This window comes from Edwardsiella piscicida (assembly GCF_021733145.1).
GTDB lineage: Bacteria > Pseudomonadota > Gammaproteobacteria > Enterobacterales > Enterobacteriaceae > Edwardsiella > Edwardsiella piscicida.
In genome coordinates, this window is record NZ_CP090968.1 from 3,616,134 (window position 1) to 3,673,097 (window position 56,964).

General features: G+C 58.0%; 51 protein-coding genes, 5 tRNA genes and 3 rRNA genes (2 of these 59 running past the window's edge). 28 read left to right on the forward strand and 31 right to left on the reverse strand.

Annotated elements, in window-relative coordinates; genetic code table 11:
* From L1P05_RS16460 to metB, 4 genes are all read right to left on the reverse strand, one after another.
* On the reverse strand, positions 1-29 hold the 5' end (the start) of the coding sequence (locus tag L1P05_RS16460; protein ID WP_012850223.1) for a tyrosine-type recombinase/integrase. The gene continues 1,138 nt to the left of window position 1, outside the view; the window shows 29 of its 1,167 coding nt (coding positions 1-29); it begins with the start codon at positions 27-29; the stop codon falls past the left edge of the window.
* A 162-nt stretch (positions 30-191) separates the two neighbouring features.
* Positions 192-286, reverse strand: a tRNA-Sec gene (locus tag L1P05_RS16465).
* 84 nt (positions 287-370) lie between these two features.
* Entirely contained in the window at positions 371-2,809 is a 2,439-nt protein-coding gene (locus L1P05_RS16470; protein WP_012850224.1) for a bifunctional aspartate kinase/homoserine dehydrogenase II, read from the reverse strand.
* A gap of 3 nt (positions 2,810-2,812) precedes the next feature.
* Positions 2,813-3,973 carry a cystathionine gamma-synthase gene (gene metB / locus L1P05_RS16475; RefSeq protein ID WP_012850225.1) on the reverse strand — a complete coding sequence of 387 codons (1,161 nt, stop codon included), beginning with the start codon at positions 3,971-3,973 and terminating at the stop codon, positions 2,813-2,815.
* Positions 3,974-4,256: 283 nt separating this feature from the next.
* Between metB and metJ the strand changes: the two genes are divergently transcribed.
* Positions 4,257-4,577 (forward strand): met regulon transcriptional regulator MetJ, encoded by a 321-nt coding sequence (gene metJ / locus L1P05_RS16480; RefSeq protein WP_012850226.1) that lies wholly within the window; start codon positions 4,257-4,259, stop codon positions 4,575-4,577.
* Positions 4,578-4,691: 114 nt separating this feature from the next.
* Here metJ and rpmE read toward each other — a convergent pair whose 3' ends face one another.
* On the reverse strand, positions 4,692-4,904 hold the full coding sequence (gene rpmE, locus L1P05_RS16485; RefSeq protein ID WP_012850227.1) for a 50S ribosomal protein L31: 213 nt from the start codon (positions 4,902-4,904) through the stop codon (positions 4,692-4,694).
* Between the two features lie 202 nt (positions 4,905-5,106).
* On the opposite strand from rpmE, the gene priA reads away from it, so the two are divergent.
* The 7 genes from priA (at position 5,107) to rraA (ending at position 13,297) form a co-directional block, all read left to right on the forward strand.
* Complete coding sequence (gene priA / locus L1P05_RS16490) at positions 5,107-7,302, forward strand: primosomal protein N' (protein WP_012850228.1); 2,196 nt, start codon at positions 5,107-5,109, stop codon at positions 7,300-7,302.
* A gap of 304 nt (positions 7,303-7,606) precedes the next feature.
* Positions 7,607-8,599 (forward strand): DNA-binding transcriptional regulator CytR, encoded by a 993-nt coding sequence (gene cytR / locus L1P05_RS16495; RefSeq protein WP_231295905.1) that lies wholly within the window; start codon positions 7,607-7,609, stop codon positions 8,597-8,599.
* A 66-nt stretch (positions 8,600-8,665) separates the two neighbouring features.
* The gene (ftsN, locus tag L1P05_RS16500; protein ID WP_071818545.1) at positions 8,666-9,631 is read left to right on the forward strand and encodes a cell division protein FtsN; all 966 of its coding nucleotides are present in this window, start codon (positions 8,666-8,668) and stop codon (positions 9,629-9,631) included.
* Positions 9,632-9,718: 87 nt separating this feature from the next.
* Positions 9,719-10,249 (forward strand): ATP-dependent protease subunit HslV, encoded by a 531-nt coding sequence (gene hslV / locus L1P05_RS16505; RefSeq protein WP_005290933.1) that lies wholly within the window; start codon positions 9,719-9,721, stop codon positions 10,247-10,249.
* A gap of 12 nt (positions 10,250-10,261) precedes the next feature.
* Entirely contained in the window at positions 10,262-11,593 is a 1,332-nt protein-coding gene (gene hslU, locus L1P05_RS16510) for an HslU--HslV peptidase ATPase subunit (protein WP_012850231.1), read from the forward strand.
* Between the two features lie 188 nt (positions 11,594-11,781).
* On the forward strand, positions 11,782-12,699 hold the full coding sequence (locus tag L1P05_RS16515; RefSeq protein WP_012850232.1) for a 1,4-dihydroxy-2-naphthoate polyprenyltransferase: 918 nt from the start codon (positions 11,782-11,784) through the stop codon (positions 12,697-12,699).
* A 112-nt stretch (positions 12,700-12,811) separates the two neighbouring features.
* A complete protein-coding gene (rraA, locus tag L1P05_RS16520; protein WP_015462512.1) occupies positions 12,812-13,297 on the forward strand; it encodes a ribonuclease E activity regulator RraA in 486 nt (161 codons plus the stop codon).
* 77 nt (positions 13,298-13,374) lie between these two features.
* Here the strand turns inward: rraA and zapB are convergent, their stop codons facing one another.
* Positions 13,375-13,617, reverse strand: a complete 243-nt coding sequence (gene zapB, locus L1P05_RS16525) for a cell division protein ZapB (RefSeq protein ID WP_015462513.1) — start codon at positions 13,615-13,617, stop codon at positions 13,375-13,377.
* Positions 13,618-14,289: 672 nt separating this feature from the next.
* Here zapB and L1P05_RS16530 point away from each other — a divergent pair.
* The 3 genes from L1P05_RS16530 to glpX all read left to right on the forward strand — a co-directional run bounded on the left by L1P05_RS16530 (position 14,290) and on the right by glpX (position 17,887).
* On the forward strand, positions 14,290-15,132 hold the full coding sequence (locus tag L1P05_RS16530; protein ID WP_012850235.1) for an MIP/aquaporin family protein: 843 nt from the start codon (positions 14,290-14,292) through the stop codon (positions 15,130-15,132).
* 75 nt (positions 15,133-15,207) lie between these two features.
* Positions 15,208-16,716 carry a glycerol kinase GlpK gene (glpK, locus tag L1P05_RS16535; protein WP_012850236.1) on the forward strand — a complete coding sequence of 503 codons (1,509 nt, stop codon included), beginning with the start codon at positions 15,208-15,210 and terminating at the stop codon, positions 16,714-16,716.
* 160 nt (positions 16,717-16,876) lie between these two features.
* Positions 16,877-17,887, forward strand: a complete 1,011-nt coding sequence (glpX, locus tag L1P05_RS16540; RefSeq protein ID WP_012850237.1) for a class II fructose-bisphosphatase — start codon at positions 16,877-16,879, stop codon at positions 17,885-17,887.
* 72 nt (positions 17,888-17,959) lie between these two features.
* On the opposite strand, the gene emrD is transcribed toward glpX, so the two are convergent.
* Positions 17,960-19,144 (reverse strand): multidrug efflux MFS transporter EmrD, encoded by a 1,185-nt coding sequence (gene emrD / locus L1P05_RS16545; RefSeq protein ID WP_012850238.1) that lies wholly within the window; start codon positions 19,142-19,144, stop codon positions 17,960-17,962.
* Positions 19,145-19,450: 306 nt separating this feature from the next.
* Here emrD and L1P05_RS16550 point away from each other — a divergent pair, with 306 nt between their 5' ends.
* Together L1P05_RS16550 and fpr are read left to right on the forward strand one after the other, a co-directional pair.
* Entirely contained in the window at positions 19,451-20,071 is a 621-nt protein-coding gene (locus L1P05_RS16550) for a helix-turn-helix transcriptional regulator (RefSeq protein WP_012850239.1), read from the forward strand.
* 7 nt (positions 20,072-20,078) lie between these two features.
* A complete protein-coding gene (gene fpr / locus L1P05_RS16555) occupies positions 20,079-20,825 on the forward strand; it encodes a ferredoxin--NADP(+) reductase (RefSeq protein ID WP_012850240.1) in 747 nt (248 codons plus the stop codon).
* 40 nt (positions 20,826-20,865) lie between these two features.
* On the opposite strand, the gene L1P05_RS16560 is transcribed toward fpr, so the two are convergent.
* Positions 20,866-21,297, reverse strand: a complete 432-nt coding sequence (locus L1P05_RS16560; RefSeq protein ID WP_012850241.1) for a DUF805 domain-containing protein — start codon at positions 21,295-21,297, stop codon at positions 20,866-20,868.
* Between the two features lie 161 nt (positions 21,298-21,458).
* Between L1P05_RS16560 and L1P05_RS16565 the strand changes: the two genes are divergently transcribed.
* Positions 21,459-22,088, forward strand: coding sequence for a DUF1454 family protein (locus L1P05_RS16565; RefSeq protein WP_012850242.1), 630 nt, complete (start codon positions 21,459-21,461; stop codon positions 22,086-22,088).
* Between the two features lie 125 nt (positions 22,089-22,213).
* A complete protein-coding gene (gene tpiA, locus L1P05_RS16570) occupies positions 22,214-22,978 on the forward strand; it encodes a triose-phosphate isomerase (protein ID WP_012850243.1) in 765 nt (254 codons plus the stop codon).
* Positions 22,979-23,110: 132 nt separating this feature from the next.
* On the opposite strand, the gene pfkA is transcribed toward tpiA, so the two are convergent.
* The 3 genes from pfkA to cpxP form a co-directional block, all read right to left on the reverse strand.
* The gene (gene pfkA / locus L1P05_RS16575; RefSeq protein ID WP_012850244.1) at positions 23,111-24,073 is read right to left on the reverse strand and encodes a 6-phosphofructokinase; all 963 of its coding nucleotides are present in this window, start codon (positions 24,071-24,073) and stop codon (positions 23,111-23,113) included.
* Positions 24,074-24,371: 298 nt separating this feature from the next.
* A complete protein-coding gene (gene fieF, locus L1P05_RS16580; RefSeq protein WP_012850245.1) occupies positions 24,372-25,274 on the reverse strand; it encodes a CDF family cation-efflux transporter FieF in 903 nt (300 codons plus the stop codon).
* Positions 25,275-25,407: 133 nt separating this feature from the next.
* Complete coding sequence (gene cpxP, locus L1P05_RS16585; RefSeq protein ID WP_012850246.1) at positions 25,408-25,887, reverse strand: cell-envelope stress modulator CpxP; 480 nt, start codon at positions 25,885-25,887, stop codon at positions 25,408-25,410.
* Positions 25,888-26,036: 149 nt separating this feature from the next.
* On the opposite strand from cpxP, the gene cpxR reads away from it, so the two are divergent.
* From cpxR to trmL, 3 genes are read left to right on the forward strand one after another with little or no spacing between them, the layout of a single operon-like run.
* Positions 26,037-26,735, forward strand: a complete 699-nt coding sequence (gene cpxR / locus L1P05_RS16590; RefSeq protein WP_012850247.1) for an envelope stress response regulator transcription factor CpxR — start codon at positions 26,037-26,039, stop codon at positions 26,733-26,735.
* The gene (gene cpxA, locus L1P05_RS16595; RefSeq protein ID WP_012850248.1) at positions 26,732-28,120 is read left to right on the forward strand and encodes an envelope stress sensor histidine kinase CpxA; all 1,389 of its coding nucleotides are present in this window, start codon (positions 26,732-26,734) and stop codon (positions 28,118-28,120) included. Before cpxR ends, cpxA begins: the two co-directional genes overlap by 4 nt.
* Before the next feature lie 42 nt (positions 28,121-28,162).
* The gene (gene trmL / locus L1P05_RS16600) at positions 28,163-28,633 is read left to right on the forward strand and encodes a tRNA (uridine(34)/cytosine(34)/5-carboxymethylaminomethyluridine(34)-2'-O)-methyltransferase TrmL (RefSeq protein WP_012850249.1); all 471 of its coding nucleotides are present in this window, start codon (positions 28,163-28,165) and stop codon (positions 28,631-28,633) included.
* Between the two features lie 59 nt (positions 28,634-28,692).
* Here trmL and cysE read toward each other — a convergent pair whose 3' ends face one another.
* From cysE to L1P05_RS16625, 5 genes are all read right to left on the reverse strand, one after another.
* Positions 28,693-29,514 (reverse strand): serine O-acetyltransferase, encoded by an 822-nt coding sequence (gene cysE / locus L1P05_RS16605; RefSeq protein ID WP_012850250.1) that lies wholly within the window; start codon positions 29,512-29,514, stop codon positions 28,693-28,695.
* Between the two features lie 289 nt (positions 29,515-29,803).
* Positions 29,804-30,820, reverse strand: a complete 1,017-nt coding sequence (gpsA, locus tag L1P05_RS16610) for an NAD(P)H-dependent glycerol-3-phosphate dehydrogenase (RefSeq protein WP_012850251.1) — start codon at positions 30,818-30,820, stop codon at positions 29,804-29,806.
* Positions 30,820-31,281 carry a protein-export chaperone SecB gene (gene secB / locus L1P05_RS16615; RefSeq protein WP_012850252.1) on the reverse strand — a complete coding sequence of 154 codons (462 nt, stop codon included), beginning with the start codon at positions 31,279-31,281 and terminating at the stop codon, positions 30,820-30,822. Before secB ends, gpsA begins: the two co-directional genes overlap by 1 nt.
* A gap of 56 nt (positions 31,282-31,337) precedes the next feature.
* A complete protein-coding gene (gene grxC / locus L1P05_RS16620) occupies positions 31,338-31,586 on the reverse strand; it encodes a glutaredoxin 3 (RefSeq protein WP_012850253.1) in 249 nt (82 codons plus the stop codon).
* Positions 31,587-31,610: 24 nt separating this feature from the next.
* Complete coding sequence (locus L1P05_RS16625) at positions 31,611-32,042, reverse strand: rhodanese-like domain-containing protein (RefSeq protein WP_015462555.1); 432 nt, start codon at positions 32,040-32,042, stop codon at positions 31,611-31,613.
* 385 nt (positions 32,043-32,427) lie between these two features.
* Between L1P05_RS16625 and gpmM the strand changes: the two genes are divergently transcribed.
* Genes gpmM through L1P05_RS16640 form a run of 3 tightly spaced genes read left to right on the forward strand, consistent with a single transcriptional unit; the run spans position 32,428 to position 36,316 of the window.
* Entirely contained in the window at positions 32,428-33,972 is a 1,545-nt protein-coding gene (gene gpmM / locus L1P05_RS16630) for a 2,3-bisphosphoglycerate-independent phosphoglycerate mutase (RefSeq protein ID WP_012850255.1), read from the forward strand.
* Positions 33,973-33,981: 9 nt separating this feature from the next.
* Entirely contained in the window at positions 33,982-35,334 is a 1,353-nt protein-coding gene (envC, locus tag L1P05_RS16635) for a murein hydrolase activator EnvC (protein ID WP_012850256.1), read from the forward strand.
* A 52-nt stretch (positions 35,335-35,386) separates the two neighbouring features.
* Positions 35,387-36,316, forward strand: coding sequence for a divergent polysaccharide deacetylase family protein (locus tag L1P05_RS16640; RefSeq protein WP_012850257.1), 930 nt, complete (start codon positions 35,387-35,389; stop codon positions 36,314-36,316).
* Between the two features lie 41 nt (positions 36,317-36,357).
* Here L1P05_RS16640 and L1P05_RS16645 read toward each other — a convergent pair whose 3' ends face one another.
* Positions 36,358-36,696 (reverse strand): MaoP family protein, encoded by a 339-nt coding sequence (locus L1P05_RS16645; RefSeq protein ID WP_012850258.1) that lies wholly within the window; start codon positions 36,694-36,696, stop codon positions 36,358-36,360.
* A 119-nt stretch (positions 36,697-36,815) separates the two neighbouring features.
* Here L1P05_RS16645 and hdfR point away from each other — a divergent pair, with 119 nt between their 5' ends.
* Positions 36,816-37,637, forward strand: coding sequence for an HTH-type transcriptional regulator HdfR (gene hdfR / locus L1P05_RS16650; protein ID WP_012850259.1), 822 nt, complete (start codon positions 36,816-36,818; stop codon positions 37,635-37,637).
* Positions 37,638-37,732: 95 nt separating this feature from the next.
* Here hdfR and L1P05_RS16655 read toward each other — a convergent pair.
* From L1P05_RS16655 to aphA, 11 genes are all read right to left on the reverse strand, one after another.
* Positions 37,733-37,808: transfer RNA gene (locus L1P05_RS16655), tRNA-Trp, on the reverse strand.
* A gap of 8 nt (positions 37,809-37,816) precedes the next feature.
* A tRNA-Asp gene (locus L1P05_RS16660) sits at positions 37,817-37,893 on the reverse strand.
* Between the two features lie 47 nt (positions 37,894-37,940).
* Positions 37,941-38,056, reverse strand: a 5S ribosomal RNA gene (gene rrf / locus L1P05_RS16665).
* 90 nt (positions 38,057-38,146) lie between these two features.
* Positions 38,147-41,054, reverse strand: a 23S ribosomal RNA gene (locus L1P05_RS16670).
* Between the two features lie 161 nt (positions 41,055-41,215).
* A tRNA-Ala gene (locus L1P05_RS16675) sits at positions 41,216-41,291 on the reverse strand.
* 54 nt (positions 41,292-41,345) lie between these two features.
* Positions 41,346-41,422: transfer RNA gene (locus L1P05_RS16680), tRNA-Ile, on the reverse strand.
* Positions 41,423-41,492: 70 nt separating this feature from the next.
* Positions 41,493-43,036, reverse strand: a 16S ribosomal RNA gene (locus L1P05_RS16685).
* The 16S, 23S and 5S rRNA genes sit together here with 4 tRNA genes alongside, the layout of an rRNA operon.
* Before the next feature lie 384 nt (positions 43,037-43,420).
* Entirely contained in the window at positions 43,421-44,284 is an 864-nt protein-coding gene (murI, locus tag L1P05_RS16690) for a glutamate racemase (protein ID WP_034168310.1), read from the reverse strand.
* Positions 44,229-46,076 carry a TonB-dependent vitamin B12 receptor BtuB gene (gene btuB / locus L1P05_RS16695; protein WP_012850261.1) on the reverse strand — a complete coding sequence of 616 codons (1,848 nt, stop codon included), beginning with the start codon at positions 46,074-46,076 and terminating at the stop codon, positions 44,229-44,231. The genes murI and btuB overlap by 56 nt, the downstream gene beginning before the upstream one ends.
* 340 nt (positions 46,077-46,416) lie before the next feature.
* The gene (locus L1P05_RS16700; RefSeq protein ID WP_012850262.1) at positions 46,417-47,229 is read right to left on the reverse strand and encodes a 5'-nucleotidase, lipoprotein e(P4) family; all 813 of its coding nucleotides are present in this window, start codon (positions 47,227-47,229) and stop codon (positions 46,417-46,419) included.
* 26 nt (positions 47,230-47,255) lie between these two features.
* Positions 47,256-47,981, reverse strand: a complete 726-nt coding sequence (gene aphA / locus L1P05_RS16705) for an acid phosphatase AphA (protein ID WP_012850263.1) — start codon at positions 47,979-47,981, stop codon at positions 47,256-47,258.
* Between the two features lie 236 nt (positions 47,982-48,217).
* On the opposite strand from aphA, the gene L1P05_RS16710 reads away from it, so the two are divergent.
* The 3 genes from L1P05_RS16710 to trmA all read left to right on the forward strand — a co-directional run bounded on the left by L1P05_RS16710 (position 48,218) and on the right by trmA (position 50,943).
* Positions 48,218-49,351 (forward strand): porin, encoded by a 1,134-nt coding sequence (locus L1P05_RS16710; protein WP_012850264.1) that lies wholly within the window; start codon positions 48,218-48,220, stop codon positions 49,349-49,351.
* Positions 49,352-49,382: 31 nt separating this feature from the next.
* Positions 49,383-49,652 (forward strand): hypothetical protein, encoded by a 270-nt coding sequence (locus tag L1P05_RS16715; RefSeq protein ID WP_012850265.1) that lies wholly within the window; start codon positions 49,383-49,385, stop codon positions 49,650-49,652.
* 190 nt (positions 49,653-49,842) lie between these two features.
* Positions 49,843-50,943, forward strand: a complete 1,101-nt coding sequence (gene trmA / locus L1P05_RS16720) for a tRNA (uridine(54)-C5)-methyltransferase TrmA (RefSeq protein ID WP_012850266.1) — start codon at positions 49,843-49,845, stop codon at positions 50,941-50,943.
* Positions 50,944-50,992: 49 nt separating this feature from the next.
* Here the strand turns inward: trmA and L1P05_RS16725 are convergent, their stop codons facing one another.
* Both L1P05_RS16725 and fabR read right to left on the reverse strand, forming a co-directional pair.
* Positions 50,993-51,403 carry a YijD family membrane protein gene (locus L1P05_RS16725; protein WP_012850267.1) on the reverse strand — a complete coding sequence of 137 codons (411 nt, stop codon included), beginning with the start codon at positions 51,401-51,403 and terminating at the stop codon, positions 50,993-50,995.
* 8 nt (positions 51,404-51,411) lie between these two features.
* A complete protein-coding gene (gene fabR / locus L1P05_RS16730) occupies positions 51,412-52,083 on the reverse strand; it encodes an HTH-type transcriptional repressor FabR (protein WP_012850268.1) in 672 nt (223 codons plus the stop codon).
* A gap of 246 nt (positions 52,084-52,329) precedes the next feature.
* Between fabR and sthA the strand changes: the two genes are divergently transcribed.
* The gene (gene sthA / locus L1P05_RS16735) at positions 52,330-53,730 is read left to right on the forward strand and encodes a Si-specific NAD(P)(+) transhydrogenase (RefSeq protein WP_015462562.1); all 1,401 of its coding nucleotides are present in this window, start codon (positions 52,330-52,332) and stop codon (positions 53,728-53,730) included.
* Here the strand turns inward: sthA and oxyR are convergent.
* Positions 53,713-54,636: a DNA-binding transcriptional regulator OxyR gene (gene oxyR / locus L1P05_RS16740; protein ID WP_012850270.1), complete on the reverse strand. Its 924-nt coding sequence runs from the start codon at positions 54,634-54,636 to the stop codon at positions 53,713-53,715. The two genes, sthA and oxyR, sit on opposite strands and share 18 nt — an antisense overlap.
* Positions 54,637-54,782: 146 nt before the next feature.
* Here oxyR and L1P05_RS16745 point away from each other — a divergent pair, with 146 nt between their 5' ends.
* Complete coding sequence (locus L1P05_RS16745; protein ID WP_012850271.1) at positions 54,783-55,517, forward strand: glutathione peroxidase; 735 nt, start codon at positions 54,783-54,785, stop codon at positions 55,515-55,517.
* Between the two features lie 87 nt (positions 55,518-55,604).
* Positions 55,605-56,964, forward strand: the 5' portion of a protein-coding gene (locus L1P05_RS16750) for a dihydrolipoyl dehydrogenase (protein WP_012850272.1). 89 nt of this gene lie beyond the right edge of the window; the window shows 1,360 of its 1,449 coding nt (coding positions 1-1,360); the start codon lies at positions 55,605-55,607; the stop codon falls past the right edge of the window.

The following is a 56,964-nucleotide window of genomic DNA, read 5'->3' on the forward strand; positions in this document are numbered from 1 at the left end:
CGTTTGATTTGTATGTCTGAAAGAGCCATGTGTATACGTGAAAAATGTGTATAAAAATTTTATACACATTACTATACATAAATTTCCCGGATTTAGGTAAATCGTCTCGGACTACCTCGGACGTGACATGTGCTAATTAACTTGAAAATAAAGGATTTTTTGGAATTATGAGGACTTGTTCGGAAGACTAATGGCGGAAGATCACAGGAGTCGAACCTGCCCGGGACCGCTGGCGGCCCCAACCGGATTTGAAGTCCGGCCGCCCCACCGGGGACGATGATCTTCCAATCGATGCGGCGGGAGTATACCCCACAACCGGGGGCCGGGCGCAAGGAGAAATCCCCGCCCGGCGCACCGGGCGGACATTACGCTAAAGCAGACGCGCCAGACGGTTAAGATCCGACTGGATGGCGCCGGCGGTAACATCGCGCCCCGCGCCGGGGCCGCGGATCACCAGCGGATTATCGCGATACCAGCGGCTTTCGATCGCGAACACGTTGTCGCACGGCAAAAGCGACGCCAGCGGGTGCTCCGGGCGCACGGCTTCAACGCCGACGCGCGCCTTACCGTTGGCGTCAAAGCGCGCCACGTAGCGCAGCACTAGCCCCATCTCATTGGCCGCTTCCAGACGCTGCAGCATCTGCTCGTCCAGCGCCTCGCCGTTCTCAAAAAAGTGATCGATAGAACCCTGCTCGCCGCCGACCGGCACCAGGGACTCGACCCGGACCTGGGCGGGCTCAATGTCATACCCCGCCTCGCGCGCCAGGATCACCAGCTTGCGCATCACATCCTGGCCGGAAAGGTCCACCCGCGGGTCGGGCTCCGTCAGCCCCTGCTGCCAGGCCTGATCCACCAGCGCGCTAAAGGGAACCGAACCGTCAAACTGCAGAAACAGCCAGGAGAGGGTGCCGGAGAAAATGCCGCTGATGGACAGAATCGTATCGCCGCTGTCGCGCAGATCGCGCACGGTATAGTTAACCGGCAGCCCGGCGCCCACGGTCGCGTTATACAGCCAGTGGCGTCCGGTTTTCTCAAATGCGTCGCGGATCTGACGGTATTCATGGCCGTCGGCGGCGCCGGCCAGCTTGTTGGCGCTGACCACGTGGAAACCGTAGCTGGCAAAATCACGGTACTGCTGGGCCAGCGAAGGACTGGCCGTCACATCGAGCACCACCAAATCATCATAGGGATGAGCCCGCATCCACAGGAACAGCGACTCTTCATCCAGCGCCTGCGCCTCATCGTCAAAGAAGGCCAGCGCGCGGCTGGCGTCCAGCCCCTCATAGTTCAGTAGGCTGCGATTGCTGTCGACCACCCCGGCCAGAATAAACTCGAAACCGCTGCGCGCCGACAGGTTACCCTGTTCGCGGGCGAACAGCTCCAGCCAGCGGGAACCGATGTTACCCTTACCAAACAGGACCAGACCGACGCGTTTTTCTGCCCGGAACAGCGAGCTGTGCAGCCCCTGTACCAGCGCCTCCGTCGGGCCACAGCGCAGCACCGCCACCAGGCTGATGCTCTCCTCCGACTGCCAGATAAACTCGACCGGCTGATCCTTAAGCTGCTGATAAAAACGGTGAGCATGCAGTGGATTGCGGCAGACGCCGGCGCCAACCATCGCCACCAGCGCCAATCCGTCGCGTAGCTGTAGCAGCCCCGGAATCGCCGACTCCTCCAGCAGCTTAAATACGCTGCCGACCACCTCTGCGGTGTAGCACAGCTGGATCAGTCCGCGATCGCGATGGATCCCACTGGCCAGCGGGCGCAGCTGACTGCGCGTCAGAATACGCTCCACCTCTTGGTGTACGTGGCTGAACTCATGACCAGCGGGAACGTGCAGCTCAATCAGGCAGACATCGTCATGGCTGGTGACAATCTTGGCGCCGTTGCCGCTGGCCAGCACCCGCTCAATGCGGGTCGACCCCTGCTGCGGCTGATAGCTGCAGCGCAGCTGCAGATCGATATCGCTGGCGGACACCGGCTGCAGCGTACGGGCGTGCAGCACCGGCGCGGCCAAACGCGCCAGCTCGCTGGCCTCATCCAGACGCAGCAGCGGCAGCAGACAGGCATCTTTCACTTTACGCGGATCGGCGCTGTAGACCCCGGCGACATCGCTCCAGATAGTCACGCGCCGCACGCCGGCCAGGGCGCCGATCTGCGTCGCCGAATAGTCAGAACCGTTACGGCCCAGCAAGACCGTTTCACCTGCGCCGCTGCGGCTGATAAAACCGGTTACCACCAGACGCTTATTCGGATGCTGGGCCAGCAGCTGCTGCAGCAGCGGATAGGATCGCCCCTCATCCACCTGCGGCTGAGCGGCGCGCTCGGCGCGCAGGAAATCCCGCGCATCCAGCCACGCCGACGCCATCCCCTGAGTCTGCAGCACCGCCGCCATCAGCCGGGCGGACCAAATCTCACCGTGGCCCACGACCTCGGCGTAGGCCGCCTCATCGATCTCGCTATCCAGCAGCGCGGCCAGGCGCTCAAGATCCCGAATAAAGTGCGCCTGCAGCGGCTCTGCCATCTCCGGCGGCAGCAAACCGGCAATCAGTTCACTCTGGTAACGGCGCAGGGCTTGCTGTACCTGATGGGCAGAGATGCGATCGCTCTGGCTGAGCTTGAGCCAGCTGATCAGCTGATTGGTGGTGCTGCCCGCCGCCGACACGACCATCATGTCGCCGGGGCGGCTGTATTCCGCCATGATCCCCGCTACGCGCAAATAACACTTTACGTCTGCCAGGCTACTGCCGCCGAACTTATGCAGCTGGCGCTCTGCCTGTTGCTGCCCCGTTACCGCTTGTGCACTCATCGCTTACCTCGTTGCTGCTGCCTGAAATGCCTGTTCCAGATCAGCGATTAAATCATCACCGTCCTCAATACCCACGGAAATACGCAGCAGGCTGTCGCTAATGCCTGCCGCCCTGCGCGCTTCCGGCGCCATGCCGGCGTGGGTCATGGTGGCGGCATGGGAGATCAGGCTCTCCACCCCCCCCAGAGACTCTGCCAGTGTAAACAGTTGCAGGGATTTTAGGAAACGCCGTAGATGGGACTCATCCCCCTCTAGCTCAAAACTGAGCATGGCGCCAAAGCCCCGCTGCTGGCGGACAGCAATGGCATGGCCGGGGTGCGTCGGCAGCGACGGATGATACAGCCGCGTGACCTGCGGCTGCGCCCGCAGCCAGTCGAGGATACGCAGCGCATTGGCCTGCTGCAGCGCGATACGCGGCGCCAACGTGCGCAGCCCCCGCAGCAGCAGATAGCAGTCGAAAGGCGCGCCGGTCACACCGATATTATTTCCCCACCAGGCCAGCTCCTGCGCCATCTCCACCGTTTTGGCGATCACCGCGCCGGCCACCACGTCGGAATGGCCGTTCAGATACTTGGTACAGGAGTGCAGCACCAGATCGGCGCCCAGCGCCAGCGGCTGCTGCAGCGCCGGACTGAGAAACGTATTATCCACCGCCGTCAGGGCGCCTACCCGCTGCGCGGCGGCGCAGATCGCGGCGATATCCACCACCCGCAGCAGCGGATTGCTCGGCGTCTCAATCAGCACCAGCTTCGGGCGCAGCGCCATCGCCTGGGCCAGCGCCTGCGCATCGCCCTGATCGACGAAGACCACCCGGAAAGCGCCCCGGCGCGCCAGGCTGTCAAACAGGCGATAGCTACCGCCATAGCAGTCGTGCGGCGCCAGCAGCAGATCGCCGGGGGAGAGCAGCGCCGTACACATCAGATGGATCGCGCCCATTCCACTGGCGGTCACCACCGCACCGGCGCCCCCCTCCAGCTCTGCCAGCGCCCGCTCGGCCACGTCGCGCGTGGGATTTCCGCGCCGAGCATAGTCGTGCGTGCGCGGCTGATTAAAATCGGTAAAGTTGTAGGTGGTGGAAAGATGGATGGGGGGAACCACGCTGCCATACTGCTCATCGTCGTTCAGCCCACAGCGCACTGCCTGAGTTGCCGGTTGATAGCGCACCTGATTGCCCTCCCTGAAATAGCGCCAGTGATGGATAGAGCGTAACCGCTGCAAAAATAGACGTCAATACATCTAGCCATCTAAAAGTCTTTGCGTATGGATTGAGGTAGATAGGATTAGCCGCTAAAATTGGCACAGTCTGTTTGTGGTTATCGCTTCCCTGGATACCGGCGCGGCAAACGTGATCGTCCACGCTGATCCCGCCATTCTGTTAGGGATACGAGATACAATCAGGCATAATAGCCCGTTGTCTCGGAATAATTTTTTGTGAAGGTATCTCCTCATGGCTGCAGAATGGAACGGTGAATATATTAGCCCTTACGCTGAGCACGGCAAAAAGAGTGAGCAGGTTAAAAAGATTACGGTATCCATTCCGCTGAAAGTATTAAAAATACTCACGGACGAGCGCACCCGCCGCCAGGTGAATAACCTGCGCCACGCGACGAATAGCGAACTGCTGTGTGAGGCCTTTCTGCACGCGTTTACCGGCCAGCCGCTGCCGGATGACGACGATCTGCGCAAAGATCGCAGCAATGAAATCCCGGAGGCGGCCAAAGAAATGATGCGCCAGCTGGGGATCGATCCGGAAACCTGGGAATACTGATACGCGCAGCGTCCGGATGCGTTCGCCCCGGGTGCTGCCTTAGCGAGAGTGAGCCGCGGCGTTTTTCAGGCAATAAAAAAGGCACCCGAGGGTGCCTTTTTCGCCGGTTCCAAATTACTTGGAACCCACCATGTTGAAGCGCTTGTTGAAGCGATCAACGCGGCCGCCGGTAGCGACGTCACGCTGCTTACCGGTGTAGAACGGGTGGCATTTGTCGCACACGTCCAGGCTCAGATCGTGACCAACGGTAGAGTGGGTCTTGATTACGTTGCCGCAAGAGCAGGTTGCAGTGATGGCAACGTAGTTCGGATGGATACCTTCTTTCATGGGGAAAACCTCTGTTAAGGCCGCGTCGCTATCCGGCCCTTTTCCGCCAGACACCACGCGTGGTTGATAAAATCGGGTTTGATACAAAATTATATCAAAGGCGGCGAATCATACAGAAAATAGCCGACCAACGCAATCACCCACATCGATCCAAACACTATCCGGTGTACACTGTAACGCCGTTAAGCCGCAGGAAAACGCGATGTCCGTAGCCCACGTAGCGCTGCCCGTACCCCTGGCCCGCACCTTTGACTACCTGCTGCCCCCCGACATGCCGGCTCAGCCGGGCTGCCGGGTCAGCGTGCCCTTTGGTCGCCGTGAGATGATTGGCATCGTGGTGGCGATCGGCGAGCAGAGCGAGCTGCCGCTGGAAAACCTAAAGCGCATCAACCAGCTGCTGGATACGCAGCCGCTGTTCAGCGACAGTCTGTGGCGCCTGCTGCGCTGGGCCGCCGACTATTACCATCACCCCATTGGCGAGGTGCTGTTTCATGCACTGCCGATGCTGCTGCGCCAGGGCAAGGCGGCTAGCCATACGCCCCTGTGGCGCTGGAGCCTGACGCCCCAAGGGCAGAAAACCGATCCCCTCTCTCTGAAACGGGCGCCCAAGCAGCAGCAGGCGCTGGCGCTGCTGCTGCGCCACGCGATCTACCGCCATCAGGCGGATGAGTTCGACCTCAGCGCGGCTGCGCTACAGGCGCTGAAGAGCAAGGGGCTGATCGCGCTGGAGAGCGAGGCGATCGCTCCCGGCGACTGGCGCAGCGACGTTTCCCTCTGCGCCGATCGCCTGACGCTGAACGCAGAGCAGGCCACCGCCGTGGGCGCCATTCGCGCCGATGATGACCATTTTAGCCCCTGGCTGCTGGCCGGCGTGACCGGCTCAGGCAAGACCGAAGTCTACCTGAGCATTATCGAAAACCTGCTCGCCCGCGGGCGCCAGGCGCTGGTTCTGGTCCCAGAGATCGGCCTGACGCCGCAGACCATCGCCCGCTTCCGCCAGCGCTTTTCCGTGCCGGTCGATGTGCTGCACTCCGGGCTGAACGACGGCGAGCGGCTGGCGGCCTGGCTGCGCGCCCGCGACGGCGAAAGCGCGATCGTTATCGGCACCCGTTCGGCCCTGTTTACGCCGTTCGCCCGCTTGGGCGGCATCATTATCGATGAAGAGCACGACGGCTCTTACAAACAGCAGGAGGGGTGGCGCTATCACGCCCGCGATCTGGCGGTGCTGCGCGCCCGCCTCGAGGATATCCCTATCGTGCTCGGATCTGCGACCCCGGCGCTGGAAACCCTGCATAACGTCGACGTCGGCAAGTACCGGCGACTGTGTCTGACCCAGCGTGCCGGTAATGCCAAGCCCGCCGCACAGCATCTGGTGGACCTCAAGGGGCTGCCCCTCAAGGCCGGACTGGCGCCGCCGCTGATCGAACGTATCCGCCGTCACACCGACGCCGGAAACCAGGTGATCCTGTTCCTTAACCGCCGCGGCTACGCCCCGGCGCTGCTGTGCCATGAGTGCGGCTGGATCGCCGAGTGTCCGCGCTGCGATCACTTCTATACCCTGCATCAGGGCCAGCGAACCCTGCGCTGTCACCACTGCGACAGCCAGCGGCCGGTTCCACACCAGTGTCCGCAGTGCGGCTCCACCCATCTGGTGCCGGTCGGACTGGGGACCGAGCAGCTGGAGCATGAGCTGGCCAATCTGTTCCCCACGATCCCGCTGACCCGTATCGATCGCGATACCACCAGCCGCAAAGGGGCGCTGGAGCAGCAGCTGGCGGAGGTCCATCGGGGGGGCTCGCGCATCCTGATCGGCACCCAGATGCTGGCCAAGGGGCACCATTTCCCCAACGTCACGCTGGTCGCCCTGCTGGACGTCGACGGCGCGCTGTTCTCCGCCGATTTTCACGCCGCCGAACGCTTCGCCCAGCTGTATACCCAAGTGGCCGGACGCGCCGGGCGCGCCGGCAAACGCGGCGAGGTGCTATTGCAGACCCACCACCCCGACCATCCCCTGCTGCAAACGCTGCTGCATCAGGGCTATGACGCCTTTGCCCGTCAGGCACTGCAGGAACGTCAGAGCGTATTCCTGCCCCCGTTCACCCACCACGTCATACTGCGCGCCGACGATCACGACAACCGGCACGCCTGCGACTTTCTGCAGCAGCTGCGCGCACGGCTAGAGGCCAGCCCGCTGTGCGACGAGTCGCTGTGGTTGCTTGGTCCGGTTCCGGCGCTGCAGCCCAAACGCGGCGGTCGTTACCGCTGGCAGCTGTTGGCTCAGCATCCGTCGCGCGCCAAGCTGCAGCGCCTGTTGCAGGAGGTTCTGCCACAGGTCAGCACGCTGCCGGCCTATAAGAAGGTTAAATGGTCATTAGACGTCGATCCCACCGACAGCTAAGGGTGTCGGCGTGGAAATGAAGTGCGATCGGGATCGAAAAAATCTATTCACATCACACTTTCCCTGCAAATTAAGTAACTGTCACCCCCGCTGTTCCGTTTAATATGTGATCATATACTCATCGGCCATCCATTGACGGCGGCCGATGTCGGCAGCGGGCGAGGCTGCCTTCGGAGAGAACAGAGCTATCGCTGGCGCAATCGTTACCTTCGCCGCGGGATAATGATCGGGAAGTCATATCATCGCGCCAGCATGGACTGACGCAAGGAGAAACGCGTTGGAAGAGAAGCAAATAAACGCCACCATGAAAGATGTGGCGGAGTATGCCGGCGTATCAACCGCAACGGTATCGCGAGCGCTGATGAATCCAGAGAAGGTGTCGGCCGCCACGCGACAAAAGGTCGAACAGGCGGTTTTGGCCGTCGGATATGCCCCCCATACGCTGGCCCGCAGCAACAAACGCGGCGAGTCACGCACTATCCTGGTGATCGTCCCGGACATCTGCGATCCGTTTTTTGCCGAAGTGATCCAGGGGATCGAACGCACCGCCGCCGAGCACGGCTATCTGGTTCTGCTCGGCGACTGTGCCCAGCAGATGCAGCAGGAAAAAACCTTCGTTAACCTGATCATCACCAAGCAGATCGACGGCATGCTGCTGCTGGGTTCCAACATTCCCTTCGACGCCAGTAAGGAAGAGCAGCGCAATCTACCGCCCATGGTGATGGCCAATGAGTTTGCACCGGAGCTGGAGCTGCCGACGGTGCATATCGACAACCTGACCGCCGCCTTCAAGGCCGTGCTCTATCTGCACGATCTGGGCCACCAGCGGATAGGCTGCCTCGCCGGTCCAGAGCACATGCCGCTGAGCCAATACCGCCTGCAGGGGTATATCCAGGCGCTGCGCCGCTGCGGCCTCAGCGAAACGGGCTACGTGGCGCATGGCGACTTTACCTTCGAGGCCGGCGCTAAGGCGCTGGCGCAGTTGATGGCGCAGCCGCAGCCGCCCACCGCGCTGTTTTGTCACAGCGATGTGATGGCGATAGGCGCGCTGTCGCAGGCAAAGCAGCTGGGGATCAAGGTGCCGGAGGAGCTGTCTATCATCGGCTTCGACGATATCCGCCTGGCGCAGTACGCCGATCCGCCGCTGACGACCGTGGCACAACCCCGCTATCAGATTGGCCGTGAGGCCATGCTGCTACTGCTGGAGCAGCTGCATCACCATCGCGTGGTCAGCGGTTCGCGCCTGCTGGACAGCGAGCTCATCATCCGCGGCAGTACGGCTGTTCCGAAACGCTAGTGAATTGAATCTGAGTTCAGTAACATGGCGTCCTGATATTGACTATTCAGTTGTAGCGAAACGACAGTGGCACAAAGAGACTATGTGAGCCGTGGGCGCGCTTCGGGCGCCAAACGCAAAAGCAACAGCCGGGGTAAAAAGCGGCGTTCGGGTTCCGGCGTATCCAGAACCATGATGGTGCTTGCCCTGGCCGTGCTGGCAACCTTTGCCGGTGGCCTCTATTTTCTGACCCAGCATAAACCGGACGGCGATACGCTGTTGCCGGCGGCATCGCAGCACCCTAAAAATGGTCTTCCGCCCAAGCCGGAGGAGCGCTGGCGCTATATTAAAGAGCTGGAAAATCGCCAGGTTGGCGTCACGGCACCGACCGAACCCAGCGGCGGAGCCCCGCTGCAGGGGCAGCCGCAGCTGACGGATGAGCAGCGCCAGCTGCTGGAGCAGATGCAGGCCGATATGCGCCAGGCGCCGACCCAGCTATCGGAGGTGCCCTATAACGATCAGACTCCGCCGACCGTAACGCCGCACAACAGCCGCCTGCCGGAGCAGCGTTATGCTCAGCAAACGCCGACGCCGCAGTCGACCTATCAGGAGCCGGTGCGTCAGCCGGCGCCCGCGCCGCGCAACCCATTCTCCCAGTCCCAGACCAGCGCGCGCCCCAGCCCGGCGCCAACTCCGCCGCCCGTCAGTCGGGAGCGAGAAAAAGAGCGCAGCGCGCCGGTGACTAACGCCGCGCCGGCGCCGGTTCAGACCGCCCGGGAGAAACCGGTGGAAAAACCGGCCGAGAAGCCAGCGGAGAAAGCGTCTGGCCAGAAATGGCTGATCCAGTGCGGCTCCTTCCGTAACACGGATCAGGCCGAATCGGTACGGGCCCAGCTGGCCTTTGGCGGAATAGAAAGCCGCATCACCAGCGGAGGCAGCTGGCACCGCGTCCTGCTCGGCCCCTATGCCAGTCGCCCCGCGGCAGACAAAATGATCGGCCGCCTGAAAGGAAACGGCATGTCCGGCTGCATCACCCTCGCCGCCGGGGGTTGAAATCCGCGAAATCCCCCCCATGTAATCGGGTAATGCCTCCCGTCCCGCGCGACGGGAGGATTACTTTATAGCCACGGGGGTCTGTTCATGACAACAATAGTTAGCGTTCGCCGCAACGGCAAAGTAGTGATCGGTGGGGATGGTCAGGCCACGCTGGGCAACACCGTAATGAAGGGCAACGTCCGCAAGGTCCGCCGCCTGTACAACGATCGCGTCATCGCTGGATTCGCCGGTGGCACCGCCGACGCCTTTACCCTGTTTGAACTGTTTGAGCGCAAGCTGGAGCTGCACCAGGGCCACCTGGTCAAAGCGGCGGTGGAGCTGGCCAAAGACTGGCGTACCGACCGTATGCTGCGCAAGCTAGAGGCGCTGCTGGCCGTCGCCGATGAAAACGCATCGCTGATCATCACCGGCAACGGTGACGTAGTACAACCGGAAAACGATCTGATCGCCATTGGCTCCGGCGGCCCCTATGCCCAGGCAGCGGCGCGCGCGCTGTTGGAAAACACCGAGCTGGGTGCCCGCGATATCGTAGAAAAGGCGCTGGGAATTGCAGGTGATATCTGCATTTATACCAACCAGTTCCACACCATTGAAGAATTAGACTCCAAAGCGTAAGGACTGTATATCATGTCTGAAATGACCCCACGCGAAATTGTCAGCGAACTCGACAGTTACATCATTGGCCAACACTCGGCTAAACGCGCCGTCGCGATCGCGCTGCGCAACCGCTGGCGCCGTATGCAGCTGGGCGAGGCGCTGCGCCACGAAGTAACCCCCAAAAATATTCTGATGATCGGCCCAACCGGCGTCGGCAAGACCGAAATCGCCCGCCGTCTGGCGAAGCTGGCCAACGCGCCGTTCATCAAGGTCGAAGCGACCAAGTTCACCGAAGTCGGCTATGTCGGCAAAGAGGTGGACTCCATCATCCGCGATCTTACCGACTCCGCGATGAAAATGATCCGGGCGCAGTCCATAGAGAAAAACCGCTACCGCGCAGAAGAGATGGCGGAAGAGCGGATCCTCGACGCCCTGATCCCCCCGGCCAAAAACAACTGGGGACAGACCGAACAAGCCAATGAAAGCTCCCCGGCGCGTCAGACCTTCCGCAAAAAGCTGCGCGAAGGCGAGCTGGACGATAAAGAGATTGAAATCGAGCTGGCGGCCTCCCCGATGGGCGTCGAGATCATGGCCCCTCCGGGAATGGAGGAGATGACCAGCCAGCTACAGTCCATGTTCCAAAACCTGGGCGGTCAGAAAACCAAGCCGCGCAAGGTGAAAATCAAGGATGCCTTCAAACAGCTGATCGAAGAAGAGGCCGCCAAGCTGGTCAACCCGGAAGAGCTGAAACAGCAGGCTATCGACGCCGTAGAGCAAAACGGTATCGTCTTCATCGACGAAATCGACAAGATCTGTAAGCGCGGCGAAAGCTCCGGCCCAGACGTCTCCCGTGAAGGGGTACAGCGCGATCTGCTGCCGCTGATCGAAGGCTGCACCGTCAATACCAAGCACGGCATGGTCAAGACCGATCACATTCTGTTCATCGCCTCCGGTGCGTTCCAGGTCTCCAGCCCCGCCGATCTGATCCCGGAACTGCAGGGCCGTCTGCCTATCCGCGTTGAGCTGCAGGCGCTGACCACCGAAGACTTCGAGCGTATCCTGACGGAGCCGAGCGCCTCGTTGACCGAGCAGTATCAGGCGCTGATGGCGACCGAGGGCGTTAACATCAGCTTCAGCGCCGACGGTATCCGCCGCATCGCTGAAGCCGCCTGGCAGGTGAATGAGAGCGCGGAAAACATCGGCGCCCGTCGTCTGCACACGGTGATGGAGCGTCTGATGGAAGAGATCTCCTTCGACGCCAGTGAAATGCACGGCGCGGCGATCGCCATCGATGCCGATTACGTGCGTAATCACCTCGATGAGCTGGTAGCAGATGAAGATCTGAGCCGGTTTATTCTATAATCACCCGCAGAAACCGTCCTTTTCGGTCTTTGCCAGGGGGAAGGCGTCTGCCTTCCCCCTTTTTATTGCCACTGGTTGAAGCAACAGACAGCTAACGGTTTGTTAAGATAAACTCATGAGATAACCCGGCAACGGGCCGCTCAGCGCATCGCTGAGGGTCGCATGCCCCTAGTGACTGAAACCATATAATGACTTCATTAACCCCGATCAGCCGGCCTCGTGCCTGGCTGGAAAGTCTGCGCCTGCGTACGCTGCCGCTGGCGCTGGCGTCGATCGTGACCGGATCGGCCATCGCCGCCTGGCAGCAAACCTTTAATCTCGGCATCGCTCTGCTCGCGCTGCTGACGGCGGCGCTGCTGCAGATCCTCTCCAATCTGGCCAACGACTACGGCGACGCCGTCAAGGGCAGCGACACCCCGGAGCGCATTGGGCCGCTGCGCGGTATGCAAAAAGGCGTGATCACCCAGGCGCAGATGAAGCGGGCCCTGATCATCACCGTGCTGCTGACCGTCGTTTCCGGCGTCGCGCTGATCGCCGTCGCCTGCCAAAAACCCCAGGATATCATTGGGTTCTTGCTACTCGGCCTCATGGCTATCATCGCCGCCATCACCTACACCGTCGGTACTCGCCCCTATGGCTATATCGGTCTAGGCGATATTTCGGTGCTGATCTTCTTTGGCTGGCTGAGCGTTGCCGGCACCTACTATCTGCAGGCCGGCACCTTTAACAGCGTGGTCATGCTACCGGCAACGGCCTGCGGCCTGTTGGCGGCGGCGGTGCTAAATATCAACAACCTGCGAGATATCGAAAACGATGCCCGCAACGGCAAAAACACCCTGGCAGTACGCCTAGGACCGCGCAACGCCCGCTACTATCACGTAGCCCTGCTGGGCGGCGCGGTGCTGTGTTTAGCGCTGTTTGCCCTGCTGGATCTGCATAGTCTGGCGGGCTGGCTGTTCGTACTGGCCGTTCCCATGCTGTACCGCCACGCCAGCTATGTCCTGCACCAGCGCTCGCCGGAGGCCATGCGCCCCATGCTGGAAAACATGGTGAAAAGCGCTCTGTTGACCAATCTGCTCTTCGCCATCGGCACCGTTCTGAGTTAATCCCTTCCGCAGCAGTATCACCCGCGTCGCACGCGGGTGATACTGCTGCTTTTGCAAACAGCCACATTAAAGGGATATACTGATAATCCCTGCGGCAACCGGACGTGGACCCATGAAATACGATACTTCCGAACTGTGCGACATTTACCATGAAGAGGTGAATGTTGTGGAACCGCTGTTCTCCAATTTTGGCGGGCGTTCCTCCTTTGGCGGCCAGATTACTACGGTCAAATGCTTTGAAGACAACGGCCTGCTCTACGATCTGCTGGAGGAGAATGGCCGGGGACGCGTTTTGGTCATCGACGGCGGCGGCTCGGTGCGTCGGGCGCTGGTCAACGCCGAACTGGGGCGTCTGGCGGTGCAAAACGAATGGGAGGGCATCGTGGTCTATGGCGCGGTGCGCCAGGTTGATGACCTGGAGGAGCTGGACATCGGCATTCAGGCCATGGCCGCTATTCCCGCCGGCGCCGACAGCGAAGGCATCGGTGAGAGCGACATTCGCGTCAACTTTGGCGGCGTAACCTTCTTCTCCGGCGATCATCTGTATGCCGATAACACCGGCATTATTCTGGCGGAAGAACCGCTGGATATCGAATAAGAAGCGACGCGCTCCCCGATAGTCAAAAGGCGCTCATTGAGCGCCTTTTATTATAGTGAACCGTGCAGCGGTGGCGATCAGTTCACTTCATCCATTTTTCCCAGCAGCGCGCGCAGGCGCTCCTGCCATGCCCCCTGCTCATGCTTCAGCTGCTCATTTTCACGCAGCAGCCCTTCACGGTTGCTGGCAGCCTGCTGAACCTCTTGATTAAGCTGATTGTTTTTCTCTTTCAGCTCTTCGATTTCCATCTGCAGCAGGGTAATAGTGTCAATCGCCTGCTGAACTTTTGCTTCCAGTTTCTCAAATACTTCAAATGACATGGTCTGTCCCCTTAATAGTAGCCAGGCGTACGTCTTGCCGTTGTGCAGGCCGCCCTGCGGCGGCACACACATTCAAATTGGCGCCCTAACCGCGCAGGCCGTCAGACCTACGCACGCAATCCATTTAGCCGTGTTCCCGTCACCGTATCCAGCGTCGATGCAGCGTCAAAGGCGCATTGTCAAAACGAAGGTCGCAGGGCGTAGCAGACCTCGGTTTACGACGGCGCGCCTCCCGGCACGCGTCCCGGAGGGGCGGCACCATTTGACCCTTTGCCACGCTATTCACCCGGCGTTACGGGGCACTGCCTAGATTACCCCGATTGTATGTAGCCCACCTCTCACTGTCTAGGCCGCGTCCCAGTCTGTAACACATTCAGGCACAATCTCGTGCGTTTTACGTTGAAAAAGTCAGTTTAAAAAAAAGTTACAATCAAACATAAAAAGAACAATGCCCCATCTGCGTGATCCAAGTCAGTAGGCAGATCACAAAACTTTTCAGGCATAAATCGCACAAAATAAGCGATATCAACCATTTTTTTGACGACACACACACATTTAAATTTCGCTATTTCTCGTTTTCGCTCGTTAACGATAAATTCACATCGCACCCGTAACCTGTTCCCTTCAGCGCCGGGCATTTATCTTCCACCTCTTCGTCGCAGGATTTCTTTTATGAGCCAAACCGCGAGTACGACATTAAAAGGACAGTGTATCGCCGAATTTCTGGGCACCGCCCTGCTGATCTTCTTCGGCTGTGGCTGCGTGGCCGCCCTGAAACTGGCCGGAGCCACGTTGAGCCTGTGGGAGATCAGCGTCATTTGGGGCTTGGGGGTCGCTTTGGCCATCTATCTGACGGCCGCCATCTCCGGCGCCCACCTCAACCCAGCGGTCACCATCGCCCTGTGGCTGTTCGCCTGCTTTGAGCGCCGCAAAGTACTCCCCTATATCATCGCCCAGATCGCCGGCGCATTCTGTGCCGCGGCGCTGGTCTATGCCATGTACCACAATCTGTTCATCGACTATGAGCAGACCCATCATATGGTACGCGGCAGCGAAGAGAGCCTGACGCTGGCGGGGATCTTCTCCACCTACCCGAACCCACACATCACCGTATGGCAGGCGCTGCTGGTTGAAACCGTCATCACCGCCATTCTGATGTGCCTGATTCTGGCGCTGACCGACGACGGTAACGGCATCCCGCGCGGGCCGCTGGCGCCGCTGCTGATCGGTGTCCTGATCGCCGTCATCGGCGCGGCCATGGGGCCCCTGACCGGCTTTGCCCTTAACCCGGCCCGTGACTTCGGCCCGAAAGCCTTCGCCTGGATGGCCGGCTGGGGCGAGATCGCCTTCACCGGCGGGCGCAGCATTCCTTACTTCCTGGTTCCCATCGTCGGCCCGATTATCGGGGCCTGTCTGGGGGCCTTTGGCTACCGCGCGCTGATTGGCCGCCACCTGCCCTGCGATGTCTGCATCGCAGAAGAAGAGAAAAAGAACAGCGAGAAATCCAAAGCCTGATAAGGTTTCCGGGGAGGCGACTCCCCGGCATTTGAGCGAACTCCGTACACCGAACACCCAACCAGGACAACGATCATGACAACCGAACAAAAATACATTGTCGCTCTTGACCAGGGCACCACCAGCTCCCGCGCCGTGATCCTCGACCACGATGCCAATATCATCAGCGCCTCCCAGCGCGAGTTCGAACAGATTTACCCCAAGGCCGGCTGGGTGGAGCACGACCCGATGGAGATCTGGGCGACCCAGAGCTCTACCCTCACGGAGGCGATGGCCAAAGCCGATATCGAATCCGATCAGATTGCCGCCATCGGCATCACCAACCAGCGTGAAACCACTATCGTCTGGGAAAAAGAGACCGGTAAACCGGTCTACAACGCCATCGTCTGGCAGTGCCGTCGTACCGCCGATATCTGTGAAAAGCTCAAGCGCGACGGACTGGAGGAGTACATCCGCCACAACACCGGCCTGGTGGTCGACCCCTACTTCTCCGGCACCAAGGTGAAGTGGATCCTGGACCATGTCGACGGCGCCCGCGAACGCGCCCAGCGCGGCGAACTGCTGTTCGGCACCGTCGATACCTGGCTGGTATGGAAGATGACCCAAGGGCGGGTACACGTCACCGACTACACCAACGCCTCTCGCACCATGCTGTTCAACATCCACACGCTGGACTGGGATGAGCGCATGCTGGAGGTGCTGGATATCCCGCGCGCAATGCTGCCGCAGGTACGCGCCTCTTCCGAAATCTATGGAAAAACCAACATCGGCGGCAAGGGTGGAACCCGTATCCCTATCGCCGGTATCGCCGGTGACCAGCAGGCGGCGCTGTTTGGCCAACTGTGTGTGCAGCCGGGGATGGCGAAGAACACCTACGGCACCGGCTGCTTCCTGCTGATGAACACCGGTAAAGAGGCGGTACCGTCACAGCACGGCCTGCTGACCACCATCGCCTGTGGTCCGCGCGGCGAGGTGAACTACGCACTGGAGGGGGCGGTCTTCATCGGCGGCGCCTCGATTCAGTGGCTGCGCGACGAGCTGAAGCTCATCAACGATGCGGCGGACTCCGAGTACTTTGCTACCAAGGTAAAAGACAGCAATGGCGTCTACGTGGTGCCGGCCTTTACCGGCCTGGGCGCCCCTTACTGGGACCCCTATGCCCGCGGCGCCATCTTTGGCCTGACCCGCGGCGTCAACAATAACCACATCATCCGCGCGACCCTGGAGTCCATCGCCTACCAGACCCGCGACGTACTGGATGCCATGCAGGCCGACGCCAATACCCGTCTGCAGTCCCTGCGCGTCGACGGCGGCGCGGTCGCTAACAACTTCCTGATGCAGTTCCAGTCAGACATCCTCGGGACGCGGGTTGAACGCCCGGCGGTCCTGGAGGTCACGGCGCTCGGCGCGGCCTATCTGGCCGGTCTGGCCGTCGGCTACTGGAGCGATCTGGAGGAGCTGAGCAGCAAGGCCAGCATTGAGCGTGAGTTCCGCCCTGGCATTGAAACCGTCGAGCGCAACTATCGCTACAGCGGCTGGAAGAAAGCGGTGGCGCGCGCGCAGGCCTGGGAAGATCACGACTGATAACCGGCGGTAGGCCGACGGCGGGGGCGAATGAATCGCCCCCTTTTTTATTTTTGGTCAAGGTTACGGCGTTTTTCCGACGCAAACGTTTCACTGCGCCTGTGTTAGAATCGCCCCCCGTCATCTTATTGCTTATCTATCTCATCACTGCAGGACCATCATGAAACGTGAATTAGCCATCGAGTTCTCTCGCGTCACCGAAGCAGCGGCACTGGCCGGATATAAGTGGTTAGGGCGCGGCGACAAAAATGCGGCAGACGGCGCCGCGGTCAACGCCATGCGCATCATGCTCAATCAGGTCGATATCGACGGGGAGATCGTCATCGGCGAGGGGGAGATCGACGAGGCACCGATGCTGTACATTGGTGAGCGCGTCGGCAGCGGCCAGGGCGATCAGGTCGACATCGCCGTCGACCCGATTGAGGGAACCCGCATGACCGCCATGGGCCAGGCCAACGCGCTGGCGGTGATGGCCGTCGGCGATAAAGGAACCTTCCTGCATGCGCCGGATATGTACATGGAGAAGCTGGTCGTCGGCCCTCAGGCCAAAGGCTGCGTCGATCTCAATCTGCCGCTGGAGACCAACCTGCGCAACATCGCCGACCGCCTGGGCAAGCCGCTGTCCCAACTGACGGTGATCACCCTGGCTAAGCCGCGTCATGACGCTAACATCGCCGCAATGCAGGCGTTGGGCGTACGCGTCTTTGCCATTCCCGACGGCGACGTCGCGGCCTCGATCCTGACCTGCATGCCGGAAAGCGAAGTGGACGTCATGTATGGCATCGGCGGAGCGCCGGAAGGGGTCGTCTCCGCCGCGGTGATCCGCGCGCTGGACGGCGACATGCAGGGCCGTCTGCTGGCCCGCCACCAGGTGAAGGGCGATACGCCGGAGAACCGCCGTCTGGGCGAACAGGAGCTGCAGCGCTGTGAGCAGATGGGGATCTGCGCCGGTGAGGTGCTGGCCCTCGGCGACATGGCGCGCAACGATAACGTGATCTTCTCCGCCACCGGGATCACCAAGGGTGACCTGCTGGAGGGCATCTATCGTAAGGGCAACGTCGCCACCACCGAAACCCTGCTGATCCGCGGTAAGTCCCGCACCATTCGCCGTATCCGCTCGACCCACTATCTGGAGCGCAAAGACGCCCAGATCCGCGATATCATTCTGTAACGGCGCGGGCGACCAACGAAAAACGGCGTGCCATTCGGCACGCCGTTTTATCTCAGCCCAACATCCGGCGGATTACATGATCTGTCCCTGCTGACGCACCTTGTGTGCAATCGGCAGCCAGCACAGCAAAATCATGACCGCCATCGCACTCATCAGCATCCCCAGGCTAAACTGCCCGTTCTGCGGCAGCAGGGCTGAAAACCAGGCCATCGCGCCAGATCCGACGTTCTGCAGTCCGCCCACCAGCGCGCCGGCGGCTCCGGCCAACAGCGGGAACGGCTCCATGGCACCGGTCGTCGCCAGCGGAAACAGCATGCCGGCGCCAAAAAAGAACAGCGCCGCCGGTACGATCAGCGTCCAGATGTTGATGATGCCGAACCAGCTCGGCATCCACATCAGCACCCCAGCCAACAGACAGCTCAGCACCGCATGCCACATCAGGGTAGCAAAGGGTTTGCCCGGGCGCCCGGCGTACCACGCGCCAAAGAATGCCGCCGGGATCGGCAGAATAAACAGAATGCTGACCACGATACCGCTTAAGTGCAGCACGCCGCCCAGCAGAACGCCGGAGCAGGCCTCAAACACCGCGACCCCCGCCAGTCCGCCGATCAGCATCACCAGATAGCAGACAAAGTTGCCGTGGCTCAGCAGCTGACGGTAGCTGCTAAACAGGTTGCTATGGCCCGCCGCGGCCGGTCGAGTCTCCGGCAGCCAGCGGAACATGCTGTAGGCCACCCCGGCGCACAGCAGCAGCAGAAACGCATAGCAGGCGCGCCAGCTGATAAAGGCGTCCAGCAGGCCACCGATCACCGGTGCCAGCAGCGGGCTGACCAGAATCCCCATATTCAACAGGCTATTGGCGTAACGCAGCGCAGTGCCGTTGTACAGATCGCGCGGCATGGTACGGGCCATCACCCCGGCAACGCCGGTCCCCATCCCCTGCAGCGCTGCCGCCATCACCAGCACGTGCAGGCTGGGTGCCAGCAGCGCCAGCAGCGCGCCCAGCATAAAGATGCCCATCCCGGCCAGGATCACCGGCCGACGGCCGATGCGATCGGAGAGCGGACCATAGATCAGCTGCGAGGCGCCATAGGTCAGCAAATATGCCGCCATCACGCTTTGTATCGCGCCGCTGCGCACGCCCAGATCGCGTCCCATATCCGGGATGGAAGGAACATAAATCGTCTGTGCCATCTGGCCGACGGCAACCAACAGGATCAACATGACCAGCAGGTGAAAATTTTCTAGCTTTCTCATTATGTTACGTTTACCAACGCATTATTAACCAGAACGATAAACCATTACCAGGCCATATGTGTGGAATCAATGACCATATTCGGGCGCATAATCTAACAGATAAAGCTAAAACATGTTCAGCTGCTCGCTCTTTGTCCTGATTTTTGTTGTCAGATGTTATCGCCGCAGGCGTAAAGTAAATGTGACAACTCGCAGGGCATTCTGCGACCGATTTAAAAATAAAGAATATTTATCATTTAACGACGTTTTATAAATTATTAAACTGAATCGTTCACTAATGTCTCGCTTACCACAAGGATCTGTGCCATGAAGACACCTGAATTGATTCTGCTACAGCTAAAAAGCCTCGGACCACAGTCGGCAAAAATGCTGGCCGAACGCATTGCCATTACCACTATGGGCGTGCGTCAGCATTTACAGCAGCTCGAACAGCGCGAACTGGTGTGCTACGAAGAGTCCCGCACCAAGGTAGGACGCCCCACTCGCTTCTGGTCACTGACCAATAAAGGCCATGCCCAATTCCCCGATCGCCACCGCGATCTGTCGCGCACGCTGCTGGAAGGGACGCAAAAGCTGTTCGGCAGCCAGGGCGTTGAGCAGCTGATCGAGATCCGAGAAGATGCCCTGTATGCCCGCTACGTCAGCGAGCTGGCGCTGCATCCCGAAGGTGAGGCGCGCTTTCACGCGCTGGCGCGCCTGCGCCAGGACGATGGCTATATGGCAGAGGTCGAATTCGAAAATAATGCGGTGGTACTGATTGAAAACCACTGTCCGATTGGCGTCGCCGCCAATACCTGCGGTAAGCTGTGTCACTCCGAGCTGCGGCTGCTCAACCGCCTGCTGGGCTCGAAGTATCACGTTGAGCGCGTGGAGCACATCATCAGTGACTCACGCCGCTGCGCCTACCGCATAACATCCCGGGAGTGATTCACGTATGGCCGAATGGGTAACGGGCACCATCACACAGGTTCAGCACTGGACCGATAAACTGTTCAGCATTCAGTTGCGGGCGCCCATCAAGCCGTTTCAGGCCGGGCAATTTGGCAAACTGGGTATGGATATCGGCGGCGAACGCGTTCAGCGGGCCTACTCCTTCGTCAATCCGCCGAGCAGCGATACGCTAGAGTTCTATCTGGTCACGGTACCGGACGGGCTGCTCAGCCCGCGCCTGGCGGCGCTACGGCCGGGCGATACCCTGCTGGTCAGCGATGAAGCCAACGGCTTTTTTGTGCTGGATGAGGTTCCGGACTGCGGGACGCTGTGGATGCTGGCCACCGGCACCGCGCTCGGGCCCTATCTGTCCATGCTGGAAGAGGGGCGCGACCTGGCTCGCTTTAACCATCTGGTGCTGGTACACGCCGTCCGCCACGCTGCCGATCTCAGCTACCTGCCGCAGATGCAGCAGCTGGCGCAGCGCTACGGCGGTAAGCTGCGCATTCAGGCCGTCGTCAGCCGCGAGGCGGCGCCCGGCACCTTACAGGGGCGTATCCCCGATCTGATTGCCAGCGGCGCGCTGGAGGCGGCCGTTGGCCTGCCGATCAGCGCAGAGGAGAGCCACGTCATGCTGTGTGGGAACCCACAGATGGTACGAGATACGCAGCAGCTGCTGAAAGAGACCCGCGCGATGCGTAAGCACCTGCGCCGCAAGCCGGGCCAGATCACCAGCGAACACTACTGGTGATACATCTGACGCCGGACCTGTCCGGCGTCGTCCCTCCGGCTTACGCTCCGATGCGGCGCCAGTTCAGCGCCGGCGGCGGCGGCCCATAGCGGTTATCGCCCGCCGTACCCACGAAAACACCGCAGTCCAGCAGCAGCATGATGTAGATCAGCAGCGGCAAAAATCGCCCCAGCGCCCATGTCCACAGCCCCCCTAAGATCTCCCAGTTCCCGGCGGCCAGTATCCACGCGACCACCGCCAGCAGCGCCCACCATCCCGACTTATTGCGATCGTGCAGACGCTTGACCCATACCGCGGCCGTGGGCCACAGCGAGAGAACCAATAGAAACGCCGCGGCCTGTAGCGGGATCAGCGCCGCACCGGCCAGAGAGAACAGCGCCAGCAGCAGCAGCGCCCAAACGCCCATCCAAATCCAGAACGCCTGACGACCCAGGCGACCGCGCAGAGAAAAACACCACTGTTGTAGGCCCATCACTCATCCTTTTGTCGTTCGGTTCAGTCAACAGAGCGGCGCAGTGTACTCGATCCCGGCGCCGCATCGCGGAATTTTTACGCGCCTTTTTGACAACCGACGTCAGAAAACGCTTTAATCATCTATCGGATCGCCATCCCGCTGTATACCGGATCAGAATCATGTCACGGATCACGCTATTATCCCTGTTCTTACTGGCCTGTCAGCCGGCAGCCTTCGCCGCACCGTCGCAGGCCAGCGGCGAGGCGCCTCAGCCCGCGCCCTATCTGCGCCCCGGCGCACCGACGTTCGATCTCACCTTGGTCAACTTCCGCGCTCACTATAATCAGGCGTTTCCATCGCTGCCGCTGGAAGAGTACCGCGCCATCAGCGTCCGAGATGAAAACCTCCCGCTGACCCGGGCTGCGACGCGGATTAATGCCGCCGTTTACTCCTCCGTCGTTTTGGAGAAAGGCACCGGTAAAATCAAAAGTCTGCAGATAACCTATCTCCCCAGCGAGGACGGAGAGCGGGGCAAAGGGAAACGGGGCGCCCGCAACGGTGCTGAAACGCCCGATCGCCAGCTGGCTATCCGCTACATGGCCGCCCTGATGCAAAGCTTCTCCCCGACCCTCTCCCCGCAGCAGAGCCTGGAAAAAGTCGCGGAGCTCCTGAGCCGCGGCCGCAGCCAGCCCTATTACAGCCAGCAGGATGGTTCTTTACGCTATGTGGTATCTGATAGCGGTGAAAAAGGCATTACTTTCGCTGTTGAACCGATTAAGCTTTCACTATCAGAGGATGCAGGATCCTGAGGTCCCTAGCCATTTGATGATGGAAAACAAAGTGTCTGGCGCCCAAGATTTTTATACTGTCAGACAGAATATGCCGACAAGGCGAGTTGATTTCGATTATGTGTTTCCCAATTGGAGGAAAGAAAATGCGTCAACCATTAGTTATGGGTAACTGGAAACTGAACGGTAGCCGCCACATGGTTCACGAACTGGTTGCCGCCCTGCGCGGTGAACTGAGCGACGTAGCAAACTGCGATGTCGCCATCGCCCCGCCGGCAGTCTATCTGGATATGGCCGCCCATGAACTGGCCGGTAGCCGTATCGCCCTCGGTGCCCAGGACGTCGGTATCAATGCCTCCGGCGCATTCACCGGTGAAATCTCCGCCGCGATGCTGAAAGACATCGGTGCCAAATACATCATCATTGGCCACTCAGAGCGCCGTACCTACCACAAAGAAGGCGACGCGTTCATCGCAGAGAAATTTGCCGCGCTGAAAGAAGCCGGTCTGATCCCGGTGCTGTGCATCGGTGAGACGGAAGCTGAAAACGAAGCCGGTAAAACGGAAGAAGTCTGCGCCCGCCAGCTGGATGCCGTACTGAAAACCATGGGTGCTCAGGTGTTTAAAGGCGCCGTTATCGCCTATGAACCGATATGGGCCATCGGTACCGGTAAGTCTGCCACTCCGGAACAGGCTCAGGCGGTACACAAATTTATCCGCGATCACGTTGCCAAGCACGACGCTGAAGCCGCACAGGAAGTCATCATCCAGTACGGCGGCTCAGTCAACGCAGCCAATGCGGCCGATCTGTTCAAGCAGCCGGACATCGACGGTGCACTGGTCGGCGGGGCCTCTCTGAAGGCCGACGCATTCGCCACCATCGTACGCGCCGCCGCTGCCGCTAAAGCCTAAGCGCCGCGCTGCCAGCGCCGAACGCAACGGCTCCCGATCAGGGGAGCCGTTTTTTTTATGCGTCGCCCGAACGCGGCGCATAAAAAAGCCCCGCACGCGGGGCCCGATAAAGCTATGGCCGATCCCACACCGTTAGAACAGTATCTTGGCCGTATCCAGCCAATCGCCCTTAAACGGACGCTTCATATTTTCAACCGCATCGATGATGTCGTGGTGCACCAGCTTTTCGTTCTGGATCCCCACGCAGCGGCCGCCGTATCCCTGCAGCAGCAGCTCAATGGAGTAGGCGCCCATGCGCGACGCGAGGATGCGGTCATAGGCCACCGGCGCACCGCCGCGCTGGATATGTCCCAGTACGGTCGAGCGAGTTTCACGACCGGTCTCCTGCTCGATAAACTTGGCCAGCTCATCCACATCACAGATATGCTCGGTGATGGCAACGATAGCGTGTTTCTTGCCTTTAGTGATGCCGGCCTTAATCTCTTCGACCAGCTCTTCGCGCTTGAACTCCACCTCCGGCAGCACGATATATTCGCAGCCGCCGGCGATCGCCGCCGCCAGCGTCAGGTCGCCACAGTAACGCCCCATCACCTCGACGATGGAGATACGCTGGTGTGAAGAGGAGGTATCGCGCAGACGGTCAATGGCCTCTACAACGGTTTCCAGCGCCGTAAAATACCCGATGGTGTAATCGGTGCCGGCCACATCGTTATCGATAGTTCCCGGCAGGCCAATGCAGGGGAACCCCATCTCAGTCAAGCGCTTAGCGCCCAAATAGGAACCGTCACCGCCGATCACCACCAGCGCATCCAGGCCAAACTCACGCATGTTCTCTACGGCCTTTTCACGCACTTTCTCGTCGCGAAACTCCGGGAAACGGGCTGAGCCAAGGAAAGTACCGCCGCGGTTGATCACGTCGGAGACGCTGTAGCGGTCCAGTTGCTCAATGCGTCCTTCATACAGACCGAGGTAGCCATCATGGATGCCGTAAACGTCTAACCCTTTGGACAAGGCCGCACGCACGACGCCGCGGATGGCCGCGTTCATGCCCGGCGCGTCACCGCCACTGGTCAAAACACCGATTTTTTTGATCATGACTACCTCTGAGCTTGTGGATACTATTTCTTAGGAATGGCTTGGCGCGTACAGCCCTGGCCTCGGCCGTCGGGAACGGCGACGGTCGACGTGACACCCCACGCTTGCCCACCGCCAACGCCGCTGGCCGTGGACTCCGCCTGTTGGTACAGAAAATGAACACTCAATTTAATTACTGTGTAATATTATAGCAAAGTAATCAAGCTGAATTGATTCAGGTCAGCCCACTACATGGTAAATATTTTACTGCGCGAAAAAAATAGCCGCGCTGTAATCCGGCTCACAAACTGGTATTTTTTTAGCTCTCCCACAGCCCTTTTTGTTCAGCGGGAACCACCGAGGTCGGATCCTGATGAATAATCACGTCCGCGGCGGGAAAGTGCTGCAGGAGATCGTGCTCAACGCCGTCGGCGATAGCATGAGCATCCACCAACGGCAGCGTATCGTCCATCTCTAGATGTAACTGAATAAAACGGGTCGGGCCGGACTGGCGGGTACGCAGATCGTGTACGCCCAAGACGCCGCGGTGCTCGCGGACAATGCGGACGATCAGATGTCGCTCCTCGGGGCTCAGGGCCCGATCGAGCAGAGACTGCACCGCATCGTACCCCATACGCAGGGCGCTGTAGAGGATATAGACCCCAATCCCCAGCGCAAACAGCGCGTCAGCTCTGGCCACGCCGTACCAGCTCAATCCCAGAGAGACCAGAATAGCCCCGTTCATCAACACGTCGGATTGGTAATGCAGCATGTCGGCGCGTACCGCTTGACTCTGGGTCCTGCGTACCACCCAGCGCTGAAAGGTCACCAGCGCCAGCGTGCACACCAGCGCAAACGCCGTAACCCAAATCCCGGCGCCGGGATCGTTCATCGGCTCCGGCTTGAGCAGGTGCTGGAAACCGGTCAAGAACAGAAACAGGGCCGAACCACAGATAAACATACTCTGCGCCAGCGCGGCCAGCGACTCGGCCTTGCCGTGGCCAAAGGTATGATCCTTATCCGCTGGCTGCAGGGCGTAGCGGATCACCAGCAGGTTGGTCAACGAGGCCGCGATATCGACCAGCGAGTCCACCAGCGACGCTAGCAGGCTGACTGACCCGGTATGCCACCAGGCTAAAATTTTTAAAATCAGCAAGATAGTGGCAGTTGCCGTCGCGCTCAGCGCGGCCACCTTCACCAATCGTGCATATTGCTGATGCATAGTTCACCCAAAGGTTGCTTAATCAGCCGCCCAGTATAGCGAATTACGGACAAAAAAAAGCCCCGCCATCATGGCGGGGAAGACAGGGATGGTGTCTATGGCAAGGAAAAACAGGGTGCTACTCGGTCGTACACTACTTCTGGGCAGAAGTATTCTGCATGTACGCTATCTGCTGCTGCCAACCGGCAATTTTCTGCTGATAGCGTGCGTTTAACTGGGACTTCTGATCCGGCGTAAGGAGGTTAAACATCATATTACGGATCCGAGCCATCTCGACTTGGCGGATCACGCTCTCCTGCGCCATCTTCTCAGCCAAGGCTTTCACCGCGGCCTCATCAAATTTTTCTGCCGTCACCAGGTGATGCATAGCTTCGATATCATGCAGCTTTACGCTCGAAAAACCGTGGCGCGTAGTCTGCATCAAATCCCGCATCTGCTGACGCTGCTGCTCAGTAAGGTTCACACCATCAAACATGTAGTTATGATCCATACTCTGTTGCATCATGTCGTTGCCCTGATGCCAGCGACATACTGGCTCCCCTTCATCGGCGTATACGGCGACGGAGGTCATCATAAGCAAAGCGGCCATGGTCAGGGTTGCAGTTTTATGCATCTCTCACTCCTAGGTACCGGCCCGCTCATTGAATCGATGAGTGCAGTCTACCCATACAGCTGAAAACATGCGTCAGGGGATGTAAAACTAAGTAAAGTCATGGATTAGCGGCATTTGATATCGTATTTTGCGTCAGGAGGTAACACCCAATGAATAAGATATTACTGGTTGATGACGATCGCGAACTGACGTCGCTTCTGCAAGAACTTCTTGATCTTGAAGGATTTGAGGTTATCGTCGCTCACGATGGTGAGCAGGCATTGGCAATGCTGGACGCCAGCATCGATCTGCTGCTGCTGGATGTCATGATGCCGAAGAAAAACGGTATCGACACCCTTAAAGAGCTGCGTCAACACCATCAGACGCCGGTCATTATGCTCACCGCCCGCGGCAGCGAGCTCGACAGGGTGCTGGGGCTGGAGCTGGGGGCAGACGACTACCTGCCGAAACCCTTCAATGATCGCGAGCTGGTTGCCCGTATCCGGGCTATCCTGCGCCGCTCTAACTGGAATGAGCAGCAGCAAAACAGCGATAGCGGTGCGCCGATCCTACAGGTCGATCGCCTGCAGCTGAACCCCGGTCGCCAAGAGGCCAGCTTTGACGGCCAGCCCCTGGAGCTCACCGGTACTGAATTCACGCTGCTGTACCTGCTGGCGCAGCATCTGGGGCAGGTGGTATCGCGCGAACATCTTAGCCAGGAGGTCTTGGGTAAGCGTCTGACCCCCTTCGATCGCGCTATCGACATGCATATCTCTAACCTCCGCCGCAAACTGCCGGAGCGCCAGGATGGCCAGCCGTGGTTTAAAACGCTGCGCGGGCGCGGCTATCTGATGGTATCCGTTTCATGATCAATAGCCTGACGGCGCGTATTTTTGCCATTTTTTGGCTGACGCTGGCGCTGGTACTCATGGTAGTACTGATGCTGCCCAAGCTCGACTCACGCCAGATAACCAGTCTGCTGGACAGTGAGCGGCGCCAGGGCGTCATGCTGGAGCAGCACGTAGAAGCCGAGCTGGCCGTCGACCCCCCCAACGATCTGCTGTGGTGGCGGCGCCTCTTTCGCGCCATCGATAAATGGTCTCCTCCGGGGCAGCGTCTGCTGCTGGTGACCAGTGAAGGACGGGTGATCGGGGCCCAGCGCAACGAAATGCAAATCGTGCGTAACTTTATCGGCCAGTCCGACAATGCCGATCACCCTAAGAAGAAAAAGTATGGGCGCCTAGAGATCCTTGGCCCCTTTCCGATCCGCGACGGCGAGGACAACTATCAGCTGTATCTGATCCGGCCCGCTAACAGCCCGCAGTCCGACTTTGTAAACCTGCTATTCGATCGCCCGCTGCTGCTGTTGCTCGTCACCATGCTGATCAGTTCACCGCTGCTGCTGTGGCTGGCGTGGAGCCTGGCCAGCCCGGCGCGTAAGCTGAAAATGGCGGCGGACGAGGTCGCCAGCGGAAACCTGCGTCAGCACCCTGAGCTGGAGTCGGGACCACAGGAGTTTTTAGCCACCGGGGTCAGCTTCAACCAGATGGTCAGCGCCCTGGAGGGGATGGTGAAGGCGCAGCAGCGTCTGATCTCCGATATCTCTCACGAGCTGCGTACGCCGTTAACCCGGCTACAGCTGGCCACGGCACTGATGCGGCGGCGCCACGGCGAGTACAGCGAGCTGGCGCGTATTGAAACCGAGGCTCTGCGGCTGGACAGCATGATCAACGATCTGCTGGCGCTGTCGCGCAACCAGCATAAAACCGAGCTGGAGCGGGAGCCCCTACGGGCAGATGAGCTGTGGTCTGATGTATTGGATAACGCCAGCTTCGAAGCCGAACAGCGCGGCAAAAAGCTGGAGGTAACCGCCCCACCCGGACCATGGCCACTGTTTGGCAGCCACTCGGCGCTGGACAGCGCGTTCGAGAATATCGTACGCAACGCCCTGCGCTACTCCAACCACCATATCGCTATCCACTTCAGCTGTGATGGACACGGGATCACCATCCACGTAGACGATGACGGTCCAGGCGTCGCCCCCCAGGATCGTGAACAGATCTTCCGCCCGTTCTATCGCACCGATGAGGCGCGCGATCGCGAATCCGGCGGCACCGGGCTGGGATTGGCGATCGTCTCTACGGTGGTGGAACAGCACCATGGCTGGGTACGGGCTGAGGACAGCCCGCTGGGCGGTCTACGCCTGACGCTGTGGCTACCGCTCTCCACGCGCAGCGGCACGGGCAAAGCCTGACGCGCTGCGCTATACTGCGCCCCCTGACATCTGGGGGCGCAAATGCTGAATATCGTACTCTTCGAACCTGAAATTCCACCCAACACCGGCAACATCATCCGACTGTGTGCCAATACCGGCTTTCACCTGCACCTGATAGAGCCCCTGGGCTTTACCTGGGACGACAAGCGCCTGCGGCGCGCCGGGCTGGACTATCATGAGTTCGCCAGCATTCGCCGTCACCATGACTATTCGGCCTTCCTCGACGGTGAAAAGCCGACGCGGCTGTTTGCTCTGACGACCAAGGGAACCCCGGCCCACAGCGAGGTGACCTATCGCGACGGCGACTACCTGCTCTTTGGCCCGGAGACCCGCGGCCTGCCGTCCACGATCCTCGACAGCCTGCCGGCGGCGCAGAAAATCCGCATCCCCATGCTGGCCAGTAGCCGCAGCATGAACCTGTCTAACGCGGTTTCCGTCGTCGTGTATGAGGCCTGGCGTCAGCTGGGCTATCCCGGAGCCCTACTGCGATAATAACGCGCGGGGGACGTCATAGACGTCCCCCGCGGGCGCAATCAGGGTGCCATCGGCAGTTAAATACCGCTGCCGTCCGCAAAATCATGACTGTTGCCGTTAAAGCGCTGATCCATGTCCATGGACGGCTTATCGCTCTCTGGGCGGCCGACAATCCGCGCCGGAACGCCCGCCACCGTCGTGTGGTCGGGTACCGGGTGCAGCACCACGGAGCCTGCGCCGATCTTGGCTCCGCGCCCCACCTCGATATTACCCAGAATTTTAGCGCCCGCACCGATCATCACCCCTTCGCGGATCTTAGGATGGCGATCGCCGCACTCTTTCCCGGTACCGCCCAGCGTGACCGACTGCAGGATAGAGACATCATTCTCCACGACCGCCGTTTCACCGATCACAATCCCGGTGGCATGATCGAGCATGATCCCACAGCCAATGCGCGCCGCCGGATGAATATCGACGCCAAAGGCCACCGAGATCTGATTCTGCAGATAAATCGCCAGGGCACGCCGCTCCTGACGCCATAGCCAATGCCCGATGCGATAGGCCTGCAGCGCATGAAACCCTTTGAGGTACAGCAGCGGCGTCGAATACTTATCTACCGCCGGATCGCGCTGGCGAACCGCCAGGATATCGCGCGCGGCATAGTCCACCATGCGGGGATCGGCGCGATAGGCCTCTTCGGCCACTTCACGGATGGCGATGGCCGGCATAATCGGATCGGCCAATTTATTGGCCAAAATATAGCTCAGTGCGCCGGACAGGTTTTCATGCTTCAGCAAGGTGGCATGGAAAAAACTGGCCAGCATCGGCTCGCACTCCGCCAGTCCCCGAGCCTCTGTTTTAATGTTTTGCCAGATGATTTCCAATTCTTCTGTCGACATGATGTTGCTCCCATCCTCGTAGTAGGCGGCGGCCGATGCGAATAGCAGATCCTCTGCACTCCCTCCGTCACGTCAGACGCACGGGCCTGTCGCAGCCGAAATAGCGACGCTGCCGGGAGAGTCACGCAGCCGGGGTAAAGAGAGAGTGGAGAAAATCTGACGATAAGTGATGTAATTAATCAGACGCGGCAGCGCCCGGTCAAGGGGAGAGTGATGATTATCCCGAGAGACTCACACCCTGAGGATAAAGAGCGGGTATCCGCCGACCCGGCAGATACCCACCAACGTATCAACGAGCGTTTTCGTCCCGGCTAGCGCGCCCCAGCAGCGAGAGCGCCGCCTCACGAACGTCTTTCTGGCAATACAGCACCTGATAGATCTGCTCGGTGATCGGCATCTCCACGCCATAGCGCTGCGCCAGCGACATCACCTCTTTGGTGTTACGGTAACCCTCGACCACCTGACCTATCTGCGCCTGGGCCTCATTGACGCCCATCCCCTGCCCCAGCATGATGCCAAAGCGGCGGTTGCGCGACTGATTGTCGGTACAGGTCAGCACCAGATCACCCAGCCCAGCCATGCCCATAAAGGTCGCCGGATCGGCGCCAAGAGCCACCCCTAGCCGACTCATTTCAGCAAGACCGCGGGTGATCAGGGCCGTACGGGCATTGGCGCCAAAGCCGATGCCGTCCGACATCCCGGCGCCGATAGCGATAACGTTTTTGACCGCACCGCCCAGCTGTACGCCGATGAAATCCGGGTTGCGATAGACGCGGAAGCTCTTGCCACAGTGCAGCAGCTGCTGTAGCGCCTCGGCAAACGCCGCGTCCTGAGAGGCCACGGCGATCGCCGTCGGCAGTCCCGCCGCCAGCTCTTTGGCAAAGGTCGGCCCGGAGATCACCGCCAGCGGAATATCCGGCCCCAGCGCTTCACGCGCTACGTCCTGCAATAAACGCCCGGTCTCCGCCTCCAGTCCCTTGGTTGCCCATACCAGTCGCGCATCTGGCCGCAGGTGGGGGCGCAGCTGACGCAATACGTCACCAAACACGTGGCTCGGCACAACCACGAGGACATCGCGGCTGGCCGACAGCGCCCGGGATAAATCCGTCTCCAGCGACAGCGTGTCAGGGAAACGGACGTCCGGCAAAAAGGCCTGATTACAGCGCGCGGCCTCCAGCGCAGCGATGTGCGCAGGATCGTGCCCCCACAGCACCACCGGGTGCCCGTTACGGGCCAGCGTAATGGCCAATGCGGTGCCGTAAGAGCCAGCGCCGATAACGGCCATGGAAGCGACAGGCGTTGTCATTACGCTTCCTGAGTCGGCTCTTCGCCGGCCTGCTGCTGCAGATAGCTCATGAACAGCGCGTCAAAGTTAACCGGTGCCAGGTTCAGCTGCGGGAAGGTACCGCGAGCAACCAGGTTCGTGATGCATTCACGAGCGTACGGGAACAGGATATTCGGGCAGTAGGCACCCAGGCAGTGAGCCATCTGAGTACCTTCAATGCCGGCGATGGTAAAGATACCGGCCTGCTGGACTTCACACAGAAACGCCGTTTCTTCACCCATGGTTGCGGTGACCGTCACGCGCAGAACCACTTCAAACACCCCATCAGCCAGCTGGTTGGATGCCGTATCCAAATCCAGTTTAACCTCCGGCTGCCACTCTTTCTGGAAAACGGCCGGTGAGTTCGGCGCTTCAAAGGAGATATCCTTCGTGTAGATACGCTGGATCTGGAAGGACATTTCAGTGTTATTTTGTTCAGACATGGTTGGTTCCTAATCTTTAGGTAATGGGGTAATCCCTATCAAACATCAATGCCGGTTTACAGCAGCGGGTCAAGCTCACCGCGGGCATCCAGCGCGTGCAGGTCATCACAGCCACCAATATGACGCCCATCGATAAAAATCTGCGGTACGGTGGTACGGCCGCTGCGCGCGATCATCTCCTCGCGCTTTTCCGGGTTTGTATCGATAGCGATCTCATCAAACCCAACGCCCTTGGCCGTCAGCAGCGCCTTGGCGCGCAGGCAAAATGGGCAGGTCGCTTTGGTATAAATTTCAACGTTGGCCATGATGACTCCTCAGTCAATATCCGCTTATTTACCGCGAGCTAAGGGCAGATTATCACCCTGCCAGCCGGCGATACCGTCTTTCAGAGAATATACCTGCGCAAACCCGGCGTTCACCAGATGCTCACCGGACTGACGGGAGGTCATACCGTTAGCGCACACGACGATCACCGGCTGCGACTTATGCTTATCCAGCTCACCGAGGCTACCGCTCTTCAGCTCGCTCGGCGTCAGGTTTACGGCGTTGGCGATATGCCCTTTGCGGTACTCTTCACGCGTCCGGGTGTCGACGACAACGGCGTCTTCTTTATTGATCAGATGGGTCGCCTGGCCGCGGCTCACCTCTTTTACTTTAGAGAAACGGCTTTTAAGGGTCATGACGACAACCGCCACAAACAGCACAATCCACGCCACGCTCAGCACGGGGTGGGCAGTGACGAATTGCATAATCTCTTGCATTTGCATGGGGGGTTACTACTCCCGATCGGTTAAGGGCTAAATCAAAGGATCAGAGTATACCTTTGCCTCGCTCCAAATACAGCCGATTACCGAGCGCTGGGCGCTGAAACTGCGGTCTGGCGCGAAAATTTACCCCAGGCTATCGCCTCACCCGCGACGGGACGGGACACAAAAGGGCTTCCCTTGATCTTTCTGCAGCCAATCCGTCATAGATTGTAGTAAAATTACGCTAATTCACGACGGAATAGCCGTGTATATGGGGTTGTGTCCCGCCACTTTCCGCACTGCGCCTGCCGCCAGCGCCAACGGGACAGCGCTGGCGTAGTCCACACCGCGTGTGCACGGCTATTCATTCTTGAACTTATCAACATATGAGGTTGTTGCAATGTCGAACGCCAAAAAACCGATGGTTCTGGTGATCCTTGACGGCTATGGTTACCGTGAAGATCAGCAGGACAACGCAATTCTCAACGCTAAGCGTCCGGTGATGAATCGCCTGTGGGCTGAATATCCGCATACGCTGATCTCCGCATCCGGTCTGGATGTCGGCCTGCCGGATGGTCAGATGGGCAACTCCGAAGTCGGTCACGTCAACCTGGGCGCCGGGCGCATCGTATACCAGGATCTGACCCGTCTGGACAAAGAGATCAAAGAGGGCGACTTCTACAACAATGCCGCGCTGACCCGCGCCGTAGATGATGCCGTTGCCGCCGGTAAGGCCGTGCACATCATGGGCCTGATGTCCCCTGGCGGCGTACACAGTCACGAAGACCATATCCTGGCGATGGTTGATCTGGCAGCCCAGCGCGGCGCAGAGGCCATCTATCTGCACGCTTTCCTCGATGGTCGCGACACCCCACCGCGTAGTGCGGAATCAACACTGAAACGATTCACTGACCATTTCGCCGCAATCGGTAAAGGGCGCATCGCCTCACTGATCGGTCGTTACTACGCCATGGATCGCGACAACCGTTGGGATCGCGTCGAGCTGGCCTACGATCTGTTGACCGACGCCAAGGGTGAATTCCACGCCGATAACGCCATTGATGGGCTGCAGGCCGCCTACGCCCGCGGTGAAAACGACGAGTTTGTTAAGCCGACCGTAATTCGCGCCGCAGGCCAGGCCGACGCCGCGATGCAGGATGGCGACGCGCTGATTTTCATGAACTTCCGCGCTGACCGCGCACGCCAGATCACCCGCGCATTCGTTAACGCTGACTTCGACGGCTTCGCCCGCCGCAAAATCGTTAAGCTGGGCAGCTTTGTCATGCTGACCGAGTATGCCGCCGACATCAAGACCGAATGCGCCTACCCGCCGGCTTCGCTGAGCAATACCCTGGGTGAGTGGTTGATGAAGCACAATAAAACTCAGCTGCGCATCTCCGAAACCGAAAAATACGCTCACGTCACCTTCTTCTATAACGGTGGCGTAGAAGATCCGTTCAACGGTGAAGATCGCATCCTGATCAACTCACCGAAAGTGGCGACCTACGATCTGCAGCCGGAGATGAGTTCGGCCGAGCTGACCGAAAAGCTGGTCTCCGCCATCGGCAGCGGCAAGTATGACACCATCATCTGTAACTATCCGAACGGCGACATGGTTGGCCACACCGGCGTTTACGACGCGGCGATCAAGGCCGTCGAGGCGCTGGACGCCTGCATGGGTCAGGTCGTTGACGCCGTGCAGAAGGCCGATGGTCAGCTGCTGATCACCGCCGACCACGGTAACGCGGAGATGATGCGCGATCAGGAGAGCGGTCAGCCGTATACGGCGCACACTAACCTGCCGGTACCGCTGATCTACATCGGTAAGCAGGCCAGCGCTGTCGAGGGCGGGAAACTGTCCGACATCGCTCCGACCATGCTGGCCCTGATGGGGATGGATGTCCCACAAGAGATGACTGGCAAGCCGCTGTTCATCGTGAAATAATCGATCCCCATGAGGGGAAAAGATCTGTTTCACATGCCCAGCGCAGGCTCAGCGCCATCCGTCGGGAGTACCCCGTGCGTCGCTCCGGCGACGCACGCGTTCCGCGGCGCCTCGCCCCTGCTGCCCATCTTCTGTGCCGGCGCACTGTTCGCCGGCATCAGCCTTTTCCCCTGCGCCGCATTTAGCGCAGACAGCAACAAGCAGCAGCTGCAGTCTATCCAGCAGGACATCGCTGAGAAAGAGAAAAGCGTTAAGCAGCAGCAGCAGCAGCGCGCATCCCTGCAAGATCAGTTAAAAGCCCAAGAAAAACAAATAGCCCAGGCCGGCAGAGCGCTGCACGATACCCAGGCTGAACTCTCTCTGCTCGAGCAGCGGGTCACCGCGCTCAGCGCCTCTATCCGCAAACTGCAAAGCAAAGAGAATGGTCAGAGTAAGCTATTAGCACAGCAGCTGGATATGGCGTTTCGTCTCGGCCGCCACACCGGAATGCAGGTTCTGCTCAACGGTGAAGAGAGCCAGCGCAGCGAGCGACTGCTGTCCTATTTCGGCTATCTGAACATCGCCCGACAGCAGAATATCGCCGCGCTGCAGGAGACCCGTACCGACCTCAGCCAGCAAAAGCGTGAGCTAGAGAGCGCGAAAGCCAAGCAAAAAGAGGTCCTGGCAACTCAGCAACAGGCTCAGCAGCTGCTACAGCAGGCGCGCGCCAGCCGCCAAAAAACGCTGACGGCGCTAGAGAGCTCACTGGCCAAGGATCAACAGCAGCTCGGTGAGCTGCGCCAAAATGAAACCCGCCTGCGTGACAAGATAGCCCGCGCCGAACGTGAGGCCCGCGCCCGCGCCGAACGCGAAGCGCGTGAAGCCGCCCGCGTTCGGGCCGAAATGAAAGCAAAAGAAGCCCAGGCCAAGAAAAAAGGCACCACCTATAAACCCAGCGAAAACGAGCGTGCGCTGCTGGCCAGAACCGGCGGCCTAGGGCGTCCGGCAGGTCAGGCGATCTGGCCGGTACGGGGACGCACTATCCATGGCTTCGGCGAGCCACTGCAGGGCGAACTGCGCTGGAAAGGCATGGTCATTGCCGCGCCGGAGGGCAGCGAAGTCCGCGCCATCGCCGACGGCCGCGTCCTGCTGGCCGACTGGCTCCAGGGGTATGGACTGGTGGTGGTCGTTGAACACGGCAAGGGCGATATGAGCCTATATGGCTATAACCAGAGCGCCTTAGTTAACGTCGGCGCACAGGTCAAAGCCGGTCAGCCGATTGCGCTGGTCGGTGACAGCGGCGGTCAGGGGCAGTCGGCCCTGTACTTCGAAATTCGTCGTCAGGGGCAGGCGGTGAACCCGCGGCCGTGGCTGGGGCGCTAACGCTGGCGTTCATCGCTTCGCCATCACGCTGGATAGAGAGAAGGAATAAGCCTTGCGCTCACTGATCCGTCTTAGTTCACTGGCGCTGCTTTGCAGCGCTCTGGCTGCGCCGGCGCTGGCCGGAAAGCTCGCCATCGTCATTGATGACTTCGGGTATCGTCCCCGCGAAGAAAGCCAAGTGCTGGAGATGCCGTTACCCGTCACCATCGCCGTCTTACCCAATGCGCCCCACGCGCGCGAGATGGCGCTGCGCGCCCACGCACAGGGGCGCGAGATCCTGATCCACCTACCGATGGCCCCCATAAGTAAGCAGCCGCTGGAGCGCGATACGCTGCAGCCCACCATGAGCGAGGCGGAGATCCAGAGAATTATCCGCCAGGCGGTAGGTAACGTGCCCTACGCCGTCGGCATGAACAACCATATGGGCAGCGCCATGACCTCCAGCCTCAGCGGTATGCAAAAAGTCATGCGGGCGCTGGAGCAGTACCATTTTCTCTACTTCCTCGACAGCATGACCATTGGCCATAGCCAAGTCAGCAACGCCGCCCTGGGGACTGGCATCAAGGTTATCAAGCGCAAAGTCTTTCTGGATGACGCTCAGAACGAGAGCGCTATCCGGACGCAGTTCAATCGCGCGATAACGCTAGCGCGGCGCAATGGCTCCGCCATCGCCATCGGCCACCCGCATCCTGCAACGGTACGCGTCCTGCAGCAAATGCTGCGCACCCTGCCGCCGGATATCGTCCTGGTCAGGCCCAGCGCCTTACTCAACGAGGCCACGCGCCCCGATTCGGCGCCCTTGGCCAAGCCGGCGCATCCCCCGCTCAAACGTCCCGAGTTCGGTGGCATCAGGCAGTGCCGGGCTCCGCACACTCCTACGCCGGTTCATGCCTCTCGGGCATGGCAGATCGTGGCAGAGGGGATTAAAGGCACTGCGCCGGTTAAATGGCTGCAGGAGCGCTGGCGCTTCTGGCTGGGATGACAGACATAAAAAAGCGGGGCAAATATTGCCCCGCTTTTTTATTAATCATCGGACTCGGTATAGTCCTCAGCCCCTTCCATCTGCGGCTTACCGCCGGAGAGAGTATGGAAGCGCTTAGGACGACGGATACGGGTGACATACTTCGCCCATACTTTCTCCGCCTCCGTCGCCGGCTGACGCTCACCGCGGCATACGGCAACAAACAGTGCTTCTTCATCTGTCTGCGCCTCGCGAGTGCCGAGATCCAATTCATTAAACGCATACCCAAAACGCTCAAGTAGCTGAGCCTCTTTGATCGTAAAGTCACCATGACGCGAAAAGCCGCGCGGGTAGTGCTTATTATCAAAGAAACGATGAGTAGTGTGGAAGCTTTCCGCCATCTGACACGCTCCTAATTCTCTATGGCCGTGCTATTTATGGCGCGGAGTATTAGTTAGCCTTGACAAGCTGTAAAACAAAACATTTAAATCATCATGATTAAAATTTTTATGGATACGTCGTGGATACCGAATTACTCAAAACCTTTTTGGAAGTCAGCCGTACCCGCCACTTTGGTAAGGCGGCCGAATCACTGTACCTGACGCAGTCCGCCGTCAGCTTCCGCATCCGCCAGTTGGAAAATCAAGTAGGTACCGAGCTATTCACTCGCCACCGTAATAACATTCAGCTCACGCCAGCCGGGCAAACGCTCGTGCCCTATGCAGAAAATCTGATGAATACCTGGCTACTGGCCAAGCAGGAGATGATCAACGCCCGCCAGCATAAGGCTCTTTCGCTGGGAGCACCGCCATTGCTATGGGAGTCGATGCTGACCGACTGGCTTTCGCGGCTCTACGACAATAATCCTGCGCAAATGCTAGAGGCCCGCACCGGTCAACGCCATATTCATATCCGCCAGCTGCACGAGCGCCATCTGGATCTGCTAATCGCAACCGAAACCCCCAAAGCCGATGAGTTTACCAGCGAACGGGTCGGTGAGTTTACGCTAGGGCTCTATGCCGCTGGCCAAAGTGCGTCGGTACGGCCATTCATTCGCCTCGATTGGGGGGCCGACTTCAGCCCGCAGCCCTCGCCGCTGATCGAGAGTGGTGCTCCCCTGCTGGAGAGTAGCTCACTGCTGATAGCCGAGCGTATTCTGCGTCAGCTGCACGCCAGCGCGTTTTTACCTACGACTTGGGCTGCCAGTGACTTACAGCGGTTACCCCACCCAGAAACGCTAATAAGGCCACTCTATGCCATCTGGCTGCGCAACAGCGACCGTTTAGATGAGATCCACCCCATGGTGCATGACCTGCACCGTTTCTTGATGCCGAGCGCCTGAGGGCGCCGGTATTATCGCGGTAAAATAATGGCGTACGAAAACGTCATTAGCGGAAAAACAAAAAAGCCTTCTGTTTTCACAGAAGGCTTTTTATCTGGCAGGGGCGGAGGGACTCGAACCCCCAACACCCGGTTTTGGAGACCGGTGCTCTACCAATTGAACTACGCCCCTAAATAGGGTGGCGGAACGGACGGGACTCGAACCCGCGACCCCCTGCGTGACAGGCAGGTATTCTAACCAACTGAACTACCGCTCCACCGAATTTTGTATCACACCCGTTTCCGGGGTACTGCTAAATTGGATGCCTGGCAGTTCCCTACTCTCGCATGGGGAGACCCCACACTACCATCGGCGCTACGGCGTTTCACTTCTGAGTTCGGCATGGGGTCAGGTGGGACCACCGCGCTATCGCCGCCAGGCAAATTCTGTTTTACCAACCGCCATCACTGGCCATCGGTATCAATCTTGAACAAGCTTCATTCGTCTCTCTAAAACACCTTCGGTGTTGTAAGGTTAAGTCTCACGGATCATTAGTACTGGTTAGCTCAACGTATCGCTACGCTTACACACCCAGCCTATCAACGTCTTAGTCTTAAACGTTCCTTCAGTGGACTCAAGGTCCAAGGGAAGACTCATCTCGAGGCAAGTTTCGCGCTTAGATGCTTTCAGCGCTTATCTTTTCCGCACGTAGCTACCGGGCAATGCAATTGGCATCACAACCCGAACACCAGCGGTGCGTCCACTCCGGTCCTCTCGTACTAGGAGCAGCCCCTCTCAATCTTCCAACGCCCACGGCAGATAGGGACCGAACTGTCTCACGACGTTCTAAACCCAGCTCGCGTACCACTTTAAATGGCGAACAGCCATACCCTTGGGACCTACTTCAGCCCCAGGATGTGATGAGCCGACATCGAGGTGCCAAACACCGCCGTCGATATGAACTCTTGGGCGGTATCAGCCTGTTATCCCCGGAGTACCTTTTATCCGTTGAGCGATGGCCCTTCCATTCAGAACCACCGGATCACTAAGACCTGCTTTCGCACCTGCTCGAGCCGTCACTCTCGCAGTCAAGCTAGCTTATGCCTTTGCACTAACCTCCTGATGTCCGACCAGGATTAGCTAACCTTCGTGCTCCTCCGTTACTCTTTGGGAGGAGACCGCCCCAGTCAAACTACCCACCAGACACTGTCCCTATCCCGGATCACGGGACCAGGTTAGAACATCAAACATTAAAGGGTGGTATTTCAAGGTCGGCTCCATGCAGACTGGCGTCCACACTTCAAAGCCTCCCACCTATCCTACACATCAAGGTTCAATGTTCAGTGTCAAGCTATAGTAAAGGTTCACGGGGTCTTTCCGTCTTGCCGCGGGTACACTGCATCTTCACAGCGAGTTCAATTTCACTGAGTCTCGGGTGGAGACAGCCTGGCCATCATTACGCCATTCGTGCAGGTCGGAACTTACCCGACAAGGAATTTCGCTACCTTAGGACCGTTATAGTTACGGCCGCCGTTTACTGGGGCTTCGATCAAGAGCTTCGCCTTGCGGCTGACCCCATCAATTAACCTTCCAGCACCGGGCAGGCGTCACACCCTATACGTCCACTTTCGTGTTTGCAGAGTGCTGTGTTTTTATTAAACAGTTGCAGCCAGCTGGTATCTTCGACTGGCTTCGGCTCCATCCGCGAGGGACTTCACCTACGTGCCAGCGTGCCTTCTCCCGAAGTTACGGCACCATTTTGCCTAGTTCCTTCACCCGAGTTCTCTCAAGCGCCTTGGTATTCTCTACCTGACCACCTGTGTCGGTTTGGGGTACGATTCAGTGTTATCTGGAGCTTAGAGGCTTTTCCTGGAAGCAGGGCATTAACCACTTCAGCACCGTAGTGCCTCGTCATCACGCCTCAGTGTTAAAGGTAACCGGATTTGCCAAGTTACCCCACCTACACGCTTAAACCGGGACAACCGTCGCCCGGCCGGTCTAGCCTTCTCCGTCCCCCCTTCGCAATAACACCAAGTACAGGAATATTAACCTGTTTCCCATCGACTACGCTTTTCAGCCTCGCCTTAGGGGTCGACTTACCCTGCCCCGATTAACGTTGGACAGGAACCCTTGGTCTTCCGGCGAGCGGGCTTTTCACCCGCTTTATCGTTACTTATGTCAGCATTCGCACTTCTGATACCTCCAGCAGCCCTCACAGGCCACCTTCGCAGGCTTACAGAACGCTCCCCTACCCAACAACGCCTAAGCGTCGCTGCCGCAGCTTCGGTGCATGGTTTAGCCCCGTTACATCTTCCGCGCAGGCCGACTCGACCAGTGAGCTATTACGCTTTCTTTAAATGATGGCTGCTTCTAAGCCAACATCCTGGCTGTCTATGCCTTCCCACATCGTTTCCCACTTAACCATGACTTTGGGACCTTAGCTGGCGGTCTGGGTTGTTTCCCTCTTCACGACGGACGTTAGCACCCGCCGTGTGTCTCCCGTGATAACATTCTTCGGTATTCGTAGTTTGCATCGGGTTGGTAAGTCGGGATGACCCCCTAGCCGAAACAGTGCTCTACCCCCGAAGATGAGTTCACGAGGCGCTACCTAAATAGCTTTCGGGGAGAACCAGCTATCTCCCGGTTTGATTGGCCTTTCACCCCCAGCCACAAGTCATCCGCTAATTTTTCAACATTAGTCGGTTCGGTCCTCCAGTTAGTGTTACCCAACCTTCAACCTGCCCATGGCTAGATCACCGGGTTTCGGGTCTATACCTTGCAACTAGACGCCCAGTTAAGACTCGGTTTCCCTACGGCTCCCCTATTCGGTTAACCTTGCTACAAAATATAAGTCGCTGACCCATTATACAAAAGGTACGCAGTCACACCCCGAAGGATGCTCCCACTGCTTGTACGTACACGGTTTCAGGTTCTATTTCACTCCCCTCGCCGGGGTTCTTTTCGCCTTTCCCTCACGGTACTGGTTCACTATCGGTCAGTCAGGAGTATTTAGCCTTGGAGGATGGTCCCCCCATATTCAGACAGGATAACACGTGTCCCGCCCTACTCATCGAACTCACAGCTGTGCACCTTCGTGTACGGGGCTATCACCCTGTATCGCGCGACTTTCCAGACGCTTCCACTAATGCACAAACTGATTCAGGTTCTGGGCTCTTCCCCGTTCGCTCGCCGCTACTAGGGGAATCTCGGTTGATTTCTTTTCCTCAGGGTACTTAGATGTTTCAGTTCCCCTGGTTCGCCTCGTTAAGCTATGTATTCACTTAACGATAGTGCAACGGATTGCACTGGGTTTCCCCATTCGGACATCGCCGGCTAATAACGCTTCATATCAGCTCACCGACGCTTATCGCAGATTAGCACGTCCTTCATCGCCTCTGACTGCCTAGGCATCCACCGTGTACGCTTAGTCACTTAACCTCACAACCCGAAGGTGTTTCACTTCGTGCTGTAAGCATTTGAGAGACTCTCGAATCACTTATTAAAAGCAATTCGATTGTTTTCGAATTTTCAGCTTGTTCCAGATTGTTAAAGAGCAAAATATTTCACAACATGCTGATTTCTCAGTATGTTCTGAAATATGGTGGAGCTATGCGGGATCGAACCGCAGACCTCCTGCGTGCAAAGCAGGCGCTCTCCCAGCTGAGCTATAGCCCCATGACTTTACTGCAATACCTTATAACCACCCTCCGCTTCACACAGGAAGGGAGTTGGTAGGCCTGAGTGGACTCGAACCACCGACCTCACCCTTATCAGGGGTGCGCTCTAACCACCTGAGCTACAAGCCTGCATAAGGTATTTGCTCGTGACATTTATCAGACAATCTGTGTGAGCACTACACAATTTCGTATCTTTAGGTAAGGAGGTGATCCAACCGCAGGTTCCCCTACGGTTACCTTGTTACGACTTCACCCCAGTCATGAATCACAAAGTGGTAAGCGCCCTCCCGAAGGTTAAGCTACCTACTTCTTTTGCAACCCACTCCCATGGTGTGACGGGCGGTGTGTACAAGGCCCGGGAACGTATTCACCGTGGCATTCTGATCCACGATTACTAGCGATTCCGACTTCATGGAGTCGAGTTGCAGACTCCAATCCGGACTACGACGTACTTTATGAGGTCCGCTTGCTCTCGCGAGTTCGCTTCTCTTTGTATACGCCATTGTAGCACGTGTGTAGCCCTACTCGTAAGGGCCATGATGACTTGACGTCATCCCCACCTTCCTCCAGTTTATCACTGGCAGTCTCCTTTGAGTTCCCGGCCGAACCGCTGGCAACAAAGGATAAGGGTTGCGCTCGTTGCGGGACTTAACCCAACATTTCACAACACGAGCTGACGACAGCCATGCAGCACCTGTCTCAGCGTTCCCGAAGGCACTCCCGTATCTCTACAGGATTCGCTGGATGTCAAGAGTAGGTAAGGTTCTTCGCGTTGCATCGAATTAAACCACATGCTCCACCGCTTGTGCGGGCCCCCGTCAATTCATTTGAGTTTTAACCTTGCGGCCGTACTCCCCAGGCGGTCGATTTAACGCGTTAGCTTCGGAAGCCACGCCTCAAGGGCACAACCTCCAAATCGACATCGTTTACAGCGTGGACTACCAGGGTATCTAATCCTGTTTGCTCCCCACGCTTTCGCACCTGAGCGTCAGTCTTCGTCCAGGAGGCCGCCTTCGCCACCGGTATTCCTCCAGATCTCTACGCATTTCACCGCTACACCTGGAATTCTACCTCCCTCTACGAGACTCTAGCTTGCCAGTCTTGGATGCAGTTCCCAGGTTAAGCCCGGGGATTTCACATCCAACTTAACAAACCGCCTGCGTGCGCTTTACGCCCAGTAATTCCGATTAACGCTTGCACCCTCCGTATTACCGCGGCTGCTGGCACGGAGTTAGCCGGTGCTTCTTCTGTAGGTAACGTCAATTGTGAGCGCTATTAACGTTCACACCTTCCTCCCTACTGAAAGTACTTTACAACCCGAAGGCCTTCTTCATACACGCGGCATGGCTGCATCAGGCTTGCGCCCATTGTGCAATATTCCCCACTGCTGCCTCCCGTAGGAGTCTGGACCGTGTCTCAGTTCCAGTGTGGCTGGTCATCCTCTCAGACCAGCTAGGGATCGTCGCCTAGGTGAGCCATTACCCCACCTACTAGCTAATCCCATCTGGGTTCATCTGATGGCATGAGGCCCGAAGGTCCCCCACTTTGGTCTTGCGACGTTATGCGGTATTAGCTACCGTTTCCAGTAGTTATCCCCCTCCATCAGGCAGATCCCCAGACATTACTCACCCGTCCGCCGCTCGTCAGCGGAGAAAGCAAGCTTTCTCCCTGCTACCGCTCGACTTGCATGTGTTAAGCCTGCCGCCAGCGTTCAATCTGAGCCATGATCAAACTCTTCAATTAAAAGCTTGATGCTCAAAGAAATTAAACTGTTTATTCGTAATGAATTAACTGCTGTCACTCTTCAAGACTTTAAATATTTTCGCATTCCGAGGAATGCGTAATACGAATCTTGCGAGTGCCCACACAGATTGTCTGATAATTTGTTAAAGAGCGTCGCCGTGAAAACCCGTTGAGTTATCACCGGCGTGGGCTGCGTATATTACGCTTTTCGCCCGCAGAGTCAAGCGTTTATTTTCGCTTTCTCTGCCTGACTGGGCGACGTATCGGTCGTTGTTCCCGGTCAGTGGAGGCGCATTATAGGGACTTCTCGCGACGTGACAAGCCCTAATTTCAAAAAAATGAGCCAACCGAATAACTTTTCAGCAGCGGCGTCGGTTTTGCCGCTTATATGCTCAGTTCCCGCAGAGTCTCAAAGCCCATCTGACGCAATACTGGCAGCAGGGCCGCCGTCTGTGCGTCACACTGCGTCGCATAGGCAACATTACGCATATCTTTCCCTGGCAGCGTTACCTGATTGGCGATCAGCCAGGCAACCCGGCGGGCGATCGCCGCGCCGGAGTCCACCAAACGCGTACCGGCGGGCAATACCTGCGCCAGCTCATCGCGCAACAGCGGGAAATGGGTACATCCCAAGACCACGGTGTCCGGTGGCTCGGCCATCGTCAGCCAGGGCCGCAAAATCGTTCTCAGCCGCTGCAGATCCAGCGCCTCACCGTGCAGCTTAGCCTCCGCCAGCTCGACCAGCTCCGCCGATCCCAACATCTTTATCTGGCAGTCTGTCGCAAAGCGGGCGATCAGCTCATGGGTATAGGCCCGCTGCACCGTCGCGCGGGTCGCCAGCAACCCCACAACGCCGTTGCGGGTTAGCTTGGCCGCCGGCTTAATCGCGGGAACCACCCCCACAACGGGAAACGGAAAGCGCGCGCGCAGCGCAGGCAGCACGATGGTACTGGCGGTATTACAGGCAACGACCATCGCCGATAGGGTATGGCGCTGATGCAGCGACGCCACGATGCGCAGCACGCGATCCGTGATAAACGCAGCCTCTTTCTCGCCGTAGGGGAATCCCTGATTGTCAAAGGCATAGATATAGTGGAGATCCGGTAGTAACGCGCGGATCTCCTGATAGACGGAAAGCCCACCGACACCGGAGTCAAACACCAGCACGGTAGGCTTGGCAGTGGCTACATCATCAGAAGGTGTAGCTACCGGAGAGATAATATTCCCGTCCTGCGGTTTGGTAGCCATAAGCGGTTTGATAATTTTTATCCAACAGATTACCAATTCTACCACGAACCGTGAGCTGGGATGTAACCGGATAAGAGGCCGAAATGTCTACCGTACTGTAGCTGGGCAGCTTACCGCCTGGCGCGCTTTTATCGCTACGACGGCCGAAATACTGATAGGCCAGATCCATCTCGAGATCCCAAAGGTTCCAATCCAACTGGTACTTACCCTGATGACGGGAGCGACGTGGCAGCAGGTCACCGGTTTTATCATCCCGAGGATCAAGATATTGCAGAGTCACGCGATGGCTCAGTGCCCAGGTATCCACGCTGCCGACCCACTCGACGCCTTTGATGGTCGCTGCGTCAATATTACTGTACTGCCCGTGCAGGGTGATCGGATCGCTGAAGTAGGTGATCAGGTTGCGAACCTGATTACGGTAGGCCGACAGCTGCCAGTCCAGTGGACCGCTCAGGCCGCTCAGCCCCAGCTCCCACTGGCGCGACTCCTCCGGGCGCAGGTTGGGGTTGCTTTGGATATTCATACGATCGGCGCCAAACTGCTGCCCCAGCGATGGTGCCAAAAAGCCAGTGCCGTAAGAGAGCGTCGCACGGTAGCCGGGGATAAACTCCCAGCCAGCGGCGCTCTGCCAGGTACCGTGCCAGCCAAACTGCTGATCGTTATCGGCCCGACCGGAGGCCTCTAGCGTCACTGCGCCCATGCGCTTCTGGCCGCTCAGGTAGAGCCCGCCGTCATAGCGCTGATAGCGCTGCGTCCGCGTGCTATCGGACGAGGTGAGACGCTGCTGCTGCCAATCGGCTCCGGCGCTGATCATGCCGCTGTCAAAACGGTAGGTATTGCCCCACTGCAGGTTGTACTGCTGTAGATCATCCAGGGAGCTGCCGGTGCCAAAGCGACCATAGACAGCGCCGTAGTTGTAATCCTTGATCTTTTGATAAGCAGCGATCAGCTGAGACGCATAGGCGCCGGCGTGATAGCGCAGTCCCATATCGTAGCTGTGGTTGTACAGCTGACGCTGGGTACCGCTGCTATCGCTGCCGTACTTCCCCGCATCATAGTCAGAGGCTTCGCTATAGCCATGGCCGCGGACAAAGCCAGACCAGGCCTCAGAGAAACGGTGCTCTACCCCGCCCCACAGCACTTTATTACGAAACCCGTCCCGATCGCCGTCCGGCCCATAGGGCGAGTCAGGCTGAACATTAAAGCCGCGGGTCGCCTGAAAAGAGCCTGCCAACGATAGGGTCGTATTCCCCAGCTGTTGACGCACCCCGGCATCATACTGCTGGTAATTATTGGTACCGGTACCCACGCTCAGCTGCGCACCAGGCTCGGCGCCCAGGGTAATAATATTGATAACGCCGCCGATGGCACCGGAGCCATAGACCGCCGAACGCGGCCCGCGGATATATTCGATACGCTGCACCATGGCGAGCGGGATCTGATTCAGCGCTGCCACGTTGGTGATGCCGGGGCGGGCCATGGGGATCCCATCGACCAGAATCAGCGCCTGGCGCGCCTCTGTACCGCGCAGGTACAGCGAAGAGCTCTGCCCCAAACCACCGTTCTGGACGATATCGACCCCGGGCAGGCGACGCATGACCTCGTCTAGACTCTTGGACTGCCAGCGATCGATATCATCACGGGTCACAATGTCCATCGGTGCCAGTACCGTCGACACCGGCTGTGCAAAGCGACTGGCCGTCACCACCATCTCACTCTGCGCCGCCTGCACCCCGGCTGACACAGACGCCGCCACCGGAAGCAGCGCGATAACCATATGTTTCTTATTCATTATAATTGCCTTCTCTCTCCACCCAAGATAACGGGCCAACTCCCTGCTGCCTCGCACAAAAAACGGGATATTCTACCCAGCGCATCGACGTAGGGATACCCTGACGCGTGTACTGAGTGGCTCTCATAACGGGAGAATGAGGGGAAAAAGAAAGGTGATTAGAAGATTATTCTCAGTTCATTAAAACTGGACCCAGTTTTAACTAAAATAGCCGCTTCGCACACATGTTTATGTGTGCAAAAAATGCGCCGGCGGCAGGGGGAACGGAGGCCGTCGGCGCAACGGAGAGTAAAATGAAACACCTAGCGCCTCATATCGCGAAGCGCTCTCTAAAACAACGTTATTGGGCTGCCGGCATCCAGGCAGACAGATTGGCGTCGCGGATCTTCAGCTTTTCAGCCGCAGACTGCTTCCAGTACGCTTTCGCCATTCCGCCTTCCCAATCACCGTAAGAGGGGTTGGGCAGAATGATAAACTGCGTGCCAAACTTCTGATGATTTTCGGCCACGAAGTCTTTACGCACCGTATTGTCCTGGTGGTAAGTCGCCCCGGTAAAGTCATTCAGGTTATCCCCAACATACAGCACCGGGAAATACCCCATCTCGGTCACACGTTTAAAACGCGCGACTTTATTGCTACCGCTGCTGTCTTTCAGCAGCAGGTTCTCAGCGCTAACATCCGGGAATCCCTGCGCCTTCAGATCGGCCAGCGTGCTGCTCAGCCCCTGCTGCGAGCGATTGGAGATGTAAAAGACTCGGCCTCCGTGGTCTAGGACAAAGCGGGCAAAGGAGACCGCACCCGGTAATGCCTTAGCCTGACGGGCCTCAACCCACTTATCCCAGTCCGCCTCGCTGAAGCTGCGTGACTGCTTGATCTGCCAGGCGGCATAAGGCGTGTTATCGACCATGGTTTCATCGATATCGACAATCACGGCCTTCTTACTGCCTTTAGGCGCGGGATTGTTGAGAAAGGCCGTTTTAGCAACGTTAAATGCCTGCCAGGTCAGCGCCTGATACTCGCCTGACTGCTGCATCCAATTCACGGCCAGCGTTGCCTGCGATGACAGCTGCTGCTGCGCGCTCTGCGGGTGGGTGGCACAGCCGGCCAATACCATCACCGCCGCGGCCAGACTCAGTTTTAGCGTATGTTTCATCAATGCCTTCTTGTCTATTGACGCGATCAATACTGGGAATTTACGATGACTTTTTCACCAAATGCCCCGTTCTTCGGCATCGGCTTATTGGTGGAGTTCAGCGGGCGCAGCACCCGGATCCCTTCAGCGCCAGCCTTGCGGGCGTCCTGAATATCATTGTCAGAATCACCGTAGAAGATGGTGATATGGTGCTTCTGCATATATTCAACTTTGGCATCTTGCTTGGTTCCGGCGAAAATAACTTTATTCAGCTGATTATCCGGAATTTTGAAATCGTCCTTCAGCGTCTGAGTCAAATCCTCTTTGCCATTAGACGGCATCGGACGACCAGTGATGAAATAGACATGGTCACCGCGTTTTAAATGCAGTTCCATCAGCGCACGACCAGAATCTTTAGGGATCGAGAAGCGATCCCAACCGCTGCTGCTGACTTCATCCCAAAACTTCTGGTTTTTCAAAAACGCGTTGCTGTCAGGTGAAAATTTTTGTTTCCCATAGAAAAACGCAGGGCTAGAAAATAGCAGTGTATCGTCGATATCAAAGCCAACGCTAATCGGTGCCTTCCCTTTGAGGCTTTCAGCGACCTGCTCAATAGAGATCCAGTGAATCGGATATTGCTGCGTTAACTGTGTCAGCGTAGCGCCCAGGTTCGGCTGTGCGGCTGTCTCAGTGGCAAAGGAAGCAGGAGAGGAAATCAGACCCGCAGTAGCAAGGACTAATGCAATCAGTGATTTTTTTGTGGTTATAAACATAGCGATAATCTCTTAATTTCGCATGGAGGGAGTCCAATTTGTATATATAAAACTATATCGACTCAAACAGCGTGATTAATGTGATCATGATCTATGTTTAAAGACATTCATGTTACAAATAGACGCAAATACGTGACATTCATCACAAAAAACCATCGGTCATTTGTATAATCATAAAAAAAGCAACGCCGTTGCTCTTATTTTTAATAACGTCTAATAATTATCAGCAGGAATCAATGATGAATAAAATCCGCTCGCTTGTGGCCCTGTCCACCATAGGCTGCATAGGTATTTTTCCGCTCATTTCGCATGCAGCAGAGATTTACAACCAGAACGGCAATCGCGTTTATTTAGATGGTTCTTTTAAGGTAAGACACTATTTCTCTCAAGATAAATATATTGCAGGAGACCAATCAAAGGTAAAATTCACTCTGCGTGGTGAAACTAAAATCAATGATCTTATGATTGGCTATGCACGCTGGGAATACAATGTAAAATTAAACCAACCGGAAAGTGCTGGCAGTACGAAAAACACAACGCGTATAGGATATGCCGGCGTAGGGTTCGGACAATACGGAAGCTTCGATTATGGCCGGAACTACGGGATCCTGAACGATATTAATGGTTGGACCGGGGCGCCTATTCCTGTCTTCGGCGGTGTGTCTTATGACGGCGTCGATAACTTTATGACCTACCGTACCAATAACGTCGCCACGTATCGTAACCGTAATATTTTTAACCTGGTTGACGGCTTGGATTTTGGCCTACAGGTCCAGGGTAAAAACGACGGCTGGAACGACCCGGAAAATCAGACGGGGCCGCTCAGCAGTAACCCTCGCGGCGTCGCGCACCAGAACGGCAATGGGGTTGGGACCTCGCTGGTCTACCGCTTCGAGAACGGTCTCAGCGTCGGTGGCGCATACGCTAACTCAGCGCGTACGCTGGAGCAGCGTCAGGATGATCTGGGTAAACGGGCGGATGGCTGGAACGTTGGCGCCCGCTATGACAACCATAATGTCTATCTGGCTGCCATCTATGGTGAAGTCAAGAATATGCACTACATTGGCAAACAGGATGGATTTGCGCCGAAGGCGCGTGGCTATGAACTGTTGGCCCAGTATCAGTTCGACTGCGGTCTGAAACCCTCTATTGCCTATCTCAACGGGACGGCAAAAGACCTCAAGGGTAACGCAGGCAGTAACCAAACCTATGTAAAATTCATCGATTTGGCGACGACCTACTCCTTTAACAAGAATCTGGCGCTCATCTTTGAATATAAGATCAACCTGCTGGATGACAACACCTTCACGCGAAATAACGGTATCAGCACCGACGATGTATTTGTCACCATGCTGAACTATAAGTTCTAATATTTTCGCCTGCCGGGATCGCCTAACGCTAATGGCGGTCCCCTCTTCAATTGATATCCTCTGCTTTATGGAAAAAAAGAAAACAGAGCTAATTAATAGCTACAAGATACTTTCCCTGCTAAAGAAAAACACGGATTATTACTTTACGATCACCGATATTACCCACTTCACTGGAATCAGCCGCTATAGAACTGAACATATCCTATCCGAATTTGAAACCATGGCACTGGTCAGCAAACGCGTTGAGCATTTCGGCGCCAGCTGCCGCTATTATTACAAGGGCACGCTGAGCGAAGAGTAACGCACGTGGGACTGGACATCATACGTCCATCGCCTACAATCGCATCCTTTGGGATACCTATCGCGGACCAAAACGCAGTCAGGCCGATGGCCATCTGCTCGACCGTTGACTGCCCGTCCCGCCGACGCCCCGTGCGGCGGGATGAACTGAACATACCTGCCGTAACTTCCCCGTGCCGATGAGAACCGATATGACGCCAAGCATGCTGCCAACCGAACACTATGACGACCAGCTCAGTGAAAAAATCCACCGTCTGGAGCAAATGATGCAGCCGTTCGGCGCTCCTGCGGTACAGGCATTCCGCTCTCCGGCTAGCCATTACCGCATGCGTGCCGAGTTCCGGATCTGGCACGATGGCGATGACCTCTACCATATTATGTTTGATCCCCAGAGCAAACAGCGTATCCGAGTGGATCGGTTCCCGGCCGCCAGCGAGCTGATCAACCGCCTGATGCCGCTGCTGCTCGACGCTCTGCGCCCCAACCCAACCCTACGCCATAAACTATTTCAGATAGACTACCTGTCCACCCGCAGCGGGCAGATCATCGTCTCTCTGCTGTATCACCGCGCGCTGGATGATGCCTGGAAGCAAGCCGCAGAGGCTCTGCGCGATGCGCTACGCGGCCAAGGGTTCGCTATCCAGCTGATCGGACGGGCCAGTAAGACCAAGATCTGCCTGGACCAAGACTGGGTCGATGAGGTATTGCCGGTCGCGGGACGCCAGATGATCTATCGCCAGGTCGAAAACAGCTTCACCCAGCCCAACGCGGCCATCAATATTCAGATGCTGGAGTGGGCGCTGGACGCCACGCGCGGCGCTGTAGGGGATTTACTGGAGCTGTACTGCGGCAACGGCAACTTCTCGCTGGCGCTGGCGCGCAACTTTCGTCGGGTACTGGCCACCGAGATAGCCAAACCGTCCGTCGCGGCGGCGCAGTACAATATTTCCGCCAATCAGATAGATAACGTGCAAATTATTCGGATGTCGGCCGAGGAGTTTACTCAGGCCATGCAGGGCGTTCGGGCGTTTAACCGCCTGCAGGGCATCGACCTGCACAGCTATGAGTGCAATACCATCTTCGTCGATCCCCCACGCAGCGGTCTGGATACAGACACCCTGAGCATGGTGCAGGGATATCAGAACATCCTGTACATCTCCTGCAATCCACTGACGCTATGCGATAATCTTCACACGCTTACCCAAAGCCATCGGATCACGCGCCTGGCGCTGTTCGATCAATTTCCCTATACCCACCATATGGAGTGCGGGGTACTGCTGGAACGGCGCTGATCCCTAAAAAAACGGGCAGCTCTCTGGCTGCCCGCGGCGGTGGTGCGACTCAACGATGTCTCTCATCGTTATCATCGTCGTCGTCATCGGCCTCATCCCGCGCCTGCGCAGCGCGACCGCGCTGCCTTTTAATCCGTACGCCGATCCACAGCACCAGCGCCACACACAGTAAAGAGGGCAGAAAGTTGGAGCCAATGGCGGGATATTCAACGCGGATCAGCGTGCTGTAAAACAGGAGGCCGAGCAGAAAACAGGAGGATGAGAGCATCGGCATGCCTTCCGGCATGGCGACGTGAAGATAACGCTGGTGTAAACAATAGGCTGACAGCACGAGGGCGATCAGCGGAAAAACGGAAAACGGCACGACGCTGCTGAACAGCGCAGAAAATGATCCGCTGATGGATAATCCTGCCACGGCTGACAGGACCAGCGTTCCGATATCAAGACGATGTTTACGCATCTCCTCCCCTATGACTTTTGATGGTGTCCGCCGTCGATGGCCGACGCGGCGACCTGCGCAAGGTGCGCTTTCTCCTGTTCGCGACGATACCAGTAGTACACGCCTTTGGAAATCATCCGCAGCTGCAGCACCAGGCGCTCCTCTAGCTGACGGCGTTGCTCACTGTCGATATCCAACGCCTCGGCGCCCGCGCTGAACACAATGGTGACCATCGCCTCGGCCTGCGCTTCTGTAAAACTGCGCGGCATGTGATTTTCGATTTCCAGATAGTCGGCAAGTTCCGCAATAAAATGCTGAATTTCACGCTGTACCGCGGCGCGAAAGGCCGCCGAGGTGCCCGAACGCTCACGCAGCAGCAAACGAAACGCATTGGGATTATTACCAATAAACTCCATGAAGGTCGCGACCGAGGTACGGATCACGCTACCGCCCTTCGCGATACGCTGGCGCGCCTGACGCATCAGCTGACGCAGCATCAGGCCGCTTTCGTCCACCATGGTGAGCCCCAGCTCATCCACATCGCGAAAATGGCGATAAAACGACGTGGGCGCGATCCCCGCCTCGCGCGAAACCTCTCGCAGGCTCAGGCTGGCGAAGCTGCGCTCGGCGCTGAGCTGATTAAATGCCGCCTCAATCAGTGAACGGCGAGTCCGTTCCTTTTGCTGTGCCCTGACGCCCATATTCTATCCGTTATTCTCTTCATGTTCGGCTTTACGGCCGGCGCCTTTATTGGCTATCACCGCGTCACTATACCAAACTTAGCCCGATCCCGCTGAATTAACCATCATGGCAGCAAATGGCGTTATATTACGTAATTATCTGCCAATCATAACTATTTTCCATATAAATAATAAGGATGATTGGGCTGTACAGCATTTCATGTTAATATAGCGTTGTGGTTTTGTATAAAAAAGGCCTACTCTAACATGCAACAGCATTTCCATTTTGACGCCATCGTTATTGGTTCAGGACCCGGGGGTGAAGGTGCCGCCATGGGACTGGTTAAACAGGGGGCGCGGGTTGCCGTCATCGAACGACAATTCAGCGTCGGCGGCGGATGTACCCACTGGGGCACCATCCCCTCGAAAGCCCTCCGCCACGCCGTCAGCCGCATTATCGAATTTAACCAAAACCCGCTCTACAGTGATAATACCCGCCTCATCAGCGCAACCTTTCCCGATATCCTGCGTCACGCCGACAGCGTAATTAATCAACAAACCCGAATGCGCCAGGGCTTCTATGAACGCAATCACTGCCAGCTGTTTTACGGCGAAGCCCGTTTTGTCGATCCCCATACGCTGAGCGTGACCTACCCGGACGGCAGCAGCGATACCCTAACGGCCGATAACATTGTTATCGCCTGCGGCTCCCGCCCTTACCACCCGCAGGATGTCGACTTTAGCCATCCCCGAATTTATGACAGCGACTCTATCCTTAATCTGCACCATGAGCCCAGCCACATCATCATCTATGGCGCCGGCGTTATCGGCTGTGAGTATGCCTCTATCTTCCGCGGCCTTAACGTTAAGGTCGATCTGATTAATACGCGCGATAGGCTGCTCTCTTTCCTGGATCAGGAGATGTCGGACTCGCTCTCTTACCACTTCTGGAATAACGGCGTAGTGATCCGCCACAACGAAGAGTTTGAGCAGATTGAGGGGCTGGAGGACGGCGTTATCGTTCACCTACGCTCCGGGAAAAAGGTCAAGGCAGACTGCCTGCTGTTTGCCAACGGTCGCACCGGGAATACCGACGGGCTGTGTCTTGAGGCGGTCGGCCTAGAGGCAGACAAGCGCGGTCAGCTGAAGGTCAACGCCCGCTATCAGACCGCAGTGCCGCATATTTACGCCGTTGGAGATGTCATCGGCTACCCCAGCCTGGCCTCTGCCGCATATGACCAAGGGCGCATCGCCGCGCAGGTCATCACCCGTGGGGAAGCCCATACACACCTCATCGAAGATATTCCAACCGGAATCTACACCATTCCGGAGATCAGCTCCGTCGGAAAAACCGAGCAGGAGCTGACCGCGATGAAAATTCCGTATGAAGTGGGTCGCTCGCAGTTCAAACATCTGGCCCGGGCGCAGATTGCTGGAATGAACGTCGGAGGGCTGAAGATCCTGTTCCACCGCGAAACCAAGCAGATCCTGGGGATCCACTGCTTTGGCGAGCGCGCTGCAGAGATCATTCATATCGGGCAGGCGATCATGGAGCAGAAGGGGGAAGGCAATACTATCGAATACTTCGTCAATACCACCTTCAACTACCCCACGATGGCAGAAGCCTACCGCGTGGCGGCGCTTAACGGCCTAAACCGCCTGTTTTAACGCCTCTCGCTGGATCATGACCTGCTGCATATGCTCGCGGATAGCCTCCGCGAGCTGCTCATAGCGGGCGCGCAGCGGCGAACCGGGACGATAGACCAGAGCAATGGTTCGCTTAGGCTCCGGCTTATAGCAAGGCAGGTAACAGACGCCGTCGCGCTGGCGCTGGGAAGGTACGGCCAGATCGGGCAACAGCGTAATCCCGCTGCCGGCTGCGACCATGTTGCGCAGGGTCTCCAGGCTGGTCGCCCGGAAGTGAGTGTCTTCATCGGCGCCGGCCTCAAAGCAAAAGCCCATCGCCTGATCGCGCAGACAGTGCCCATCTTCCAGCATTAAAAGATGCTCCCCCGCCAGCTCCGGCATCGCGATACGCTCTTTTTCCGCCCAGGGATGATCGCTATACACCGCCAGCGTCATCGGCTCATCAAACAGCGGGATCTCAATGAACGCCTCCGTCTCCTTCACCAACGCCAGAATGGCGCAGTCCAGCTTTCCGCTGTCCAACTGGGCCAGCAGCTGCGCGGTCTGCGCTTCATGCAGGTACATCTCCAGCTTGGGGAATGCCTGGTGCAGCATCGGTACGATCTGCGGCAGCAGATAGGGACCAACGGTTGGGATCAGCCCAATATGCAGCGGGCCGGACATCGCCTCACCCTGCTGGCTGGCCATCTCCTTGAGCACTTTCACCTCGCGCAGCACCGTACGCGCCTGCTCCACAAGCAATAGGCCCGCCTGGGTAAACAGAACCTTACGGCTGGTGCGCTCCAGTAGCATCACCCCCAGCTCATCCTCTAGCTTGCGGATCTGCCCGCTCAGGGTGGGCTGGCTGACATGGCACGAATCCGCCGCCCGACGGAAGTGACGGTGCTCCGCCAGCGCCACCAGATATTCTAAATCCCGGATATTCATGTTTTTCTCCCGCAAGCGATAGTAAATATCGATGAATAAGATAGCAATGAACGATTAGAACTATCAAGTGAGAGCCACAATAATAAATCCTAAATAAAGGTCCCATCGCAAATTTCGCATCAGATCAGAAAGGAAGGTTGTATTACATGTTTAGCAGTCAAGAAGGCAGAAACGTTCCACCGGTTACCTTTCATACCCGCCAAGGGGATAAATGGCTCGATGTCACCAGCGACGCGCTGTTCCGCGACAAAACCGTCATCGTCTTTTCACTGCCGGGTGCCTTCACGCCGACTTGCTCTTCTAGCCACTTGCCACGCTACAACGAACTGGCGCCGATATTCCACCAGCACGGTGTGGACAGCATTCTGTGTGTATCGGTAAACGACACCTTCGTTATGAATGCCTGGAAAAACGATCAAAAAGCCGAACATATCACCTTTATTCCCGACGGAAATGGTGAGTTCACCCGTGGGATGAACATGCTGGTCGAAAAAGCGGAGCTGGGCTTTGGGCCGCGCTCCTGGCGTTACTCGATGCTGGTACGCAACGGCGTGGTCGAGAAGATGTTTGTCGAGCCGAACCTGCCGGGCGACCCGTTCCAGGTTTCCGATGCCGATACCATGCTGAAATACCTCGCGCCGGAGCACAAGCTGCAGGCCTCGGTTTCCCTGTTTACCAAACCCGGCTGCCCCTACTGCGCCAAGGCCAAACAGATGCTGCAGGATCGCGGCATCCAGTATGAAGAGATCATCCTGGGTAAAGACGCGACCACCGTCAGCCTGCGCGCCATCAGCGGCCGAGCGACGGTGCCTCAGGTTTACATCGGCGGCCAGCATATCGGCGGCAGCGATGATTTGGAGCACTACCTGCAACCGGCTTAACAACAATAGGGCCACCCATGGCCCATCAAAGCCAACGTATTGGCGGGCTTGTCCCGCCTTTTTTTTCGGTATTCCAGGAATCATGCAATGAAAGAATTACACGTCGACGTTGCCGTGATCGGTGGCGGCACCGCCGGTCTGGGCGCCTATCGCGCGGCCAAACGCCATACCCCCAGCGTAGTGATGATTGAAGGCGGTCCCTTTGGCACCACCTGCGCCCGCGTGGGCTGCATGCCCTCTAAGCTGCTGATCGCCGCGGCCGAATCCGTGCATCAGATCGCCCGCGCACCCGCCTTCGGTATCCACCCCCAGGGTGAGGTCCGCATTGACGGTCGAGAGGTGATGGACCGCGTGAAGCGCGAACGCGATCGCTTCGTCGGCTTCGTCATGGAGAGCGTCGACAGCATTCCCGCGGATGACAAAATCCTTGGCTATGCCCGCTTTCTGGACGATCACACCCTGCAGGTTGCTGAACATACCCGTATCCATGCCAAACGCATCGTCATCGCCAGCGGCTCACGCCCGGTATGGCCTGCCGCTTGGGATGCTCTGGGCGATCGCCTGATCGTCAACGACGATCTGTTCGCCTGGGATACGCTGCCGCGCGCCGTTGCCGTCTTCGGCCCCGGCGTCATCGGCCTTGAACTGGGGCAAGCCCTGCACCGGCTCGGTGTCGAGGTCAAGGTCTTCGGCGTCGGCGGCGCCGTCGGGCCGCTGACGGATGCCGAGGTCCGCCGCTATGCCGCGGATAAACTGGGCGCAGAGTTTTATCTCGACCCCGACGCACAGGTAGAGATCCTACAGCGTGAGGGGGAGCAGGTCTTCATTCGCTATCGCGATCTGGATGGTCAAACGCAGGATATCCTGGTGGACTACGTTCTGGCCGCCACCGGCCGTCGTCCCAACGTCGACCGCCTGGGGCTGGAAAACACCACCCTACAGCGAGATGCTCGCGGCGTACCGCTGGCGGATCGCCTGACGATGCAGACCAACGTCGAGCATATCTTTATTGCCGGCGACGCCAGCAACCAGCTGCCGCTGCTGCACGAGGCCAGCGATCAGGCGCGCATTGCCGGTGAGAACGCCGGTCGCTATCCCCACATAGCCCCGGGACTGCGCCGCAGCCCCCTCTCGGTGGTCTTTTCCGACCCACAGATCGCGATGGTGGGATCCACCTTCCGCGAGCTGAATGAGAAATATGGCGCCTGCGGCTGCTTCGCCGTCGGGGAGGTCTCATTTGAAAACCAGGGACGATCCCGCGTCATGCTGCGCAACCTGGGCCTGCTGCATGTCTATGCTGAGCAGGGAAGCGGCCGCTTCCTCGGCGCAGAGATGATCGGGCCGGACGCCGAGCACCTTGCCCACCTGCTCTCTTGGGCCCATCAACAGCAGATGACCGTAGACCAGATGCTGGATATGCCGTTTTACCATCCGGTCATCGAGGAAG

What these genes read in the sequence shown, in the direction of transcription:
- fabR (WP_012850268.1), bottom strand. Translation starts at nt 52,083, where the DNA reads ATGGGCGTCAGGGCACAGCAAAAGGAACGGACTCGCCGTTCACTGATT.
- cpxA (WP_012850248.1), top strand. Translation starts at nt 26,732, where the DNA reads ATGATCAATAGCCTGACGGCGCGTATTTTTGCCATTTTTTGGCTGACG.
- L1P05_RS16565 (WP_012850242.1), top strand. Translation starts at nt 21,459, where the DNA reads ATGTCACGGATCACGCTATTATCCCTGTTCTTACTGGCCTGTCAGCCG.
- tpiA (WP_012850243.1), top strand. Translation starts at nt 22,214, where the DNA reads ATGCGTCAACCATTAGTTATGGGTAACTGGAAACTGAACGGTAGCCGC.
- cytR (WP_231295905.1), top strand. Translation starts at nt 7,607, where the DNA reads ATGAAAGATGTGGCGGAGTATGCCGGCGTATCAACCGCAACGGTATCG.
- zapB (WP_015462513.1), bottom strand. Translation starts at nt 13,617, where the DNA reads ATGTCATTTGAAGTATTTGAGAAACTGGAAGCAAAAGTTCAGCAGGCG.
- aphA (WP_012850263.1), bottom strand. Translation starts at nt 47,981, where the DNA reads ATGTTTATAACCACAAAAAAATCACTGATTGCATTAGTCCTTGCTACT.
- hslV (WP_005290933.1), top strand. Translation starts at nt 9,719, where the DNA reads ATGACAACAATAGTTAGCGTTCGCCGCAACGGCAAAGTAGTGATCGGT.
- grxC (WP_012850253.1), bottom strand. Translation starts at nt 31,586, where the DNA reads ATGGCCAACGTTGAAATTTATACCAAAGCGACCTGCCCATTTTGCCTG.
- L1P05_RS16550 (WP_012850239.1), top strand. Translation starts at nt 19,451, where the DNA reads ATGAAGACACCTGAATTGATTCTGCTACAGCTAAAAAGCCTCGGACCA.
- rpmE (WP_012850227.1), bottom strand. Translation starts at nt 4,904, where the DNA reads ATGAAAGAAGGTATCCATCCGAACTACGTTGCCATCACTGCAACCTGC.
- btuB (WP_012850261.1), bottom strand. Translation starts at nt 46,076, where the DNA reads ATGAATAAGAAACATATGGTTATCGCGCTGCTTCCGGTGGCGGCGTCT.
- trmA (WP_012850266.1), top strand. Translation starts at nt 49,843, where the DNA reads ATGACGCCAAGCATGCTGCCAACCGAACACTATGACGACCAGCTCAGT.
- glpX (WP_012850237.1), top strand. Translation starts at nt 16,877, where the DNA reads ATGAAACGTGAATTAGCCATCGAGTTCTCTCGCGTCACCGAAGCAGCG.
- secB (WP_012850252.1), bottom strand. Translation starts at nt 31,281, where the DNA reads ATGTCTGAACAAAATAACACTGAAATGTCCTTCCAGATCCAGCGTATC.
- envC (WP_012850256.1), top strand. Translation starts at nt 33,982, where the DNA reads ATGAGGGGAAAAGATCTGTTTCACATGCCCAGCGCAGGCTCAGCGCCA.
- emrD (WP_012850238.1), bottom strand. Translation starts at nt 19,144, where the DNA reads ATGAGAAAGCTAGAAAATTTTCACCTGCTGGTCATGTTGATCCTGTTG.
- L1P05_RS16515 (WP_012850232.1), top strand. Translation starts at nt 11,782, where the DNA reads ATGACTTCATTAACCCCGATCAGCCGGCCTCGTGCCTGGCTGGAAAGT.
- rraA (WP_015462512.1), top strand. Translation starts at nt 12,812, where the DNA reads ATGAAATACGATACTTCCGAACTGTGCGACATTTACCATGAAGAGGTG.
- L1P05_RS16560 (WP_012850241.1), bottom strand. Translation starts at nt 21,297, where the DNA reads ATGGGCCTACAACAGTGGTGTTTTTCTCTGCGCGGTCGCCTGGGTCGT.
- L1P05_RS16725 (WP_012850267.1), bottom strand. Translation starts at nt 51,403, where the DNA reads ATGCGTAAACATCGTCTTGATATCGGAACGCTGGTCCTGTCAGCCGTG.
- priA (WP_012850228.1), top strand. Translation starts at nt 5,107, where the DNA reads ATGTCCGTAGCCCACGTAGCGCTGCCCGTACCCCTGGCCCGCACCTTT.
- cpxR (WP_012850247.1), top strand. Translation starts at nt 26,037, where the DNA reads ATGAATAAGATATTACTGGTTGATGACGATCGCGAACTGACGTCGCTT.
- L1P05_RS16645 (WP_012850258.1), bottom strand. Translation starts at nt 36,696, where the DNA reads ATGGCGGAAAGCTTCCACACTACTCATCGTTTCTTTGATAATAAGCAC.
- hslU (WP_012850231.1), top strand. Translation starts at nt 10,262, where the DNA reads ATGTCTGAAATGACCCCACGCGAAATTGTCAGCGAACTCGACAGTTAC.
- sthA (WP_015462562.1), top strand. Translation starts at nt 52,330, where the DNA reads ATGCAACAGCATTTCCATTTTGACGCCATCGTTATTGGTTCAGGACCC.
- trmL (WP_012850249.1), top strand. Translation starts at nt 28,163, where the DNA reads ATGCTGAATATCGTACTCTTCGAACCTGAAATTCCACCCAACACCGGC.
- metJ (WP_012850226.1), top strand. Translation starts at nt 4,257, where the DNA reads ATGGCTGCAGAATGGAACGGTGAATATATTAGCCCTTACGCTGAGCAC.
- fpr (WP_012850240.1), top strand. Translation starts at nt 20,079, where the DNA reads ATGGCCGAATGGGTAACGGGCACCATCACACAGGTTCAGCACTGGACC.
- oxyR (WP_012850270.1), bottom strand. Translation starts at nt 54,636, where the DNA reads ATGAATATCCGGGATTTAGAATATCTGGTGGCGCTGGCGGAGCACCGT.
- L1P05_RS16470 (WP_012850224.1), bottom strand. Translation starts at nt 2,809, where the DNA reads ATGAGTGCACAAGCGGTAACGGGGCAGCAACAGGCAGAGCGCCAGCTG.
- glpK (WP_012850236.1), top strand. Translation starts at nt 15,208, where the DNA reads ATGACAACCGAACAAAAATACATTGTCGCTCTTGACCAGGGCACCACC.
- cysE (WP_012850250.1), bottom strand. Translation starts at nt 29,514, where the DNA reads ATGTCGACAGAAGAATTGGAAATCATCTGGCAAAACATTAAAACAGAG.
- L1P05_RS16710 (WP_012850264.1), top strand. Translation starts at nt 48,218, where the DNA reads ATGATGAATAAAATCCGCTCGCTTGTGGCCCTGTCCACCATAGGCTGC.
- cpxP (WP_012850246.1), bottom strand. Translation starts at nt 25,887, where the DNA reads ATGCATAAAACTGCAACCCTGACCATGGCCGCTTTGCTTATGATGACC.
- gpmM (WP_012850255.1), top strand. Translation starts at nt 32,428, where the DNA reads ATGTCGAACGCCAAAAAACCGATGGTTCTGGTGATCCTTGACGGCTAT.
- L1P05_RS16715 (WP_012850265.1), top strand. Translation starts at nt 49,383, where the DNA reads ATGGCGGTCCCCTCTTCAATTGATATCCTCTGCTTTATGGAAAAAAAG.
- L1P05_RS16745 (WP_012850271.1), top strand. Translation starts at nt 54,783, where the DNA reads ATGTTTAGCAGTCAAGAAGGCAGAAACGTTCCACCGGTTACCTTTCAT.
- pfkA (WP_012850244.1), bottom strand. Translation starts at nt 24,073, where the DNA reads ATGATCAAAAAAATCGGTGTTTTGACCAGTGGCGGTGACGCGCCGGGC.
- L1P05_RS16625 (WP_015462555.1), bottom strand. Translation starts at nt 32,042, where the DNA reads ATGCAAGAGATTATGCAATTCGTCACTGCCCACCCCGTGCTGAGCGTG.
- fieF (WP_012850245.1), bottom strand. Translation starts at nt 25,274, where the DNA reads ATGCATCAGCAATATGCACGATTGGTGAAGGTGGCCGCGCTGAGCGCG.
- L1P05_RS16700 (WP_012850262.1), bottom strand. Translation starts at nt 47,229, where the DNA reads ATGAAACATACGCTAAAACTGAGTCTGGCCGCGGCGGTGATGGTATTG.
- L1P05_RS16530 (WP_012850235.1), top strand. Translation starts at nt 14,290, where the DNA reads ATGAGCCAAACCGCGAGTACGACATTAAAAGGACAGTGTATCGCCGAA.
- murI (WP_034168310.1), bottom strand. Translation starts at nt 44,284, where the DNA reads ATGGCTACCAAACCGCAGGACGGGAATATTATCTCTCCGGTAGCTACA.
- gpsA (WP_012850251.1), bottom strand. Translation starts at nt 30,820, where the DNA reads ATGACAACGCCTGTCGCTTCCATGGCCGTTATCGGCGCTGGCTCTTAC.